Below are 57,671 nucleotides of genomic sequence, written 5' to 3' on the forward strand. Positions count from 1 at the left end.
CTTCGAATGCCTTGCGCAGACCCTCGGTCAAGGTCCGCTTGCCGGCGCCCCCGCCACCGCCGTTGCCGACGATCCATCCGCCGTCGCCACCCCTACCGCCGGCCACGCCGGGCGCAGTTCCCGCGGCGCCGTCGGCGCCGTTGCCAAATAATGGGCGCCCCGTCAAGGCCTTCACCGGGGAAAAGGCCGAAAGCGACTGGCCCGCGTCCACTAAGGCGGCCAACGGTGAGGCACTGGCCGCCTCGGCGGATGCGTACGCGCTACCGCCGGCGGACAACAGCCGTGTGAATTGGGAATGGAACAGCGCCGCCTGGGCGCATAGCGCCTGAAAGTCCTGCCCGTAGCTGCCTACCACCCGGGTGATCGCCACCGAGACCTCGTCCTGGGCAGCAGGCAAGATCCCGGTCGTAGCGGCCGCCGCCGCCGCGGTGGCCTCCTTGACGGCCTGCCCAATCCCGCCCAGGTCTGCCGATGCGCCGACCAGTAACTCTGGTGCTGCTATCACGTAGGACATCTCGTTTCCCATCCGAGGCGGAGAATTTACAAATGTGTTAATTGCCGACAACGCGGATCGTATGCTCCACGGGTCCGTTTCGTTGGCGCTTGGGAAATATTGCGCTCGCCGGCCGAGGGTGACGCCACAGTCACATTCGGCCCCGGGTGCGACTGCAGCGTCACGCTCGAGGCAGCGACTAGGCTCACGCCGTGCTCATCGCGATCGAAGGCGTCGACGGCGCCGGCAAGCGGACCTTGACCGAGGGTCTGCGCAAGGCATTCGAAGCCGCCGGTCAGTCGGTAGCCTCGCTGGCATTCCCTCGCTATGGGCGCTCGGTCACCGCCGATATCGCGGCCGAGGCGCTGCACGGCCAGCACGGTGACCTCGCGTCGTCGGCGTATGCGATGGCGACGCTGTTCGCGCTCGACCGCGCCGGCGCCGTCGCGGAGATCAGCGAGTTGCGCCGCAACTATGACGTGGTGATCCTGGATCGTTATGTCGCCTCCAACGCCGCCTACAGCGCGGCGCGGCAGCGCGAGGATGCCCGCGGGCCGGCGGTGGCCTGGGTCCAGCAGATCGAATACCAGCGGATGGGGCTGCCCGCACCCGACTGGCAGGTGCTACTCGCCGTCCCGGCCGACCTCGCCGCCCAGCGCGCCCGTAGCCGGGCGGAAACCGACCCGGGGCGCGCGCGGGACAGCTACGAACGCGACGACGCACTGCAGCAGCGCACCGGCGTGGTGTACGCGCAACTGGCCGCCGCAGACTGGAATGGCCGATGGTTGGTGGTCGACTCCGAGGTCAATCCGGACCGGTTGGCGGCGACTCTGACGGCCTCAAATGAGTGATTTTGAGGCTATTTGCCCATATCAAAGACGAAACGCCCGGGTGGAATCGCAGTTTTGTCCAGTTCTAGTGCCACCATGGACACCATGAGGCAAAGGATTCTCGTCGTCGATGATGACGCTTCGCTGGCAGAGATGCTGACCATCGTGCTGCGTGGGGAGGGCTTCGACACCGCGGTCATCGGTGACGGTACTCAGGCCCTGACCGCGGTGCGCGAGCTGCGCCCCGATCTGGTGCTGTTGGATTTGATGTTGCCCGGTATGAACGGCATCGACGTGTGCCGGGTCTTGCGCGCCGATTCCGGCGTTCCGATCGTGATGCTGACCGCCAAGACCGACACGGTCGACGTTGTACTCGGTCTCGAGTCGGGTGCCGACGACTACATCATGAAACCCTTCAAGCCCAAGGAGCTGGTCGCGCGGGTGCGGGCGCGGCTGCGCCGCAATGACGACGAGCCCGCCGAGATGCTGTCGATCGCCGATGTCGACATCGACGTGCCGGCGCACAAGGTGACCCGCAACGGTGAGCAGATCTCGCTGACACCGCTGGAATTCGATTTGCTGGTCGCGCTGGCACGCAAACCGCGCCAGGTGTTTACTCGTGATGTGCTGCTCGAACAGGTGTGGGGCTATCGCCACCCGGCCGACACCCGGCTGGTGAACGTGCACGTCCAGCGTCTGCGGGCCAAGGTCGAGAAAGACCCGGAGAACCCGACAGTGGTGTTGACCGTTCGAGGAGTGGGATACAAGGCCGGACCTCCGTGATCCTCGGCGGCCACGGCGCCCGGTCTGACGATGCCGTGGAGGTACCGCCCGCTTGCGGGGGAGCGCGGTGCCGGTGATCTGTGTCGGCGACGATGCAGAGCGCAGCGATGCTGAGGAGTGGCGCCAGTGATTTGGGGCTCTCGGCGACGTACTCGTAGTCGTTGGGGGCGCTCTGGCCCGATGACACGCGGCCTGAGTGCGTTGAGTCGGGCCGTCGCCGTCGCGTGGCGCCGGTCGCTGCAATTGCGGGTCGTGGCGCTGACACTGGGGCTTTCACTAGCCGTGATCCTGGCCCTCGGCTTCGTATTGACCAGCCAGGTCACTAACCGGGTGCTCGACGTCAAACTCAAGGCCGCCATCGACCAGACCGAGCGGGCCCGAAACACTGTCAGCGGCATCGTCAACGGGGAAGAGACCCGCTCGCTGGACAGCAGTCTGCAGCTCGCGCGCAACACGCTGACCTCGAAAACCGACCCGGCCTCTGGCACCGGCCAGGCCGGCGCATTCGACGCGGTGCTGATGGTGCCGGGGGATGGGCCGCGCGCCGCGTCCACCGCCGGACCTGTCGACCAGGTCCCGGCTGCGTTGCGGGGCTTCGTTAAGGCAGGCCAGGCCGCATATCAGTACGCCACCGTGCACACCGACGGCTTCTCCGGACCGGCGCTCATTGTCGGTACGCCGACGTCGTCGCGGGTGGCCAATCTGGAGCTGTACCTGATCTTTCCGTTGGCCAACGAGCAGGCCACCATCGCGCTGGTACGCGGCACCATGGCAACGGGCAGCCTGGTGCTGCTGGTCCTGCTGTCCGGCATTGCGCTACTGGTATCGCGCCAAGTCGTGGTGCCGGTCCGGTCGGCCTCGCGGATCGCCGAACGGTTCGCCGAGGGGCATCTGTCCGAGCGGATGCCGGTGCGCGGTGAAGACGACATGGCCCGATTGGCCGTGTCGTTCAACGACATGGCCGAGAGCCTGTCCCGCCAGATCACCCAACTCGAGGAGTTCGGCAACCTGCAGCGCCGCTTCACCTCCGATGTCAGCCACGAACTGCGCACGCCGTTGACGACGGTGCGCATGGCCGCCGACTTGATCTACGACCACAGCGCCGATCTGGATCCGACGCTGCGCCGCTCTACCGAGCTGATGGTCAGCGAACTGGACCGGTTCGAGTCGCTGCTCAACGACCTGCTGGAGATCTCCCGGCACGACGCCGGCGTGGCAGAGCTGTCTGTTGAGGCTGTCGACTTGCGGATGACCGTCAACAACGCTCTGGGCAATGTCGGGCACCTCGCCGAGGAGGCCGGTATCGAGTTGCTTGTGGACCTGCCGGCCCACGAAGTGATCGCCGAGGTCGACGCGCGCCGGGTAGAACGGATACTGCGCAACCTGATTGCCAACGCCATCGACCACGCCGAGCACAAACCGGTGCGGATCAGGATGGCCGCCGACGAGGACACGGTCGCGGTCACGGTGCGCGACTACGGGGTGGGGCTGCGGCCCGGTGAGGAGAAGCTGGTGTTCAGCCGGTTCTGGCGCGCCGATCCCTCGCGGGTGCGGCGGTCCGGAGGGACCGGGCTGGGTCTAGCGATCAGCATCGAGGACGCGCGGCTGCACCAGGGCCGGCTGGAAGCTTGGGGAGAACCCGGCCAGGGCTCCTGCTTCCGGCTCACGCTTCCGCTGGTGCGCGGCCACAAGGTGACCACCAGCCCGCTGCCCATGAAGCCGGTTCCGCACCCGGTTCCGCAACCCGCCCAACCGGGTGCGCCGGAACCGAAGGACCGTCAGCACCAGCGTGAACCCGCGGAGTGGAGCGGCTGATGCGATGGATCCGGGCGATTAGGGCGAGTACCGCCCTGTTGTTGGTGGCGGTGCTGCTGGGCGGCTGCGCGAGTGTGCCCAGCTCGTCGGCGCCGCAAGCCATCGGCACCGTCGAGCGTCCGGCGCCGTCGAACCTGCCCAAGCCGACCCCGGGCATGGATCCCGACGTGCTGCTGAGGGAATTCCTCAAGGCCACCGCCGACCCGGCCAACCGGCATCTGGCAGCGCGCCAATTCCTCACCCAGTCGGCGTCCAACGCATGGGACGACGCCGGCAGCGCCCTGCTGATCGACCATGTGGTCTTCGTCGAAACCCGTGGCGCAGAAAGGGTTTCGGCGACCATGCGGGCAGATATCCTGGGCTCGCTGTCCGATATCGGGGTCTTCGAGACTGCCGAGGGCCAGCTGCCGGATCCGGGCCCGATCGAATTGGTCAAGACCCCCGGGGGCTGGCGCATCGACCGGCTGCCCAACGGGGTTTTCCTGGACTGGCAGCAGTTCCAGGCGACCTACAAGCGCAACACCTTGTACTTCGCCGACCCGACCGGCAAAACCGTGGTTCCAGACCCGCGCTACGTCGCGGTGTCCGACCACGACCAGCTGGCTACCGAGCTGGTTTCCAAGCTGCTGTCGGGTCCACGCCCGGAGATGACGCACACGGTGCGCAACCTGCTGGCTCCGCCGCTGCGGCTACGCGGCCCGGTGACCCGTGCCGACGGCGGCAAGAGCGGCATCGGTAAAGGGTACGGCGGGGCTCGCATCGACCTGGAGAAGCTGTCGACCACTGATCCGCACAGCAGGCAATTGCTTGCCGCTCAGATCATTTGGACGCTGGCCCGAGCCGACATCAGGGGGCCGTATGTGATCAACGCCGACGGCGCCCCGCTGGACGACAGGTTTGCCGAGGGATGGAATACCTCCGACGTCGCCGCCACCGACCCGGGCGTGGCTGACGGTGCCGGTGCCGGCCTGCATGCCCTGGTGGGCGGTTCGCTGGTGGCGCTGGACGGGCAGCGGATCACCACCATGCCCGGCGCCTTCGGTCGGATGGGCGATCAGACCGGGGCTGCCCTGTCCCGCAGTGGCCGGCAGGTGGCCGCGGTGGTGACCCTACGGCGTGGCGCCCCCGATGTGGCGGCCTCCCTGTGGATCGGCGATCTCGGCGGCGAGGCCGTCCAGTCCGCCGACGGCCATAACCTTTCGCGGCCCAGTTGGTCGCTGGACGATGCGGTGTGGGTGGTCGTCGACACCAACATCGTGTTACGCGCCATCCAGGAAACCGCATCGGGACAACCGGCGCGGATCCCGGTGGATTCCACCGCGGTGTCCAGCCGCTTCCCGGGTGCGATCACCGATCTGCAGCTGTCTCGTGACGGGACGCGGGCCGCGATGGTGATCGACGGGCAGGTGATCCTCGCCGGCGTCGAACAGACCCAGGCCGGCCAGTTCGCCCTGACCTATCCGCGGCGGCTGGGCTTCGGGCTGGGCACCTCGGTGGTGTCGTTGTCCTGGCGAACCGGCGACGACATCGTGGTGACGCGTAACGATGCGGCCCATCCGGTGTCGTATGTGAACCTCGACGGGGTCAACTCCGACGCTCCGGCCCGGGGTTTGCAAATACCGCTGTTCGCCATCGCGGCCAATCCCTCGACGGTGTACGTCGCCGCCCCGCAAGGGGTGCTGATGTATTCGGCGTCGGCGGCCGAGGGTCAACAGGGCTGGACGGAGGTTCCCGGCTTGATGGTGGCGGGGGCGGCGCCGGTGTTGCCGGGATGAGTGCTGGGCCGGCCTGATTTCACCCGCTACCCTCGCAGTGAGGAGGCGCTTGTCGATGTCGCCCAGAGTTCCGTTCCTGCGTTGGGATGATCCCTTCCGGGCCCTCGACATGCTGGCGTCGTTGTGGTCGTCGACGGGTTTGCCCTCGGTGAGCGCGGGAGCCGCCCACGCGGTTGCGATGCCGTACCGCACCTTGTTCATGACGCTGCAGCAGCTGCTCGTCGACAAGGAAGTCACGGTGCGCATCGGCGGCGACGATGTGGTGCTGACCGTGACCGAGCTGGATGCCGAACTCGACCCGCAGGGACTGCCCGTTGGCCAGCTCGGCGAAATCCGGGTAGCCGCGCGGGACATCAGGTGGGATCAACACCACCTCCAGACCGCGGTGGCTGTCCTGCGTAACGTGCACATCCGTCCGGGTGTACCGCCGTTGGTGGTGGCGGCTCCGGCCCGGTTGTCGTCGGTGCTGTCTGCGGACATTTTCGATGACGTGCTGCAGCAGGCGGCGCCGCAGGTGCGCAGTGAGCTGCGCGGCGACGGGACCGCACGGCTGCGCTGGGCACGACGGCCCGGTTGGGGCGGGGTCGAGGTGGACGCCGATGTAGTTGGCACGACGCTGTGGCTGCGCCCACGCGCCGTGATCACCGGGCACCGGCGGTGGCCATTGCCGATCCGGGTTCCCGCGTATCAGGTGCCATTGCCCAAGCTGCCGCATGGGCTGCTGCTCACCGACGTCGACCTTGGTCCGGACTCGCTGCACCTGTCGGCTCTGCTGCCGGAGTGGCGCATGGAGTTGCCGCTGCGGCATCTGGAGGACTTGATCACCCGATTGAGCCAGGGCGCGCTCAGCTTCACCTGGCCGTCATTGCTGCGGGGCTCGGACTGATCGCTGCCGAGGTGGCGCCGCCCGTCCGGCATTTGCCCACACGGCATCCGTGAAACGTCGCGCGCGGGCGAGTCGCGGGCAGATCCGGATTCGTGATCAGCCTGGTGCCGTGCCGCGGCGAACGTGAAAATCATTGCCCGAATCACCATGTGGGAAAAGCCGGATCACGACGCGGCTGGTGCAGCGTATCGGTTCGACAACCAATACGGCGTGATCTAGGCAAGGAAACGGCCGCGCCGATACGGTTCCCATTGTCACGCTCATCGAGGGCAGCTTGGGCAAGGACGAACGGAGTTGGCGTTGCGGCGGGTTGATCGATGCTGGGCTGCTTTTGCTGCCGGAGCGGGGTTATGCGGCGCCGCAGTGGCGTTCAGTGCGGGCGCGCCCGCGGCTCCGTTGCCTGCCGGCGGCCCGACGTGCTTGGAGCAGCTTGCCGTGCTAGGTTCCGCACCTCCGCTGGCCGCGGCGCCGGTGGCCCTGCCTGGTCCGCCGGTAGCAGCAGCGGTACCTTTGGCACCGATCGTGCCGGCGGCCCCGGTGGTGCCCGTGGTTCCTGCTGCGCCGGTCGCGCCCGCGGTGCCGGTGGTTCCGGCCGCGCCGGTCGCGCCCGCGGTGCCGGTGGTTCCGGCCGCCCCGATGGTGCCGATCCTGCCGGCAGCTGGTGGCGCCGCACCAGCTGACGCTGCGCCGGCAGCCGCTCCGGTGGTGATGGCGGCCGGCTCAGGCAAGGGCGCGCCGGCCAGTCCGGCTACGCCGGCACCCGAACACGTGGTGCTGCCCGGCCCGCCGGCGCCCGCGGCGGCGGCCCTGCCGTCGGCGCCCATCCAGGCTGTTCTGGCAGGTTCCTCGACGCCGCTTGCGGCGTGCGCGTCGGGCCCTGCGCCGGCTGGTCCGCCCGCGCAGTAACCCCCGTCAGGGACTCACCGGGTCTGCTTGCTTTTCGTCTGACGGCACCCCTTCCTGGACGATGACGGGGTCACCGACGTTGACCGTGTTGAAGTACCACTCGGCGTCAGTCGGGCTCAGGCTGATGCAGCCGTGGCTGACGTTCTCGACACCCATTGACGGCAGCGCCCATGGGGCCGAATGCACATACAGGCCGCGGCTGGTGATCCGGACGGCGTAGTCCACCGGCAGCCGGTAACCGTCGGGGTCGTCGACTGGGATGCCGACCGAACTCGAATCCATGATGACCGTGCGATCTTTGGAGATCACGCTGTAGGTGCCGACCGGCGTCTCGAACTCGGGCCTGCCCATCGAAGCCGGCAGTACTCCCTCTTCTCCCCAGTGCGGGCGGTGGTGTGGTGCCGGTAGCGGCGCCGGTGTCCCTGCCGGAACTCCGTCGATGCTCACCGTGAAGGTGTGCTTGGCAATGTCGGCCACGCCCAGGACCGCCGGACCCGTTTCGAAGTCAGTGCGCACGCTGCCCACCGACAGTGCCACGGTGCTGTGCGCCGGCCAGAATCTGTCGGGAACCCACTGCACGACGTTGTTGTCGAGCCACTCGAACTTGCCGGTACGAGGGGGCGCCGATCTCACCGTGATCGTGCGCTCCACTGCCCGCCGATCGACGACGGGGTTGCCGAACGTGATCACCACCGGATGCGCGACGCCTACGACCGCGCCTCGCACGGGTAGGACCGCGACGATGCCCAGGTTGCCGCTTGGCTTGTCCACCGCCATCAGCGTTACCCCGGTCCGCCCGGCGTACACCGTCGCGGTGATGGTGATTACCACCAGAAGAGACCGCATTGCCGCCCGCATCGCTCTGTTTGGACACCTCTCGGATCGGTACTCAGTCACTGTCGATGGTCGATGGTAGGGCCCCTATGACGGGCGAATGTGACAGCGCGCCTTGGCATGTCGGTCAGGGTTTGGTTACAGGTAGGTCTCCACTCGGCACGGTTGTCGGTCCCCGCCGCCACACTGACACCGTGCTGGGTGCGGTCCTCGATCTAGTTCTGCCGCTGCAGTGCGGCGGCTGCGGTGCGCCGGCGACCCGCTGGTGCGGCGCCTGCTGCACAGAGCTTTCCGTGGCGGCCGATCAACCACATGTCGTGAGCCCGCGGGTGGACGCCGGGGTGCCGGTATTTGCGCTCGGGCGCTATGCCGGCGCCCGCCGTCAGGCGATCCTGGCCATGAAGGAACACGGTCGCCGCGACCTTGTCGTACCGCTGGCGCGGGTCCTGGGCGTCGGCATTCACCGGCTGTTGTCCTGGGGGGTCGTCGACAGCCCGCTGACCCTGGTGCCCGCGCCCACTCGGCGTTCGGCGGCGCGTCGGCGCGGGGGAGACCCGGTGCACCGCATCGCCGGGGCGGCGGTGGCCGCGCATCCCGGCGTCACCGTCGTTTCGGCGTTGGCAATGACAGGGCTCGTCCGCGACTCGGTCGGTCTGGGCACCTCCGCGCGGGAGCGCAACATCGCCGGCCGAGTGCGCCTGCGGGGTGGGCGTCTATGCGGCGAAGTCGTGGTCGTCGACGACGTCGTCACCACCGGGGCCACAGCGTGCGAGTCGGTCCGGGTCCTGCGGGGTGCCGGTGTCCGGGTGTCCGCCGTGTTGGCCATCGCGGCGGCATGACAGCGCGCCGCGCGCTGCCGGTCTGTTGCGGAGCAGGGACAAGTCCCCGCATAAGAACTCGGCAAAAGGCTGACCAATTCGCTGGCACCGTGGGGTGAACACAGGCTAACGTCGAGATCAGATTCGGACTTACCGGCAAGGCTCACGGTCGCGATATTTTCCAGATGTTTCAATGCTGAAGCACTACCCGCGGTAGGAGGTGAGTAATCGGCACCTTGCTCCGGCGGGCAGCCTGCGGCGGTGGCGTCACTGAGACCGCTCCAACCCCCGTCGGCGCGTAATCGAAGGCCCGGCACGCACGGCGCGTGCGACGTGAAAAGAGAAACGAGTTGTCACGAATGTCAAGGCTTACCGTGGATTCCGACAAAGATATGGAACAGGCGCCGGCCGAAACCGATGGGCAGGCGGAACCGCAAGCGACCGCCGAGATCGTCTTCAAAGGCCGCAATGTCGAGATTCCCGACCACTTCCGCATCTACGTTTCGCAGAAGCTCGCTCGCGTGGAACGTTTCGACCGGACGATCTACCTGTTCGACGTCGAACTCGACCATGAACGCAACCGTCGCCAGCGCAAATCCTGCCAACGAGTCGAGATCACCGCTCGCGGTCGGGGGCCGGTTGTCCGCGGCGAGGCCTGCGCCGACAGCTTCTACGCCGCGCTCGAGTCCGCCGTCGGCAAGTTGGAGAATCGGCTGCGCCGCAGCAAAGACCGCCGCAAAGTTCATTACGGCGACAAGACTCCCGTGTCCCTGGCCGAGGCCACCGCGGCGGCTCCGCCGCCGGAAACGGCCTTCGCCGCCGAGCCGGCCGAGCCACACGAGCATGACGGCGCCGAGCTGGACCACGAGCCGGGGCGCATCGTGCGCGTCAAGGAACATCCGGCCAAGCCGATGTCGGTCGACGACGCCCTCTACGAGATGGAGCTTGTCGGACACGACTTCTTCCTATTCTTCGACAAGGAGACCGAGCGGCCGACCGTCGTCTACCGCCGACACGCCTACGACTATGGCTTGATCCGACTGGCCTGACGATCAAGGGCCATTGGCCGGGCGTCACCTACGATGGGAGTCGCCTTAATTCAAAGAAGACTCCCCCCACAGGGGAACATCCCAAAAGGGGACATCACCGTGCTGTCGAAGTTGTTGCGCCTTGGTGAAGGTCGCATGGTCAAGCGCCTCAGGAAGGTGGCCGACTACGTCAACACGTTGTCGGACGACGTCGAGAAGCTCACCGATGCGGAGTTGAGAGCCAAGACCGACGAGTTCAAGCGGCGGCTTGCTGACGAGAAAAACCCAGAAGGCCTCGACGACCTGCTGCCCGAGGCGTTCGCCGTGGCCCGCGAGGCCGCCTGGCGGGTGCTCGACCAGCGGCCCTTCGACGTGCAGGTGATGGGCGCGGCCGCGCTGCATCTGGGCAACGTCGCCGAGATGAAGACCGGTGAAGGCAAGACCCTGACCTGTGTGCTGCCCGCCTACCTCAACGCGCTGGCCGGCAAGGGCGTGCACATCGTCACCGTCAACGACTACCTGGCCAAACGCGACAGCGAGTGGATGGGCCGCGTGCACCGCTTCCTGGGCCTGGAGGTCGGCGTCATCCTCGCCCAGATGACCCCCGATCAGCGCCGGGCAGCCTACAACGCCGACATCACCTACGGCACCAACAACGAGTTCGGCTTCGACTACCTGCGCGACAACATGGCCCACTCGCTCGACGACCTGGTGCAACGCGGGCACAATTTCGCCATCGTCGACGAGGTCGACTCCATTCTGATCGACGAGGCCCGCACCCCGCTGATCATCTCCGGCCCCGCCGACGGCGCCTCCAACTGGTACGTCGAGTTCGCCCGGCTGGCGCCGCTGATGGAAAAGGACACCCACTACGAGGTAGACCTGCGCAAACGCACCGTCGGCGTGCACGAGAAGGGCGTGGAGTTCGTCGAAGACCAGCTGGGCATCGACAACCTCTACGAGGCCGCCAACTCACCACTGGTCAGCTACCTCAACAACGCGCTGAAGGCCAAGGAGCTGTTCCACCGCGACAAGGACTACATCGTCCGCGACGGCGAGGTGCTCATCGTCGACGAGTTCACCGGTCGCGTGCTCTACGGGCGCCGCTACAACGAGGGCATGCACCAGGCCATCGAGGCCAAGGAACACGTCGAGATCAAAGCCGAGAACCAGACGCTGGCCACCATCACTCTGCAGAACTACTTCCGGCTCTACGACAAGCTCGCCGGCATGACCGGTACCGCCCAAACCGAGGCGGCAGAGCTGCACGAGATCTACAAGCTGGGCGTGGTGTCCATCCCGACCAACAAGCCGATGATCCGCACCGACTGCTCCGACCTGATCTACAAGACCGAAGAAGCCAAATACATCGCGGTGGTCGACGATGTCGCCGAGCGCTACGAGAAGGGCCAGCCGGTGCTGATCGGCACCACCAGCGTGGAGCGCTCGGAGTACCTGTCCCGGCAGTTCACCAAGCGGCGCATCCCGCACAACGTGCTCAACGCCAAATACCACGAACAGGAAGCGGGCATCGTCGCCGTCGCGGGCCGTCGCGGCGGCATCACTGTCGCCACCAACATGGCCGGCCGCGGCACCGACATCGTCCTGGGCGGCAACGTCGACTTTCTCACCGACCAGCGGCTGCGGGAACGCGGCCTGGACCCGCTGGAAACCCCCGACGAGTACGAGCAGGCCTGGCACGAGGAGCTGTCCAAGGTCAAACGAGAGGCCGCCAAGGAGGCCGAGGACGTCATCGAGGCCGGCGGGCTCTACGTGCTCGGTACCGAGCGCCACGAGTCCCGGCGCATCGACAACCAGCTGCGTGGTCGTTCCGGCCGCCAGGGCGACCCGGGTGAGTCCCGCTTCTACCTGTCGCTGGGCGACGAGCTCATGCGCCGGTTTAACGGTGCGGCCCTGGAAGCCTTGCTGACGAGGCTGAACCTGCCCGAGGACGTGCCGATCGAGGCCAAGATGGTCACGCGGGCCATCAAGAGCGCGCAAACCCAGGTCGAGCAGCAGAACTTCGAGATCAGAAAGAACGTCCTCAAGTACGACGAGGTGATGAACCAGCAGCGCAAGGTGGTCTATGCCGAGCGCCGCCGCATCCTTGAGGGCGAGAACCTCAAAGAGCAGGCGACGGACATGGTCCGCGACGTGATCACCGCCTACGTCAACGGTGCCACCGCCGAAGGCTACGCCGAGGATTGGGACCTGGATGCGTTGTGGACGGCGCTCAAGACCCTCTACCCGGTGGGAATCGACCACGACTCGCTGACCCACCATGACGCCGACTCCGAGCGTGACGACCTCACTCGTGAAGAGTTGCTCGACGCCTTGCTCAAAGACGCCGAACGTGCTTACGCCGCAAGGGAAGCCGAGCTGGAGGAACTCGCCGGCGAGGGCGCGATGCGCCAGCTGGAGCGCAATGTGCTGCTCAATGTGATCGACCGCAAATGGCGCGAGCACCTCTACGAGATGGACTACCTCAAGGAGGGCATCGGGCTGCGCGCGATGGCCCAGCGCGACCCGCTGGTCGAGTACCAGCGCGAGGGCTACGACATGTTCATGGCCATGCTTGACGGCATGAAAGAGGAGTCGGTCGGGTTCCTGTTCAACGTCACGGTGGAGGCGGTTCCGGCGCCTCAGGTGGAAGTCGCGCCCGTCGAAGAACCGGAAGACCTGGCGGAGTTCGCCACCGCGGCGGCGGCCGCCGCCGAGCAGCGCGGCGGCGGCGCCCCGGTGCCCGAGGAGGCTCCAAACCGTTTGCGCGCCAAGGGTATTGAAGACGAGTCCCCCGCGTTGACATATTCCGGTCCGTCCGAGGATGGCTCGGCGCAGGTACAGCGAAACGGGGGAGCCGCGCAGAAGCCGCCGGCCGGGGTGCCGGCGGGCGCCAGCCGTCGGCAGCGGCGTGAAGCCGCGCGCCGGCAAGGTCGAGGTGCCAAGCCACCGAAATCGGTGAAGAAGCGCTAGCGAGTCAGCGCGCTTTCGCGTGAGCCGAGCCGGTCGGCTCCGCTATTGCCGGTCAGGCTCATCGACGTCCAACTGGTCGACCGGGTCGTTGCGCAGTGCGGGTGATCATCGCGCTGGCACCGCCGGTCAACCCGCGGTGCGTGACGTGACGACCCGGGTGCGGGCGCCCAAGCGCATCTGACGCAACGAAACCGCAAAACTGCCTTAGACCGTCCTTGCCGCCGATTAATATGCGTTGGTTCCCGGGACGAGCGGTTCCTTGGCGAGAGGTCACACGATGAGCGCCACATCGAGTTCAGGGGTCGACAGGTCCGGCGCCCGCCACCGCACGGTCGCCGGCGACAAGGGTGTCCGGCCGTACCTTCCGGTGAAACAGCGTCAGGGCTACGCGCCGCTGACCAGCCGTCGTCAGCCCTCGGCGCCCGCGGTACTGCTGGTGGCGTCGTTCGGCGCCTTCCTCGCTTTTCTTGACTCGACCATCGTCAACATCGCGTTCCCGGATATCCAGCGATCGTTCCCGACCTACGACCTCGGCAGCTTGTCCTGGATTCTCAACGGTTACAACATCGTCTTTGCGGCCTTCCTGGTGGCGGCGGGCAGACTGGCGGACTTGCTCGGTCGCAAACGGACGTTCGAGTTCGGCGTGGTGGTGTTCACCATCGCGTCCGTGCTGTGCGCCGTGGCCGGCAGCGTCGAGCAGCTGGTGGCGTTCAGGCTGCTGCAGGGCATCGGGGCTGCGGTACTGGTGCCGGCTTCACTGGCGCTGGTTGTCGAGGGCTTTCCACCGGAGCGCCGCGCGCATGGCGTGGGACTGTGGGGCGCCGCGGCGGCGATCGCCTCGGGCCTGGGCCCGCCGATTGGTGGGATGCTCGTCGAGGCGTCCAGCTGGCGGTTGGTTTTTCTGGTGAATCTTCCGCTGGGCATCGTCGCGGTGATCGTTGCCGGACGGGTGCTCACCGAAAGTCGCGCTTCGGGACGGCGCCGGGTACCCGATTTGCGGGGCGCGCTGCTGCTTGGGGTGGCCATCGGGGCGTTGACTCTCGGGCTGGTCAAGTGCCCGGATTGGGGCTGGGTCAGCGCGGGAACCCTCGGAACATTCGTGGCCAGCGCGATCGCCCTGGGCGGGTTCGCGCTGAGTTCGCGGTCCCATCCCGCACCGCTCGTCGAGCCGGCGTTCTTGCGCAGCCGACCGTTCGTGGCCGGCAACCTGCTGACGCTGGTCGCCGCGGCCGGTTTCTACTGCTACGTGTTGACCCATGTGCTCTACCTCAACTACGTCTGGCACTATTCGCTGCTGAAAGCGGGTTTCGCTATCGCACCCGCGGCGATCGTCGCCGCTGCGGTGGCGGCGGTGCTGGGCCGAATCGCCGACCGGCACGGACACCGGGTCATCGTTGCCGCCGGTGCGCTGATTTGGGCTGGGAGCCTGGTGTGGTACCTGCAGCGGGTGGGGGTCAAGCCGGACTTTCTTCGAGACTGGCTGCCCGGCCAACTGCTGCAAGGGGTCGGCGTGGGCGCGACCTTGCCGGTGCTGGGCAGTGCCGCGATCGCTCGGCTGCCCAAGCGCGGAAGCTATGCCACAGCGTCGGCGGTCGTGAGCACCACCCGCCAACTCGGCGCCGTGATCGGTGTCGCCGTGCTGGTGATCCTGATCGGGAAGCCGGAACACGGCGCCGCTGCGGAGGCAATCCGGCGCGGGTGGGCAATGCCCGTCTTCTGCTTCCTTGCGGTAGCCATCGCAGCCGTATCCCTGGGCAGCACCCGCAGTGATGTCGAGGAGCCGGAGGCCGAACCCGCGCGCGAGCCCGAACCGGCACCACCGCCCGAGCGTGCGTCCCAACCGCTAGCCATCCCGGTCGAGCAGCTGACCAGCGACGACGGCAACCTGCTCGGGCAACTGCCACTCTTTGCCGGATTGGACCCGGCCACCCTGGACGAACTGGGGCAACGCCTCGAAGAGGTTGAGCTTGAGGCCGGTTCCTACCTGTTTCGCAAGGGTGACGAATCCGATTCGCTGTATGTGCTGCGCCAGGGTCGCCTGCAGGTGCTCCAGGAGTCCGTCGTCATCAGAGAACTGGGCCGCGGCGAAGTTCTCGGTGAACTCGGACTGCTGATCGACGCGCCCCGTTCGGCCTCGGTCCGGGCTTTGCGTGACTCCAAGCTGGTGCGGCTCACCAGGGCTCAATTCGATCAGATCGCCGACCGTGAGGTGTTCGCGGCGCTGGTTTGCACGTTAGCCTCACGGCTGCGTGCCATGCCGCCACCGCTCGCTGCATCCCAGGCATGCCCGGAAGTGGTGATTGCCGTGGTCGGCGTTTGCGCCGCCGCGCCCGTGCAGGCGGTGGCTGCCGGATTGCTCACCGCCCTCTCGGCATGGGTCAAGGCGGTGAACCCCGGCCGGATCGACCGCGACGGTCTCGAACGCGCGGAGCAAGGCGCGAACAAAGTAGTGCTGCATGCCTCGTTGGCAGATCCCGATTGGCGAGATTTTTGCCTGCGCGTTGCCGACCGGATCGTGCTCGTCGCAGACGATCCGAACCCGCAGGTCGCGCCGCTGCCGGCCCGAGCGGCCGGCGCCGACCTCGTGCTGGCCGGTTCAACCGCCAGCCGGGAGCAGCGCCGCCAATGGGAGGAGCTGATCACGCCGCGATCAGTCCACGTGGTCCGCTACCGGACTTTGCAGGACGATGTGCGTCCGCTCGCGGCACGCATTGCCGGCCGCTCGATCGGGTTGGCCTTGGGCGGCGGTGGCGCGCGAGCGTTGGCCCACCTCGGAGTCCTCGAGGAATTGGAGCGAGCCGGGATCACGGTGGATAGGTTTGCCGGCACCAGCATGGGGGCGGCCATTGCCGCGCTCGCGGCCGGCGGCATGGACGCGGCCGGTGTAGACGCGCACGTCTACGAATACTTCATTCGGCGTAATCCGCTCCACGACTACGCGTTGCCCAGTAAGGGGCTGATTCGTGGCCGACGGCTGCTGAGCCTGCTGCGCGAAGCTACCGGAGGGCTGCTCGTGGAGGAGCTTCCGAAGGAATTGCGTTGCGTCAGTGTGGATTTACTGTCCCGGCAGGCATTCGTGCACCGGCGCGGGCCGGTCGCCGACGTCATGGCGTGTTCGATGCGGCTGCCTGGGATCTTCCCGCCGCTGGTCTACGACGGCCGACTGCATGTCGATGGCGGGGTGTTGAACAACGTGCCCGTCAGCTGTCTGTCGGCCACTGAGGGCCCGTTGATCGCGGTGAGTGTCAGGTTGGGCGGCGGCGCACCCGACTCCTCGGCTCGGGCGGGTGCCCCGCGGGTGCCGGGTATCGGCGACACCTTGTTGCGGACGATGACGATCGGCAGCCAGCAGGGCGCAAATGCTGCCCTCAAACTTGCACAGGTTGTTATCCGCCCCGACGCCTCTGCAGTCGGGTTCCTCGAGTCGCATCAGATAGACGTCGCCCGCGAGGCCGGCCGAGATGCCGCTCGTCAGGCACTGCCGCAGATCATGGCGCTGTTGAATCGCTAATCGGTTGCAGTGAACCGCTTCATGCGGCACGGACCTGCGCGCGGAGACTGAGGCACTCGCCTCATGCGCTGAGGCGCTGCTTGCGTGAACCATTTCGGTATGACTACTTCACGAACGCCCTACGACGCCGCCTCGGCGGTACTGCACAACCCCACGCTGCCGCCCGGAGAGGACGAACGATTCGTCGGCTACGGTGTCATGGGCCTTCCGTTTGCCAGCGGTCATTACCTTGCGCTGCGCAACTTTCCGGCGGCGACCTTCGCACCGGCCTACAAATCGGTATGGCATTGCGGACCCGATGGCGTCTGGACGTTCTATGCGACCACATCTGGACAGCAAAGCTGCGCTCGCTACTTCAGCTCGGCAACACCGCGCAACGACGCGGTCCAATGCGACATCACGATCGAATGGGTCAGCCCGTGGTCGCTGTTTGTCGCGATCACCGGACTGCTGGAGTGGCAGATCGATCTCCGGTCCACGTTGTCGACGCGGCTGATGAGCGCCGTCGGCGACCTGTTGCCCGCCGGGGCGTGGACTAACCGGCTGGTGCTCGCCGCGCTGGGTCGCGCTGCCGGTGCGACGCTCGGCGCAGGACAGCTCCGGCTGGCCGGAACCGCCCCTAACGGCCAGCGATTCATGATCGGGCCTCGGCAGGTGTGGGCGGTGGCGCAGTCCCGAGCGGTGTTCGACGGCGTCGACCTCGGACCCATAGGAGCGCTGGCCGGCCAAGCACGGCTCGCCGGTTTCCGGCCGCCGCAACGGGGTCTTTTCGTAGTCGGTTCGGGGCATTTCGAGAATTTTGATGCGGGTCGCCACCATGCCGTCCAGCGCACCATATCGATTAGCTGACCGGCGGCCGATGCCTGGGCACAATAGGTTGATGCGCGACGATCCCCCCGACCTGCCAACCCGTGCGGAGCTGCTGGCGGCACTGTCGGTCGCGATCGATCTCGGCTTGGGCCAGCCTGCCGAACACATGCTGCGGTCCGCGCTCATTGCGACCAGACTTGCCGCTCGGCTCGGGCTCAGCGGGCAACAGCGGGATTCCACTTACTACACGACCTTGATCATGTGGATCGGCTGTCACGCCGACTCGCACGAATATGCGCGGTGGTTCGGCGACGACATAGCCGTACGCCACGATTCCTATCTGGTCGATTGGTCGGGGTTGCCGTACCTGCGTTTCCTGGCGGGCAACGTGGGTCGAGGTCAGCCGCTGGTGCACCGACTCAGCGCGATGGCTACCCTCTTCGTCAACGCCCGCGGCCGCATATCCCAATTGATTCACTCGCACTGCACATCTGCGGCGCTGCTGGCGGATCGAATCGGCCTGGACCCCACCGTACAAGCGGCACTCGCGTTCACCTTCGAACGCTACGACGGTGGGGGGCTACCCACGGGCGCCCACGGTGACGCCATCCCGATCCAGATGCGTGTCGCCCAGCTCGCCGACATGGTCGAGGTGCACCATCGCGCCTACGGCGTCGAGGGCGCCGTCGCCATGGCTCGCAGCAGGCGCGGCGGGCAGTTCGATCCGGCGGTGGTCGACACATTCCTCGCACATGCAGACACGATTCTGGCCGGACCGCCCACCGGCGATGCCTGGGCGGCGGCACTGCGAGCCGCACCCGATCACCAGCAACCGCTGGACGACCCGTCGCTGGACGCACTGCTCGTCGCACTGGGCGACTTCGTCGACCTGAAATGCCCATTCACTCTGGGACATTCGCGAGGGGTGGCGCGGCTGGCCGGTGATGCCGCGCTCGCCGCCGGGCTCGATGCCGACGCGGCTGTGTTGACCCGGCGTGCCGGCCATGTCCACGATCTGGGCCGCATCGGAGTTTCCAATCAGATCTGGTCCAGGCAGGGCCCGTTGAGCGCGGCGGAGTTCGAACGAGTGCGGTTGCATCCGTACTTCACGGTGCGAATCCTCAACCAGGTTCCCGGGCTCCGGAAATTGGCCGAGGTCGCCGGCAATCACCACGAACGCCTCAACGGCTCGGGCTATCCACGTGGGCTCGCCGACGCCGCGCTGAGCCTGCCGGACCGTGTTCTGGCGGCCGCGGTCAGCTACCAATGTGCTTGCGAGCCAAGGCCGTATCGGGAACAGCTGACAGCGGAGTCGGCAACGCGGCGGCTGCGCAGACAGGTGCAAGTCGGCGAGCTCGACTCCGTCGCCGTCGAGGCGGTGCTGCACGCCGCGGGACACCGTGCCGAGCGGTCGAGTCTGCGCCCGCACGGACTCACGCCCAGGGAGGTCGAAGTGCTCTGCCTGGTCGCCCGTGGTGCTTCCAACAAGCAGATCGCCGCGGCGTTGGTGATCAGCGAAAAAACCGCCCGCAACCACGTGGAGCGAACCTACGCCAAGATCGGCGTGTCCAACCGCATCGGCGCCAGCATGTATGCGCTCCGGAATGGACTAGTCAATAATAACTAGGGTCCGCATGCCGAAGTTGAGGCAAATGACCTATGTCCCAACGGAGCTGGTCGGCGGACACTGAGTTCATGAAGCGATACCTGATCATTGGCTACGGCGCCGGCAGCTACCTGCTATTCGTGGTGGCTTTCCTGTATGCAATCGGTTTCGTCGGTAACTTTGTGGTGCCTCGGACCGTCGACCGCGGGATCACCGCATCGATCGGCGAGGCGGTGGCGGTCAACGTGGTGTTGCTGGTTGCCTTCGCTGTCCAGCACAGTGTGATGGCACGGCCGGCGTTCAAAAGGTGGTGGACACGGTTTGTGCCGCAGCCGATTGAGCGCAGCACCTATGTGTTGCTGTCGAGTGCGGTGCTGCTGCTGCTCTACTGGCAGTGGCGAACGATGCCCGCGGTCATCTGGGACGTGGGGCAGCCGGCCGCCCGCCTGGTGGTGTGGGCGGTGTTCTGGCTCGGGTGGGCGATCGTCTTCGCGTCGACGTTCATGATCAACCACTTCGACCTCGTCGGCCTTCGGCAGGTGTATTTGGCATGGCGCGCAAAGGCGTACACGGAGGTCGGTTTCCACACTCATCTGCTGTACCGGTTGGTGCGTCACCCGATCATGCTCGGTTTCATCATCGCTTTCTGGGCGACGCCCACAATGACGGCAGGGCACCTGCTCTTCTCGATCGCGACCACGGGCTACATCCTGATCGCCCTGCGTTTGGAAGAGAGCGACCTGACGGCGACGCTGGGTGACCGCTACCGAAATTACCGTCGCGCGGTGCCGATGTTGGTACCCAGGCCTCGCCGGTTGCCGAATAAAACGCTGGCCCAGCAGTAGCTTTCGCCCTCGATGACAACCATCCGGTCGGGCGTGGTTCTCGAGGCGCTGATGACGTGTTCCCGCGGGTCGCGGACAAAATCGCGGATAGACGTGCCGGGTCCGGCCCCACAAGCCGCCCGGCGGCGGCTACGGTCCCGTGCAAAGATCTACGCATTTTCGCTCATGCTTTTCACGTCGAGATTTGGTCAGCTGGGACAGGTTCTTGAACGTTGCGGTGGCCGGGTGTGGCGCATCGCTGCGCGGCCCGGTCAACGTAAGGAGTGCACAGGCGAGATGGCGGCAGCAGAAGCCGAAGGTCGCGAGGACTCGAGTTGTGGGCTGGCCGATTCGCAGCGGTTTGTCGATCCGAGTCCCGGGGGAGTCTTCGCAGGAACTCGCCGCCACGTTGCGAAGCAGCTACGTGCGGAACGGATGAACCTTGGCCGGTGAAGGTCAGGCGTCGCTGGCCTCCGCACGCCGACAACCGATGCCGCAAATGTGCGATTCAATACGGCAGGGCCCGTCTCGGCGTTGCCGAAGGGCTTTGGCGGCGATTCCATGCAACTGAAATCGATCTCTTCAAATAGCAATATGTGCATTGACATTCAACCTGCTCTGGGCGGCCCGGTTGAAACCGCTCCAAACAACTCTTCGCGATCTACTAATTCGAGGCAGCCCGAAGAAGCCGAGGTGAGCGCAAGCGATTTCGCAGCGGCTTCATGTGTCGCTGTGTCAGCGCGCGATGGCGATCGATCGACGCTCGGCGCGCAGAAGTCGTATGCGGAGTACTTGCAGCTCGAGAAGCTATTGTCCGCTCAGCGACTAATCTCCGATGATCCGACTGAGATGCTCTTTATTGTCCAGCATCAAACGGCGGAGTTATGGATGAAACTACTTCTCCATCAACTCAAGCTAGCCATCACGGCAATCCGTGCCGACATGTTGCAAGAGGCCTCTCGAAAGCTGACTCGAGTAAAGCTGATCATCCAACAGTTAGTATCTTCCTGGAACCTGACCTCAACGATAAGACCCATCGAATTCTCGTCGATACGAAAGTCGCTCGGTACGGCCTCGGGCATGCAATCCTACCTATTTTTGGCCATCCAGTATCGCCTGGGAAACAAGGATCCGAAAATTTTGGAACAATATCAAGACGGCAGAGCGGTGCATCCCGAAGTCGCAGACGCCTACGCTGCGCCGTCGTTGTATGCTGAGGTTATCGATCTGCTGGCGCGAAGAGATTTTGCCATTTCCCCATCCGTTTTGTCGCGCGATCAGACATTACGAACCCGCTACGACACATCGGTTGAGACGGCGTGGCTAACCATCTATCAGAACCCAAACCAATACGGAGATCTATTCGATCTCGGGGAAGACCTGGTGGATATCGAAGACGCGATGCGGCAATGGTGCTTTCGTCATCTGACCACAGCTGAGCGCATTATTGGCAGCAAGAAGGGAACGGGCGGCACTTCAGGCGTCGCATACCTTCGCAAGAAACTCGATGTCGTTCTATTTCCGGAGTTGTGGCATCTTCGAACTGCAATGTAAATTCCGATATTACGGGGTTGATCCATGACGTCGCGACCAATCTCAAAATATTGGGAGCAGCAATATAATCCGACAATTCAGATTCCTGACACAACCGAGCGTTATGCCCGTTGGACCCGGTGGGCGGAGCTGACTCGCGCCGCTCTGCCTCATGCGCGAGAGTTGAATTACGGGCGACACCCGCGTGAGTCGATCGACCTGTTTAGAGCACCGTCCCCTCGTGGAGTCTTTATGTTCGTGCACGGCGGATATTGGCGGGCGTTCTCCAAAAACGAATTCTCTTGGGTTGCTGATCCGTTTGTCGCGAGTGGGTTTTCTGTTGCTGTGCTCAATTATCCATTATGCCCTCAAGTAAGCATCGAAGAGATTTCGCGCAGTTGCCGACGAGCGGTCGTTTTTCTTTGGCAAATTCTAGGCGAGGCTGAACGCGTTAACTTTGTTATCTGCGGACATTCTGCGGGTGCCCATCTCGTTGCTACAGCATTTACCACGGACTGGGCATACCACGGCCTGCCGTCGGATCCCTTTCGGGGTGCGCTCGCAATATCAGGAATTTATGATCTCACGCCCATCGTCCACACCAGCATGAATGCCGATATCAAATTGACGGAGAAAAGGGCACGGTTGTGGAGCATGGCTGTGCAACGACCGACGGTGACTGCGCCGTTCTTACTCGCAGTTGGCGGCGACGAAACCGGCGAGTTCCATCGTCAGAGCATCAACCAGGCGGCCGCGTGGCAGCCGTTGACCCGTCCGCCATACGTCATCCCAGGCCGGAATCACTTTTCGGTGGTGGAGGATCTGCGATGCCGCGAAACACCGTCATTCGAGCTTGCACTTTCAATGCTGGACTAACGGCTTGGATCGTGTCGGATGGCAGCATTCGGACGCTCCTTGCGCTCCGCTGGGCGTATCGAGAACGCACTTCGCGGACACGCGTAATCGAACAGTTGCCGACTGTCGCCGTTGAGCGCATGGCCCGTCTCCCAGAACACCGCAGAAGTCTAAGTCGAGCGCCGGGCGGTGGGTATTGGCAGCCCGGCGCTGCATGGAGGCTCAAGGACGCGATCGTCTATGAGATTGCGGTTCGGGCTTCTCTCGGGATGTCATTTCGTCGAGTATGGGCGGCATGGATGTCAAGGAGGTGCTGCTGCCCGGGGTCGGTCTGCGGTACGAGTTCACCAGCCACAAGGGTGAGCGGATCGGCATCATCGCCCGGCGCACCGGCGATTTCGACATCGTCGTGTACACCGCCGAGGACCCTGACGAGTGCCGGCTGGTCTTCCGCCTGACCGACGAAGAGGCCGACACCGTGGCTCAGATTCTCGGCGCACCCAGAATTGCCGAGCGGTTCACCGAGCTGACCCGCGAGGTGCCGGGGCTCGAGGCGGGCCAGATCTCGATCGATCCCCAGAGCCCGTTCGTCGACCGGCCGCTCGGCGACACGCGTGCCCGCACCCGAACCGGCGCGTCGATCGTCGCGATCGTCCGCGGCGACGACGTGGTCGCTTCGCCCGGCCCCGCCGAAACGTTGCGGGCACGCGACGTCCTGATCGTGATCGGCACCGAAGAGGGCATCATCGGAGTCCGGCAGATCGTCGACAAGGGCTGAGCCGGTGGATGTTTCGGAGGCGCTGCTATTCGAACTCGGCGCCCTCTTGGTCCTGCTCGCCCTGCTCGGCGCTTTGGCGCGCCGGTTGGCGCTGTCGCCGATTCCGGTCTATCTCCTGGTCGGTCTCGCGCTGGGTAAGGGCGGCATCCTTCCGGTGAATGCCGCCGCTGACTTCGTCAGCACCGGCGCACCCATCGGCATCGTGTTGCTGCTGCTGACCTTGGGGCTGGAGTTCTCCGTAACCGAATTCGCCAGCAGCTTGCGTCATCACTTGCCGTCGGCCGGCGTCGACATCGTCCTCAACGCCGCGCCCGGTGCGGTGACCGGCTGGCTGCTCGGGCTGGACTCCGTCGCCATCCTGGCGCTGGCCGGCGTCACGTACATCTCGTCGTCGGGTGTCGTCGCGCGGCTGCTCGAGGACTTGCGCCGCCTGGGTAACCGCGAAACCCCGGCAGTGTTGTCGGTGCTGGTACTCGAAGACTTCGCGATGGCCGGCTATCTGCCGATGTTCACGGTGCTGGCATTGCACGGCAGTTGGCTGGACGCGCTCGGCGGGACCCTGGCCGCAATCGGCGCCCTCGTTGCGGCGTTTGCCGCGTCCTACTACTGGGGTCATCACGTCGGCAGACTGGTGGCGCACCCCGACTCTGAGCAACTGCTGTTGCGAGTCCTGGGCATCACCTTGCTGGTCGCGGCGCTGGCCGAGTCGTTGCACGCCTCGGCCGCAGTCGGCGCGTTCCTGGTGGGCCTGACCCTGACCGGGGAAACGGCCGACCGGGCGCGCAAGGTGCTGGGTCCGCTGCGCGATCTGTTCGCCGCGATCTTCTTCCTGGCGATCGGGCTGTCGGTGGGCCCCAAGGAGCTGCTTCCGATGCTCCCGGTGGCCGTCGTTTTGGCTGCGGTGACCGCCGCGACCAAGGTGCTGACCGGGATGTTCGCCGCCCGCCGTGACGGGGTAGCCCGGCGCGGCCAGCTGCGCGCGGGCACCGCGCTGATCGCTCGCGGCGAGTTCTCGCTGATCATCATCGGGTTGGTCGGCGCGTCAATCCCCACCGTGGCGGCGCTGGCGACGTCGTATGTCTTCATCATGGCGATCACGGGCCCGGTGGTGGCGCGCTACACCGGTGGGCCACTGCCGGGCACCGTCTGACCGCACGGGCCCGTCAGCCAATGTGCAAGGCGACAACCAGCCAGCGCGGTCCGGTGCCGGCGGTCACCCGTTCCACGCGACAGGCGATCGCGTGGATCCGGTCCCCGCGGCTGTAGCTGCCGAACGCCTCGGCCGCGGTCTCCGCGGACCCGACCGGCTGCAGTCGAACCCGGCGCAACACCGCGGTCCCGTACCGCGCGGCAACCACGTCGCTGACCGACAGCACCGCGTCGACCAGGTTGGGTGCCAGCAACGAACGCAGCTGCGCGGCGGGGCGACGGCGGTCGATGACCTCGAGCACTCGGCGCAGTGCCGCGTCGGCGAACACGCCTGCCTGACGCATGGGCACCGACATGCTTTCGGTCGTCGGCTGCTCGCTGCGGTGCCGGCGAGGCGCCCGTAGACTGCGCTGGCGTACAGGTGCGAGCGTTGCTTGTCGGCACCGGGGGACTGTTCGGGTGGGCGGTTCGTACTCGACCACCGGAACAACGGCGAAGGTCGGACGATGAGGTGGGTGGGAGCCAGGACTGACGCTCAACGGGGCACTCTCCAGATCAAAACACGCCAACGCAGACTGAGGACCGCGCGCCTGCTGGAGAGTGGCAGACAAACTGCCCGGTCATCATTGCACACACCGCGCCGGCGTGTACCCGCCCCGGAATGGGGCCGGGCCGGTGGTTACGGTGAGCAACATCGGCCCGACCGATGGATTGGGGACGAATTGACAAGGAGGACAGGGTCGTAAATGGTGACCCGCTTGTCCACGACGGACGCGGCTTTTTATCGGCTGGAGAACTCCGCCACCCCCATGTACGTCGGGTCGCTGATGATCCTGCGCCGCCCGCGGGCCGGACTGAGCTATGAGACGCTGTTGGCCACCGTCGAGCAGCGGCTGCCCCAGATACCGCGGTACCGGCAGAAGGTACGCGAGGTCAAGATCGGCATGGCCCGCCCAGTGTGGATGGACGATCCCGAATTCGACATCACCTATCACGTCAGGCGCTCGGCGTTGCCGTCGCCGGGCAGCGACGAGCAACTGCACGAGCTGATCGCGCGGCTGGCCGCCCGGCCGCTGGACAAGTCGCGGCCGCTATGGGAGATGTATCTCGTCGAGGGCCTGGAGAAGAATCGCGTTGCCCTCTACACCAAGTCGCACCAGGCCCTGATCAACGGGGTGACGTCGCTGGCCATCGGTCATGTCATCGCCGATCGGACGCGGCGTCCACCACCGTTCCCCGAAGACATCTGGGTACCGGAACGCGACCCCGGCCACACCCGGTTGGTGCTGGGCGCGATCGGCGACTGGCTTATCGGGCCGGGTGCACAATTGCAGGCCGTCGGATCCGCGGTCGCCGGTGCGGTCACCAACTACGGTCAGCTCGTCGACGCGGGCCGTCGGGTTCTGGATGTCGCGCGCACCGTGGCGCGCGGCACCGCACCCAGTAGCCCGCTCAACGCCCCCGTGTCACGCAATAGGCGCTTCACGGTGGCGCGCGGACGGCTTGAGGACTACCGGGCGGTACGGGCACGTTATGACTGCGACATCCACGACGTGGTGCTGGCCGTGATCGCCGGCGCGCTGGGCAACTGGCTGATGTCGCGCGGTGAGACGGTGGCGCCGACGGCGACGGTGCGGGCGATGGCTCCGCTGGCGGCCTACGTTGACGACCAATTCGATTCGACGGGACCCGGCCAGGCCATGAGCCAGGTGACCCCTTTCCTGATAGACCTGCCGGTGGGTGAGGGCAACGCTGTGGTGCGGCTGTCTCAGGTCGCACACGCCACCGAATCGAATCCGACGGCGGCGAGCCTGGTTGACGCCCGCACCATCGTCACGCTTTCCGGCTTCGCGCCACCCACCCTGCACGCCATGGGCGTGCGAGTGGCGACCAGTTATTCGGCAAGGTTGTTCAACCTGCTGATCACCAATGCCCCTGGGGCGCAATCCCAGATGTACGTCGCGGGCACCAAGCTGCTGCAGGCATACGCGGTGCCCCCGCTGCTGCACAACCAGGCGCTGGCCATCAGCGTGACTTCCTACAACGGCATGCTGTATTTCGGGATCAACGCCGACCGCGACGCGATGAGCGATGTCGACCTGTTGCCGGGCTTGCTGAGCCAAGCCCTCGAGGAGCTGCTGGAAGCGTCCCGGTGATTGTCTCAGTGTTTGTCCCGTTAGTTGTCCCGCTAGTTGTCCCGCTAGTTGTCCCGCTAGTTGTCCCGTTATTTGTCTCAGTGGGAATGGCTCGTGGAGATACCATCCGTTGTTGTGAGCACTGTGACAACCAACGGCGCGCCGGCCAGGACGGCGAAGCCCAAGAAGAAGTCAAGTCCGCCGGCCCGGCGCAAGATCCCTGCCAGTGTCTACCATGCCGAATTATTCCGGCTGCAAACAGAATTCGTGAAGCTGCAGGAGTGGGTGCGCCATTCCGGGGCGCGCCTGGTGGTCGTTTTCGAGGGCCGTGACGGAGCCGGCAAGGGCGGCACCATCAAGAGGATCACCGAATACCTCAACCCGCGCGTGGCCCGCATCGCGGCGTTGCCCGCGCCGACGGACAGGGAACGCGGGCAGTGGTACTACCAGCGCTATATCGCGCATTTGCCCGCCGAGGGCGAGATCGTGCTCTTCGACCGGTCGTGGTACAACCGCGCCGGCGTCGAAAAGGTCATGGGATTCTGTACGCCGCAAGAGCATGCGCTGTTCCTGCGGCAGACGCCGATCTTCGAGCACATGTTGATCGACGACGGGATCTTGCTGCGCAAGTATTGGTTTTCGGTGTCCGACGAGGAGCAGTTGCGGCGCTTCAAGGCTCGGCGCAGCGATCCGGTGCGGCAATGGAAGCTCAGCCCGATGGACCTGGAATCGCTGTACAGGTGGGAGGATTACTCGCGCGCCAAGGACCAGATGATGGTGCACACCGACATCCCGACCAGCCCGTGGTATGTGGTGGAATCCGACATCAAAAAGCATGCGCGGCTCAACATGATGGCGCACCTGCTGTCCACGATCGACTACCAGGACGTGGAGAAGCCCAAGGTGAAGTTGCCCAAACATCCGTTGGTGAGCGGCAACTACCAGCGTCCGCCGCGGGAACTGTCCAACTACGTCGACGACTACGCGGCGACATTGATCGATGGCTAGCCCGGCGATCAATAGGCCCAGACCACTCGGCCCGTGATGCAGGTCTATGTCCCGGCCACGCTGGCCATGTTGCAGCGCCTCGTTGCTGACGGTTCGCTGTGGCCGGTCAACGGAACGGCGTTCGCGGTGACGCCCAAATTGCGGGAGTCCTATGCCGAGGGCGACGACGACGAACTCGCCGAGGTGGCGCTGCAGGAGGCCGCGCTGGCGTCCCTGCGTCTGCTGGCAGACGACGCAGGCCAGGGTCTGCCGCCGCGACGCGCGGTGATCGCCGCCGAAGTAGACGCCGCCACGTACCGTCCGGATCTCGACGACGCCGTCGTCCGGCTGAGCGCGCCGGTGGCGATGGATCGGGTGGTCGCCGCGTATGTCGACAACGCCGCGGCCGAACCGGCCGTCACCGCGGCGATAGCGGTGATCGACGCCGCCGATCTCGGCGACGAGGATGCCGAGCTCGTCGTCGGTGACGCCCAGGACCACGATCTGGCGTGGTATGCCAACCAGGAGTTGCCCTTCCTGCTCGAGTTGCTCTAAGTGCCGGCTGCGTCGCCGTGGTAGTAGCATCACTGCACCGTCTGCACGCTCCCGATGCCACAGGAGTGGTCATGAGTACAGCCGCTGATCGTGCCCGTCAGCTCGACCTGGTCGCCCGGCTCAAGTCGGCGTATCCCGAGCTTCCGGACGCCCCGACTCCCGACCTGCTCGACCATGATCGCTTCTGGGCATACATGAAGACCAATCATGACGTTGGCGGTGAGCCGGACGCGCCCATGAAGTACGAGAACAAGCAATACGAGTACTGGGAGCACATGACGTACGTGCTCTGCGAAGTGCTTGCGTGGCGCGGGATTTGGCTGTCGGAGGAGCGTCGGCGAATCGGGAACGTGGACGTGGGGCGAGCGGTCTATCTCGGGTTCCCCTACTACGGTCGCTGGCTCTGGGCGGTAGCGCGGGTGCTGGTGGAAAAACATCACGTCAGCCTGGGCGAGCTCAGTGACCGGATGGCGGCGGTCAAGGCCCGCTACGCCGGTGGCCTCAACGGGAGAAAGCTTGAGGCGCAACCGAAGTCAGAAGGCGACGGCGCCGGCGTCGTTCGCAATGTCCACCACGCCCATGCGGTCGGCAAAGGCGACCCACAGGTGTATGCGGGTCTGGCCGGGAAGCCCAAGTTTCGGGTGGGGGAGCCGGTTGTGGTGCGCGAACTGCCCGCGTTGTTGTATACCCGCACCCCGGAATACGTACGGGGCGCCCGGGGTGAGATCGCCGCAGTCGCCTACGAAAGCCCGGCCCCGGAGGACGAAACATGGGACCGGCCCGATGCGCAGCCGGAGTGGTTCTACATCGTTCGGTTCAACCTGTGCGAGCTATGGGACGGATACACCGGGACCGCTACCGACACCCTGCAGACGGAGCTACCCCAGCGGTGGCTGACGGCAGTGGTGGATTAAGCGTTGGATTAGGAGTTCCGACATGACCGAGCACGACCACGAGCGGACGCTTGCCCCCACGGTGGATGAGATCACCGACTTCGAGGTACTCGAGATCGCGCTGCGTGAATTGTGCATCGAGAAAGGGATTTTCACTGCCGAAGAGCACCGGCACTTCACCGAGTTCGCCGAGCAGATCAACCCGACGCCGGCCTCGCACCTGGTGGCGCGCGCGTGGCTGGATCCCGAGTTCAAGCAATTGGCGCTCACCGATGCGCTGGCGGCCAGCAAAGAGGTCGGTGTCGACTGGCTGGAGCCGACCGGCTTCGGCACGCCCAGTGACTTCACCGCCTTCCAGATCCTCGAGGACACACCGACGTTGCACCACGTGATCGTCTGCGCGTTGTGTTCTTGTTATCCGCGACCGATTCTCGGCAACTCTCCGGAGTGGTACCGCACGCCCAACTATCGCCGGCGGATGGTCCGCTGGCCGCGACAGGTGCTCGCGGAATTCGGGCTTTATCTGCCCGACGACGTCGCGATCCGGGTGGAGGACTCCAACCAGAAGCACCGGTTCATGGTGCTACCCATGCTCCCGGAGGGTACCGACGGCTGGGACGAAGACCGGCTGGCCGAGATCGTCACGCGGGACTGCTTGATCGGCGTGGCCCTGCCCAAACCGGGTGTCACGACCAACGTCATCTCCGTTACCCGGGCGGCCATCCATCCTGCTGGTGATTGACAGGCAGCTCATGAGGGATCCGGAGCCGATCGAGCTGACGACCGTAGCGCCACTGCAGAAGATCGTGGAACGCAATCAGGTCTGGTCGCGTATGGCCGCAAAGTATGGCGTGACCAACCCGGTGCCCCCGTGGAAGACCAGTTTGGACGGCCTGTGCGACGCGCTCGACCGCGCCACCTGCCGCGCGGACATTCCTGATTTCAAGCAGCGACGAGATGAGGAAGACGCCCTCTCGGCCAGCCGCTATGCCAGCTTGCCCTACCCCGAGAACCAGTTGGTGGCCCTGGCCCACTCGCTGGTCGTTCGCGGCGTCATCGGTGAAGCGGAGCTGGCACAACGACTCGCCAGCATCCGCAGACGCCTTGAGGCTTGACCGGAACCCGGCTGCCGGGAAACACCGGCCACAGCCGGTTATCGGGTCTGCAATCCCGCTCGAGTGTCCTGTGATGCAGCTTGCACATTCCGATCTGGCTACGGAACCGTAAGTTACGGTACCGTAGCTTTATGACGTGGGCGTGAGCTTGCCCCGCCGCCCAGGCGGAAGCCGATGGCCGCGCCGCAATCAGGAGCTTCGGATGAGTAAGAAAAATGCGTAAGAAAAATGCGGTGGTCAAAGCCAAAGTCGCCGACACCAGGCGACCGGCCGTCGCCGGCGCTGACCGGCATCCCGGCTGGCATGCGCTGCGCAAGATCGCGGAGCGAATCACGACGCCACTGTTACCCGATGACTATTTGCAACTGGCCAATCCGCTGTGGTCGGCGCGGGAACTGCGGGGCCGTATCCTCGAGGTCCACCGCGAGACCGAAGACTCGGCCACCTTGGTTATCAAGCCGGGGTGGGGTTTTAGCTTCGACTATCAACCGGGCCAGTACATCGGAATCGGGTTGTTGGTCGACGGACGCTGGCGCTGGCGCTCGTATTCGCTGACGTCGAGCCCCGTCGGGACCACCGGCTCCGTGCGCACCGTCACCATCACCGTGAAGGCGATGCCCGAAGGTTTCCTGTCCACCCACCTGGTGGCCGGCGTGGAGCCGGGGACCGTGGTGCGTCTGGCCGCCCCTCAGGGCAACTTCGTGCTGCCCGATCCCGCGCCGCGCTCGATGCTGTTTGTGACCGCTGGATCCGGGATCACGCCGGTGATGTCGATGCTGCGAACATTGGTGCGCCGCAACCAGATTACCGATATCGCGCATCTGCATTCGGCGCCCACCGAAGCCGACGTGATGTTCGGCGCCGAGCTGGCCGCCCTGACCGACGACCATGCCGGGTATCGGCTGAAGGTGCGCACGACCCGTGTCGAGGGCCGTCTGGACCTCGCCCGGCTCGGCGAGGAAGTGCCCGATTGGCGCGACCGGCAAACCTGGGCGTGCGGGCCCGCCGCCATGCTCAACCAGGCCGAAAAGGTCTGGGCCGCTGCCGGCGTCAGCGACCGGCTGCACCTCGAGCGCTTCGCGGTGTCCAAGGCGGAACCCGCCGGCGCCGGCGGCACGGTCACGTTCGCCCGCAGCGGCCGGTCGGTGGCTGCCGATGCGGCGACATCGGTGATGGACGCGGGTGAGGGTGCCGGCGTGCAGATGCCTTTCGGCTGCCGGATGGGGATCTGTCAATCGTGTGTGGTCGACCTGGTAGCGGGCCACGTCCGTGACCTGCGGACCGGTCGGGAGCATGATCCCGGCACCCGGATCCAGACCTGCGTGTCGGCCGCCTCGGGCGATTGTGTGGTGGATATCTAAAGCTACCCATTAGTAACTTACGGAAACGTAGCCTACGATGGCGTAGGTACGGAATCGTACGACGTAGGGAGAACACAATGGCGATAACCGACGTCGACGTATTCGCGCATCTGACGGACGCCGACATCGAAAACCTGGCAGTTGAGCTCGATGCCATCCGCCAGGACATCGAAGATTCACGTGGCGAGCGCGATGCCCGCTACATCCGCCGCATCATTGCCGCCCAGCGTGCGCTGGAGGTGAGTGGCCGCCTGATGCTGGCTGCCGGCTCGCGGCGCAGCGCATGGTGGGCGGGCGCGGTGACCCTGGGCGTGGCCAAGATCATCGAGAACATGGAGATCGGCCACAACGTCATGCACGGCCAGTGGGACTGGATGAACGATCCCGAAATCCACTCATCGACCTGGGAGTGGGACATGAGCGGCGCATCCAAGCACTGGCGCTACACCCACAATTTCGTGCACCACAAATACACCAACATCCTGGGCATGGATGACGACGTGGGCTACGGCATGCTGCGCGTCACCCGGGACCAGCGGTGGAAGAAGTACAACATCTTCAACCTGGTCTGGAACACGCTGCTCGCTCTGCTTTTCGAGTGGGGAGTTGCGTTGCAACACTTGGAGATTGGCAAGATCTTCAAGGGCCGGGCGGATCGCGACGAGGCGCGGACCCGGCTGCGGGAGTTCTCCAGCAAGGCCGGTCGCCAGGTGGTCAAGGACTACGTCGCCTACCCCGCACTGACCTCGTTGTCCCCTGGTGCCACCTACGGGTCGACCGTGACCGCCAATGCGGTGGCCAACGTGATCCGCAACGTGTGGTCCAACGCGGTCATCTTCTGCGGGCATTTTCCCGACGGCGCTGAGAAGTTCACCAAGACGGACATGATCGGCGAGACGAAGGGTCAGTGGTACCTGCGACAGATGCTGGGCAGCGCCAACTTCGACGCCGGTCCCGCGCTGCGGTTCATGAGCGGCAACCTGTGCCACCAGATCGAGCACCACCTGTACCCCGACCTGCCAAGCAACCGCCTCGCCGAGATCTCGGTGCGGGTGCGCGAGGTGTGCGACAAGTACGACTTGCCCTACACCACCGGCCCATTCCTGGTGCAATACGCCAAGACGTGGCGCACCCTGGCCAAGCTGTCGCTGCCGAACAAGTACCTGCGCTACGACACCGACAACGCGCCCGAGACCCGCAGCGAGCGGATGTTCGCCGACCTGGAGCCGGGTTTTGCCGGCACCGACCCGCAGACCGGGCGCCGGCGCGGGTTGAAGACCGCGATCGCGACCGTGCGCGGTTGGCGGCGCGGCCGGACGGCAAGCCGTCCAGCGGACCTGGCGGCCTGACCCGGCCGCCATTTCATAAACGCCCAACAATAATTCATGGCATCGTCGTTACCGTTCGTTGCGGTCAATGGCTGTAGTGCAGAAGGGTAAGACGATGGCGATCACCGATGTGGACGTGTTCGCACACTTGACGACCGCCGACATCGATGCACTGGCCGGCGAGCTAAATGCCATCCGCCGCGACGTCGAAGAGTCCCGCGGCGAACGGGACGCCCGCTACATCCGCCGTACCATCGCCGCGCAGCGGGGGCTGGAGGTGGCGGCCCGGGTGCTGCTGGGTGCCAGCTCACGGCGGTGGGCGTGGTGGACCGGCTCGATGGCCCTCGCGGCGGCCAAGATCATCGAGAACATGGAAATCGGCCACAACGTCATGCACGGCCAGTGGGACTGGATGAACGATCCCGAGATCCACTCCTCCACCTGGGAGTGGGACATGCTGTCCACATCGAGGCACTGGCGCTACACGCACAACTTCGTGCACCACAAGTACACCAACATCCTCGACATGGACCACGACGTCGGCTACGACATGGTCCGCGTGACCCGGGACCAGCCCTGGAAGCGGCGCAATGGCTTCAACCTGGTGATCAACACCGTGCTCGCGCTCGGCTTCGAATTGGGAATCGCCTTGCGGCACTTGGAGATTCACGAGGTATTCCGAAAGGACCGCGCCGAGCGCGATGCGGCTCGGGCGCGACTTCGGGAGTTCTCCGGCAAGGCCGGCCGCCAGCTGGCCAAGGACTACGTGGCATTCCCCGCCCTGACCTCGTTGTCGCCCGGCGCGACCTACCGCTCGACGCTCAAAGCCAACGCGATGGCCAACGTGATTCGCAATGTCTGGTCCAACGCGGTCATCTTCTGCGGGCATTTTCCCGACGGCGCTGAGAAGTTCACCAAGACGGACATGATCGGGGAGACGAAGGGGCAGTGGTATCTGCGGCAGATGTTGGGCAGCGCCAACTTCGACGCCGGTCCCGCGTTGCGGTTCATGAGCGGCAATCTGTCTCACCAGATCGAGCATCACTTGTATCCGGACCTGCCCAGTAACCGGCTTGCCGAGATCTCGGTGCGGGTGCGCGAGGTGTGCGACAAGTACGACTTGCCGTACACCACCGGCCCATTCCTGGTGCAATACGCCAAGACGTGGCGCACCCTGGCCAAGCTGTCGCTGCCCGACAAGTATCTGCGCGACAATGCCGACGACGCGCCGGAGACGCGCAGCGAGCAGATGTTCGCTGAGCTGGAACCGGGTTTCGCCGGCATTGATCCGGTGACCGGTCGCCGCCGTGGCCTCAAGTCCGCGATTGCCGCGGTGCGCAGCTGGCGGCGCGCTCGGCATCTGCCGGCGGCATCGTCAAGTGCCACAGATGATCTGGCGGCCTAGGGGCCGTCGCCTTCGCGTGCGGTGCCGGTAACTTTAGCTGGCGCAGTACGGCGTGGGTTCCCGGTCGGCTACGCTGCGGCGACGGCCATCCCGGGAGTAGTGCATCACCTGCCCGGAGGCCGTAGCGCCGTAGTGCCACGGAAACTCTCCTTGCAACGGAAGCGATCATTCGGCGGTGCTGCGCGGACGCGGGTGTGAGAATGCACCGATGTCCTACGTGATTACGCAGCCGGAGACGTTGGTAGTCGCAGCTTCGGAGCTGGCGGGGGTGGGCTCGGCAATCAACACGGCCACAGCTGCGGCGGCAGGTCCGACAACCAGTTTGCTGGCAGCGGCCGCCGACGAGATTTCGGCGGCCGTCGTGAAATTGTTTGGCGGATACTCCCAGGAGTTCCAGGGCTTGGTGGCGCAAGCAGCGGCTTTTCACGACGAGCTCACGCGGGCATTGTCTGCTGCGGCAAGCGCCTATGTGGATGCTGAGGTGGCCAACATGGCGGCCGCGTTCGCCGGCTTCAATGTGTTCAACGCTGCGGCCCAGGTGCCGGCTTCGATGGCGCCGCCAAATCCGGCAAATCCGGCATTGGTCATGGGGGCACCGGAGACCCCTTGCCGCCGCAGACATATATCGATGCCGTCAACACGCTATTCATCCAGCCCAATCATCCTGGCGCCATGCCGCAGCTCCTTCCCACGCCCGAAGAAGGCTACCCATTGACGGGTGTCAAGAGCATGGTCCTCACCAGGTCGGTGAACGAGGGGACGGCCATACTTAACAACGCGATCATGCAGCAGTTGGCTACCCCCGGGGTCAGCACGGTCACCGTGTTCGGAACGTCTCAGAGCGCGGTCATGTCCTCTTTGCTGATGCAGCAATACGCGGCGATGAGTTCCGGCGACCCGCTGCCAAGCCAGCTCAACTTTGTGCTGATCGGCGATGAAATGAATCCGAATGGCGGCATCTTCGCGCGCTTCCCGGTCTGAATCTCGCGAGTCTGGGGTTTTACCTTTTATGGAGCGACGCCGGATAATCTCTATCCGACAACCATATACACGCGCGAATACGATGGCTTTGCGGACTTTCCGCAATACCCACTCAATTTCGTAGCCGACCTCAACGCCCTCGCTGGCATCGTTTATCTCCACACCACGTATGCAGACCTTACGCCCGCACAGGTCGCCGCGGCTATTCAATTGCCAACCGAGGGACCGACGATGACCACTTACTACATGATTCCCACCGAGAACCTGCCGCTGCTTGAGCCGCTGCGATCGATACCCGTACTAGGGAACCCGCTAGCCGCCCTCATCCAACCGGATCTAAAAGTGATCGTTAACTTGGGCTTCGGCGATCCAGCGCATGGTTATTCGACGGGTCCGGCGAATATTCCTACCCCGTTCGGACTTTTCCCGCCGGTCAGCCCGGGCACTGTGCTTAGTGCGCTGGCCGCCGGAACCCAACAAGGAATTGACGATTTCGCGGCTGAGCTACCGGTCGCCGTCTCGACGCCAAGCACATGGCCGTCAGTGTCGTTGCCATATGTGCAGGCGCTCATGTCGCCGCCGAGCCCGGTGCCTGCGACGCATGAGAATATTGTGAACACCGTCGCATCCATCATCCCGACCGACTATGCGATCCTGCTTCCTACCGCGGATACTGCGCTAAGTTTCATGACGAGTGTCCCGGTATACGACGCCGGCCTTTTCGTGAGCGGCGTCGAGCAGGGCAGCATCGTCAGCGCGGTCGGGGATCCCATTGCGGCTACCGTCGGCCTTCTATCGTTCGCGGGTTTCGTCGAATTCATCGTCATTTTGGAATCGCTTATTTCCAACATTCAAGCCTTGCAAAGCCTGACTTTCTGATTTTCTACGTTCTGGGACCGGATATCGGCGGCTCCTTTAATCACATTGCCTCATTGCTCCAACGCCGTGTGCGTCGCTACCGTGGCGACTACAGCCGCTCGATGATGGTGGCGTTGGCCATGCCGCCGCCTTCGCGCATCGTCTGCAGCCCGTAGCACCCGCCATGCTGGTGCGGCGCTTTGACCAGCGTGGTCATGATCCGGGCGCCGCTGGCCCCAGTGGGTGGCCGATCGCGATGGCCCCGCCGTTGACGTTCGTTTTGGCCAAGTCTGCGCCGGTGTCCTGCGCCCAGGCCAGCACGACCGGCGCGAACGCCTCGTTCACCTCGAACAGGTCGACGTCGGCCAGTGTCAAACCGGCTCGGCGCACCACCTTTTCGGTGGCCGAAATGACCCGGTCAGCATGTGGAGCGGGTCCGGGCCCACCACCGTCGCGGTGTGGATGCGCGCCAGCGGGCGCAGACCGAGCTTGGCGGCGGCGTCGCTGGTGGTGACCAATACGGCGGCACTGCCGTCGGACAGCGGCGACGAGTTGCCCGGCGTGATTGACTAATTGGTTTGCGGGAAGAAGGTTTTCATCGCCTCGCCGTAGAATGTCGGCTGCAGCCCAGCCAGGGTCTCGACGGTCGTGCCGGTCGGATGCTTTTGTCGGCGTAAGCCCGGCGACCTGAATCAGCTCGGCGCTGATGCCTTGTGGCACCAGGCCTTCCGGGTAATGCAGGGTCATGTCGTCGCCCATCGGGTTGCTCCCCGGCAGCACCGAGCTGCCCACCCGAACCCGGCTCATCGACTCCACACCGCCGGCGATGACGAGGTCGTAAGCGCCGGACTAGACCCCCTGAGCGGCGAAGCGCTCCTCCTCGCGGTTAGCTGAGTATCAACGACTATACCCAGCTGTAGCAGGCTGAGCATACTCAGCGCAACCTGGACCGGAGGGTGATCTTCGTGACAATGCTGGAAGGCCCGCCGGCCAACCGCGATGGTTGGTCTGCAGTGGGGGAATGCCCGATAGAGAAGACGATGGCCGTCGTGGGGACCAAGTCCGCGATGCTGATCATGCGCGAGGCCTACTACGGCACCACACGCTTTGACGACTTCGTCCGTCGCGTCGGCATCACCAAGGCCGCGACGTCGGCGCGGCTGGCCGAACTGGTGGCCCTCGGACTCCTAGCCCGGCGACCTTATCGCGAGCCCGGACAGCGCAGCCGCGACGAGTATGTGCTCACCGACGCCGGGATTGATTTCATGCCGGTGGTTTTTGCGATGTTCCAGTGGGGGAAACGGCATCTCCCGGGCGGCGATCGGCTGGAACTGACGCATCTGGGCTGCGCCGCCGATGTTCAGATCGAGATGCGTTGCACCAAAGGGCATTCGGTATCGCCCGACGAGCTTGGCATGCGGCTGGTCAAGTCTCCCTGAGTACGCCGAGCAGTCGGCGGGCGGCGGCGGTCCGTCGCGCGGCGGCGCCGGATAAGCCGTCCAACGCGCATTCGGGATCGGCCGGCGGCCCCAGGTGTCCGCAGCCGCGGGGGCAATCGTGGATCGCCGCGGCCAGATCGGCAAACGCCAACAGCACGTCGCCGGGCTGGATGTGGGCCAACCCGAACGAGCGGATCCCCGGGGTGTCGATCACCCAGCCGGAACCCTCGCTGCCGGTTTGCAACGGCAAAGCCACCGACTGGGTCGAGGTATGTCGCCCCCTGCCGATATCGGTGACCTCTCCGACCGCTCGATCCGCTTCGGGCACAAGACGATTCACCAGCGTCGACTTGCCCACTCCGGAATGCCCGAGCAGCACGGTGATCTTGCCGTCGAGCAAGTCGGCCACGGCGAGCAGCGGATCGTCACGGCCGGCGGCGACCACCTGCAGATCCAGGTCGACGAACTGTTCGGCGAACGGTTCGGGTGGGGCCAGGTCGGTCTTGGTCAGGGTCAGTATGGGTGTCAGCCCGCCCGCGTATGCGGCGATCAGCGCCCGGTCGACCAGTCCGGTGCGCGGCGGGGGATCGGCCAGCGCGACCACGATCAGCAGTTGGTCGGCGTTGGCGACCACCACGCGCTCGGTCGGGTCGGTGTCATCGGCGGTGCGGCGCAACACCGTTCGTCGCGGGCCTCGCCGGACGATGCGGGCCAGCGTGTCCGGCCGCCCGGACAGGTCGCCTACCACGTCGACGTCGTCTCCGACAACAATGGGCGTGCGGCCCAGCTCGCGGGCTCGCATGGCGGTGATACGACGATCCGGGTCGCCGCCCACCACGCAACCCCACCGGCCCCGGTCGACGCCGACCACCATGGCGGCCTCGGCGTCGGCGTGTTCGGGACGGGTTTTCGTCCGGGGCCGCGAGCCGCGGCCGGAGCGAACCTTGACGTGGGATTCGTCGTAGTCGCCGGGCCTCAAGCGCCGGACTCCGCGACCATCTCGGCCCACAGCCGCGGGAATTCCGGCAGCGTCTTGCTGGTGGCACCGATGTCGTCCACCTCGACTCCGGCGACCCGCAATCCGACGATAGCGCCGGCCATCGCCATCCGATGATCGGCATAGGCACGCCAGAGGCCGGGCCGCAACGGTGTCGCGGTGATCACCAGGCCGTCCGAGGTTTCCCGGCAATCACCGCCCAGGCGGTTGATCTCGGCGCTCAACGCGGCCAGCCGGTCGGTCTCGTGGCCGCGCAGGTGGGCGATGCCGGTCAGCCGCGACACCGATCCCGGCGTGGCAAGCGCCGCGAGTGCGGCCACCGAGGGCGTGAGCTCGCCGACATCACGCAGGTCGACGTCGAACCCCCGATACGCCTCGGGGCCCCGCACCTCAAGCATTGAATCAATATGTGAGACAACGGCATTGAGCTGACACAGGATGCGCAGGATGTCGGCGGCGGGCTGGACGCTGCTGGCCGGCCAACCGGTGATACGCACCGTGCCCCCGCTGACCACCGCCGCTGCCAGGAACGCCACCGCATTGGTGAGATCCGGTTCGACGTCCCAATGGCGTGCCTTGACCGCGCCCGGTGCCACCCGCCAGCGATACGGAACCGAATCATCGACGTCGACGCCGGCCTGGCGCAGCATTGCCACCGTCATCGCGATGTGCGGTGCCGACGGCAGCGCCGCACCGCTGTGTTGCACGGTCAGGCCCTCGGCAAACGATGCCGCAGACAGCAGCAGGCCCGACACGAACTGCGACGATGCCGATGCATCGATGGCCACCGTGCCACCGGCGACCGATCCGGTGCCATGAACGCGGAAGGGCAAACCCGCACCGTCGATCTGGACGCCCAGACCGCGCAGGGCATCCAGCAGCGGCGCGATGGGCCGGGCGCGGGCCTGCTCGTCGCCGTCGAAGGTGACCACGGCGGCGCTCAGGGCCGCCAGCGGCGGGACGAAACGCAAGACCGTGCCGGCCAGGCCGCAATCCACTCGGGCGCCGGGACCGGGGTCCAGCCGGCCGCTGACCGTCAGTTCGGCGCCCGTCCCGTCGACGCGCAGGCCCAGAGTTTGCAGCGCTGCGAGCATCAGATCGGTGTCGCGGCTGCGCAACGCGCCGCTGATAGTCGAGGAGCCTTGCTGTTGCGCGGCCGCCAGCGCGGCCAGCACCAATGTGCGGTTGGTCTGCGATTTCGAGCCCGGAACGGTCACCGTTGCGCGCACCGGCGCCGGCGTGGATGGGGCCGGCCAGGCCTGCTGGTGGTCGGTGCTGCTCACGGCTACATCCTGCCGTGTCGGCGGGTGTCGTGGGTACCAGGCACTATGGGAATCATGTGCGGACGATTTGCGGTCACCACCGACCCGGCCCGGCTGGCCGAGAAAATCAAGGCGATCGACGAAGCCACCGGGGCCGGGTCCACAGCGGAGGGGCCCAACTACAACGTGGCGCCGACCGACACGATCATGACGGTCGTGGCGCGCCACAGCGAGCCGGACGACCAGCCTTCGCGCCGGGTGCGGCTGATGCGCTGGGGTCTTGTTCCGCCGTGGGCCAAGGCCGGGCCGGACGGCGGCCTGCCCGACACCAAGGGCCCGTTGCTGATCAACGCCCGGGCAGACAAGGTCGCCACGTCGCCCGCGTTCCGTGATTCGGCGCAGCGCAAGCGCTGCCTGGTGCCGATGGACGGCTGGTACGAATGGCAGACCAATCCCGATGCCGTGCCTGGGCAGAAGGCCGCCAAGACACCGTTCTTTCTGCGCCGCCGCGACGGCGAACCGGTGTTCATGGCCGGATTGTGGTCGGTGTGGAAGCCGGACAAGAGTGCCGCGCCGCTACTGAGCTGCACGATCATCACCACGGACGCCGTGGGGCCAATGGCCGAGATTCACGACCGGATGCCGCTGATGCTGGCCGAATCCGACTGGGACGCCTGGCTGAATCCGGATGCGCCGCTGGATCCCGAGTTAGTGGCCGGTCCGCCGGACGTGCACGACATCGAGCAGCGTCGGGTGTCGACATTGGTCAACAGCGTGCGCAACAACGGGCCGGAGCTTATCGAGGCTGCTGAGCGGCAATCGGAGCAGATGAAGCTGCTGTAAACGCACCGTGCGCGTGGCCGGGAGGACGGCCTCTTCGGCTGTAGTGCAGAGGTGAAAGCGGTTGTGCAGCTGCGTGATTCGTGATTGAGTGGCCGACTTCGAGATGGGCGTTCGGTCAAGCGGCCGCTGGCAAACGCACTGACCGCGCCGCAGCACGGGAATGTTGTCAGCCAACGATGTCGCGCACGGCCTTGTCTCCCGGCGACAAAGCGGTCGCGGTCGGTGTGGCGTTCAAGGCAGTCGCCGCTGAACCTCGAGGGCCAAGCACAACTCGGCGAGTTCCGTGGGGCGCGAGAGCAACCGGCCGGTCAGTTCCTCGATGCGGCGCAGCCGGTGCCGCACGGTGTTGGGATGGCAAAATATCGTCGCGGCGGCCTGGTTGGCAGAGCCGCCGGCGCGCAGCCAAGCCTGAAAAGTGTCGAGCAGGGTGGCGCGCTCGTCGTCCGGCAGCCCATCGAGCCGACCCAGCACCGACGACCTGATCTTCGCCATGACATCCGGGGCGCTGACCGCCGCGACCGCCAGCGGCGCGTCGTCAAAGACGGCGACGAGCGAATCGTCGGCCGCTTTTCCGGTGACCGCCAGCCGGGCACAGCGCAACGCGTCGCTGGTTTCGGCCAGTTCGTGATACGGCTGGCTGATTCCCACGCGCGCGGTGGCGGATTGCCGCAGCACCTCGACAAGTACGCCGAGTGTCTCGGCTGAATCCCGGCCTCGCAGGTGGACAATGCCGACCTGCAACTCCGGCAGCAGCCGCCACGCCGAGCGGATGTCGCGCGCCGAGAGCTTGCTTTCGATGGTGGGCAAACCTAACTTTCCGATCGCCGGTAGCTCTGCCGCCACGACAACATACGGCCCCGAAGTGGGTAACCGCAGCAGGTCGGCCGCCTCCCAGAGGCTGTGCTTGTCAGTGATCCGCCGCGACAACAGCGCTTCGACCAGCGCCGAGCGCTCTTCCTCCAACTCCACAATCTGGGTGGTCAGCTGGTGGCGGTAAGCGCTGGCCATCGCCTGGGTAAAGATGTCCTGCGCAAGGAATACCCGGGCGGTGGCATCCAGGATCGATTCCGTAGGCATACCTGAGGCGCGTGCCGCGGCGAGGGTCTGTTCCCAGATGAATCGGAAACCGATTCGGTATGCGGTCATCACCGCCGGCAGCGGCACACCGGCCAGCGCGCGGATCGTGCCGGTGCGCTCCGCGGGCGAGACGTCCACATCGGCATCACCGGCGAGTGAGTCGAAGACGAACGTGAGGTTTGCCACGCAGCTTTGACGTACCTCATCTTTGGTGACCACGCTGCCGTCGCGGTAGGCGTCGATCTCCCGGCACAACAGATCAGCCATCGCGTTACCTAATTCGGTGGCGCGAGAAAGCATGAGCTTGCCAAGTTGGACGACGTTCGATTCGGGAGTGGTGTCATCCCGGGCTCGAACCGGATGTCTTGACGCGCTCATATGTCGAAACCCTATGTCGTGGACCCGCGAATGGGGATGTGCGCGGCCACACCGAACTGACCGTCAGATTGTTTTGCTCAACATTGTGACCCACGGCCCGCCGAATGACCATAAGTACACCACCCACGAGCACTCCGGAGGCACCTGATGGGCACTCTCAGCGACAATCTCGTCGCATCGAAAAACCTTCACCCGCAACGCGTTGCGTTGCGTTTCGATGATTTGCAGTTCACCTTCGGTGAGTTCGACGCCGCCGCGGCACGGGTGGCGACACTGCTGGAGCGGGCCGGGATCGAGCCGGGCGATCGCGTGGGCGTGATGTTGCCCAATACCCCGGCATTCGCTATCGCATTCTACGGGATCATGTATCGCGGCGCGGTGGCCGTTCCGATGAACCCGCTGCTGAAGTCCCGTGAGGTGTCCTACTACCTGTCCAACAGCGGCGCCAAAGCACTCTTCGCGGCACCCGCCTTCGCCGACGAGGCCATCGCCGGCGCCGCCGAGCTGGACGCGCAGTGCTGGCTCGTCGACGACGCAAGGCTGGCCATGCTGATCGACGACCTGCCCGCCCAGGAGCACCCGATAGGTCGCGACGGCGACGACATTGCAATCATCCTGCATACGTCCGGCACAACGGGAAAGCCCAAGGGCGCCATGCTCACTCACGCAAGCCTGGGCCGCAACGCCGAGGTCAGCGTTCGCACCCTGATCCAGACGGGGCCAGACGATGTGGTGATGGGATGCCTGCCGCTGTTCCACGTCTTCGGTCTGACCTGCGGGCTCAACGCGTCTGTCATCGCCGGTGCGACGTTGACCCTGATTCCGCGGTTCGACCCACGCAAGGCGCTCGAGGTGATCGAGCGCGACGCCGTCACCGTCTTCCAGGGCGTGCCGACGATGTACTCCGCGCTACTGCGCCTGGCCGCCACCGCCAAACCCGAAGCGACGCGCAGCCTGCGGGTCTGCGTCTCCGGTGGCGCGGCCCTGCCCGTCCAGGTTCTCACCGAGTTCGAAACAGCCTTCGGCTGCCCCGTTCTCGAGGGTTACGGACTGTCCGAAAGCTCCCCGGTGGCGGCCTTCAATCATCCGCAGCGACCGCGCAAGGTGGGTTCGATAGGCACACCGATCGAAGGTGTACAGCTGCGGGTCGTTGACCCGAGCGGGGCCGAGGTTGCGCCGGGGGAGGCCGGCGAGATCCAGATCAAGGGCCACAACGTGATGAAGGGCTACTGGAACTTCCCGGAGGCGACCGGGGCCACCATCACGCCCGATGGTTGGCTGGCCACCGGGGATGTCGGACGCGTCGACGAGGACGGCTATTTCTACATCGTCGACCGGACCAAAGACCTGATCATCCGCGGCGGATACAACGTGTATCCCCGCGAGATCGAAGAAGTGCTCTACGAGCATCCGGCGGTGGCCGAGGCTGCCGTCATCGGCTTCCCGCACGACTCCCTCGGTGAGGAGATCGGCGCCGCGGTCGCGCTCAAACAAGGCGCCGCGGCGGATCCCGACGAATTGCGCGAGTACGTCAAGAGCCGAGTCGCCGCTTACAAATATCCGCGCCTGGTCTGGCTCGTCGACGCGCTGCCCAAGGGCCCCACCGGCAAGGTCCTCAAACGCGAAATCTCCGTTCCCGCAACCGAAAGCACACGATAACCATGGCCGAATTTTCGAAACCAGCTGCCGCGCCCGACGAATTGGCGGCACCGCTGGACCTGTTGCTCACGAGCGCCACCCGGCCGTTTGCCAGCCGGATGATGCCCGACGCCACCTGGGCCCGCCTCGGCGCCAACCTTGCCCAACGTCCCGGCGCCGTCGCCGGTCGCACTGCCACGCTTGCCCGCGAGCTTGGCAGCATTGCGGCCGGAAAGTCCCACCGTGCCCCGGGGCGAGCCGACAAGCGCTTCAGTGACGTTGCCTGGCAACAGAATCCGCTGCTGCACCGGGTGATGCAGGCCTATCTTGCCGGTGCCGAGACGGCCGAAGGGTTGCTTGCCGACGCTGAGTTGGATTGGCGCGACCAAGAGAAGATGCAGTTCGTCGTCGACAACCTGGTAGAGGGACTGGCGCCCAGCAACAACCCGCTGATCAGTCCGCTGGGCTGGAAGGCTCTGATCGACACGGGGGGCCTGAGCGCGGTGCGGGGCGTGCGGGCTTTTGTGCGAGACATGCTGTCCAAGCCGCGCGTGCCGTCGATGGTCGAGCCCGATGCCTTCGTGGTGGGCGAGACCGTCGCCATCACCAAGGGAGCGGTGGTCCTGCAAACCTCGATGTTCGAATTGATCCAGTACACCCCGCAGACAGCCAAGGTGCGGAGCATTCCGTTGCTCATGGTGCCGCCGGTGATCAACAAGTTCTACATCATGGACATCGCACCGGGGCGCAGCATGATCGAGTACTTCCTGCAGCAGGGCCAACAGGTGTTTGCCATTTCATGGCGTAATCCTCAGGCGCGCCACCGGGATTGGGGTTTCGACGCCTATGGCGGGGCGATCGTGGCGGCAATGGACGCGGTCCAGAACATCGCCGGCACAGACAGCGTGCACCTGATGGCCAGTTGCTCGGGCGGCATCATCGCGGCGATGACGGCGGCCCACCTCGCCCATATCGGCGAGGCCGATCGGGTGGCCGGTCTTACTCTGGCCGTCACCGTGCTGGACGAGACTCGCGCCGGCTTCGCCGCCGCGGCCATGAGCGATCGCGCAGCGCAGACGGCTATTCGAGTTTCGGCCAGGAAGGGCTACCTGGACGGGCGGGACATGGCCGAGATGTTTGCCTGGCTGCGACCGACCGACCTGGTGTGGCGGTACTGGGTGAACAACTATGTGCAGGGCCGCAAGCCGGCAGCCTTCGACGTGTTGTTCTGGAACGCCGACACCACCCGGATGGCTGCGGCACTGCATCGCGACATGGTGCTCATGGGGCTGCGCAATGCGCTGGTGACGCCCGGCGCGGTCACCATGCTGGGCAGCCCCGTAGATCTGGCCGACATCACCTCCGACGCGTATGTGATCGGCGGCGTTGCAGACCACATCTCGCCGTGGCAGGCCACCTATCGCAGCGCGCGGCTGCTGGGCAGCAAGGACAATCGTTACGTCCTGTCCACCAGCGGCCACATCGCCGCTCTGGTCAACCCGCCGGGAAATCCTAAGGCGTCGTTCCGGACGGATCTGGTCGATGCGGAGAAGCCCGAAGAGTGGCTCGAGGCTGCGCAGCAGTCCGCGGGGTCCTGGTGGCCCGACTACGTGAGCTGGCTCGCCGAGCGCAGCGGCCCGGAGGTCGACGCCCCCAAAGCGCTTGGCGGGCATGGTCTGCCACCGCTCGGGCCGGCGCCGGGCACCTATGTGAAGGAGAAGTGAGCCATGCCCGGTAGCCACGTCGCGAGCGCGCATGGCGAAGAGCTCTATCTGTGCGTGGGGGGCCAGCGGATCCGAGTCAACGTACGCCGGGGAACCGGTGTGCCGCTGGTGTTGTGCAACGGAATCGGGGCGAGCCTGGAAGTGCTCGATCCGCTGGTGGAGGAGCTCGACTCCACGGTCGTCAGATTTGACGTTCCCGGGACCGGCGGATCACCCACATCCGTTCTGCCCTATGGGTTTCCCTACCTCGCCTGGGTGGTGGGGCGGCTGCTGCGCAAGCTCGACCTGGGGGTGGTGGATGTACTCGGACTGTCCTGGGGAGGCGCCTTGGCGCAGCAATTCGCCTTTCAGAATCCTCGTCGATGCCGCCGGCTGGTGCTGGTCGCGACGGGCACGGGGGTGGTCATGGTTCCCGGCCACCCCCGGGTTCTGGCGAAAATGCTTACTCCGCGCCGGTTTTCGGACCCCAACTACGCGGCGTCCATTGCCGCCGAACTCTACGGCGGAACCGTCCGCGCCCACGGTGACGACGTGGCGGCACTGTTCGTGCGGCAGTTGCGGGCAGGATCGAGGGTCGGCTACCTGCACCAGCTGCTGGCCGGGTCCGTCTGGACCAGTCTGTTCGCGCTACCGGCGGTACGTCAGGAGACGCTGATCGTGGCGGGCACCGACGATCCGATCATTCCGGTTGCCAACGCCCACATCATGAACACCTTGCTGCCGCATTCGCGGCTGCACCTGCATTCCGGCGGTCATATCGACATCGTGCACAACGCGACCGAGCTGGCGCCGGTAATCGAGCAGTTCCTGCGCTGAGCCGGGCGCGCGGTCAAATCCGGCGCACACGCGGCGATGCCCGGCGCGGCCGCTCTGGCTCACGGCTGGACATACCCCGGCGGGTTGACTTCTTCCACCCACAGGTCGACGCCCAGATTGGCTCCCGGCACGCAGTTGTATACCGACAAGTCGGTGACGCCCGATTCCACGAGCACGTCCTCGCACAGCACCGAGTTGCCGGTGTATTCCCGGGACGGCTTGTTGAGAATGACGTAGGCCGCGTCGGCATACACGTCGGGCTTGCGGGCCCGCGCCATTGCCTCGTCGCCGCCGAGCAGATTCTGCACCGCGGCCGTGGCCACCAGGGTGCGCGGCCACAACGTGTTCGAGGCGATACCCTCGTCACGCATCTCCTCGGCGATTCCCAGCGCACACAAGGTCATGCCGAACTTGGCCATCATGTAGGCCGTCGGCTTCAGCCACTTCTTGTCCAGCAACACCGGTGGCGACAGCGTCAGAATGTGCGGGTTCTCCCGGCCCTTCATGTGCGGGATGCACGCTTGCGACACGGCATACGTGCCGCGCACCTGGATGCCGTTCATCAGGTCGAAGCGCTTCATGGGGACCTCGGTGATGGACCCGAGATTGATGGCCGAAGCGTTGTTGACGCAGATGTCGATGCCGCCGAATTGCTCGACCGCCTTGGCGACCGCGGACTCGACCGAGTCCGGGTCGCGGACGTCGCCGACGATCGGCAGAGCCTGTCCGCCAGCTTCCTCGAGTTCCTTGGCGGCGGTATACACCGTGCCCTTCAGCTTCGGGTGGGGCTCGGCGGTCTTGGCGATAAGGGCGATGTTGGCGCCGTCTTGAGCGGCGCGTTTGGCGATCGCCAGGCCGATGCCACGACTGGCGCCAGAGATGAACATGGTCTTGCCGTTAAGGGACATGGCGTCACACTAACGTGGCCGACCAATGCGAATCGCGAGACATCCCCGGTGCGGCCAGCTCGGTCGATGAGCGGCCGCAGGTCCCGCCGGAGGGTGTGCACGGGCGCGGCGGGGAAATAGTGCGGCTGCTCAAGCCGTTGATTGATGCGGTCCCTGCGGCCGGGCCGGCGATAAAAACAAATCAGTAGACCGAAGCCCATGCTGTCGATCGCGACCTCTAGATTGGGGGAGGGGAGCCGGGTGTCAACTGCGACGAGCCTGCTTTGTGAGGAGCGGTTGGATCGCTTCCTCGCGAGTCCGGCATCGACCTTGACGCTGTCCGGTGACACCGCAACCGAAGGGACCGTACTAATCGAGATGGCCGACATCGATGGTGAGACCTGGTCGGAGGTTCCCGGTCCCCAGCCGCATGCCGAGACGGACGAGCAACTGACCGCGCGCTTCGAGCGCGACGCGATTCCACTGCTCGACCAGTTATATGGTGGCGCGCTGCGCATGACGCGTAATCCGGCCGATGCCGAAGACTTGCTGCAAGAGACCATGGTGAAGGCCTACGCCGGGTTCCGCTCGTTCCGGGAGGGCACCAACCTCAAGGCGTGGCTGTACCGGATCCTGACCAACACCTACATCAACAGCTACCGCAAGAAACAGCGTCAACCGGCGGAGTATCCGACCGAGGCGATCACCGACTGGCAACTGGCCGCCAACGCCGAACATTCCTCGAGCGGGCTGCGTTCGGCCGAGGTCGAGGCACTCGAGGCGTTACCGGACTCCGAAATCAAAGAGGCGCTGCAGGCGTTGCCGGAGGAATTCCGGATGGCGGTCTACTACGCCGACGTCGAGGGTTTTCCCTACAAGGAGATCGCCGAGATCATGGATACCCCGATCGGGACGGTGATGTCGCGACTGCACCGTGGTCGACGTCAGCTGCGTGCTCTGTTGGCGGACGTCGCCAAAGAGCGGGGCTTTATCCGCGGTGACCAACCGCACGAGGAGGTGTCGTCATGAGCGATGTGCTCAGCTCAAGCGACTCGTGCCCGGACCGCGAGGACTCCCATGGTTACGTCGGTTGTGCCGAGGTGATCGCTGAGGTATGGACCCTGCTTGATGGAGAGTGCACCGCAGAGACTCGCCAAAAGCTACGCGAGCACCTCGAGGCCTGCCCCGGTTGCTTCAAGCACTACGGGCTGGAGGAGCGGATCAAGCTCCTGATAGCAACCAAGTGCAAAGGTGAGAAGGCGCCAGAGAGCCTGCATGAGCGGGTGCGGCTGGAGATACGCCGGACCACCATCATTCGTAGCAGCAGTAAGGGATTGCCCGGCTAGGCGTTCGGGCGCTTGCCGTGGTTTGCTTTGCTGTACTTGCGATCGCGCTTCTTTCGGCCACGCTTGGCCATCGCCGGACCTCCATATCGAGTCAGAAGCGGGCGACACGGGCCCGCGGGGTGGGGGTCCAGTCTCTCACGCGGGCATCGATGCGGACGCAGTAGCCCGCGCGCCGCAACCCGGGTAGGCCTTATGGTTCGATATACATGAGCTGATCGAAGCCCGATTGACCAGCAGTCAGCGTGGGAAATGGCCGGAACGAGTGGGGTGAAGATGTCCGAGGATGTTCGCGCCGAGATCGTGGCCAGCGTGCTCGAAGTCGTAGTCAGCGAAGGTGACCAAGTCGGCAAGGGTGACGTCGTGGTGCTGCTGGAGTCGATGAAGATGGAGATTCCCGTTCTGGCCGAAGTCGGCGGCACCGTCAGCAAGGTGAGTGTGGCCGTGGGCGACGTCATCCAGGCCGGCGATCTCATCGCGGTGATCAGTTAGCCGTTGGACCCATGTCCGCGAACCGGGAGCGACTCGGGGGTTCTTGATGTCCACTCTCGGTGATCTACTGGCCGAACACACGGTCCTGCCGGGCAACGCCGTCGACCACCTGCATGCGGTGGTGGGGGAGTGGCAGCTGCTGGCCGACTTGTCGTTTGCCGACTACCTGATGTGGGTGCGCCGCGACGACGGCGTGTTGGTCTGCGTGGCCCAATGCCGGCCGAACACCGCGCCGACGGTGTTGCAGACCGACGCGGTGGGCACCGTCGTCGCCGCCGAGCGGCTGCCGCTGGTTGCGGACACCTTCTCGTCGGGTTTCGCGATCTGGCAAAGCGATCCCGATCAACAGCACTGGGAAGAGCTTCCCGGCCCCAATATCGCTGCCTCCCCGGTACGTTATGGCGGCCAGGTCGTCGCGGTGCTGACGCAGCATCAGACGGCCGTGGCCGCGCAACGTGCGTCCGGCCACCTGGAAACGGCCTATCGGGAGTGCGCTACCGATCTACTGCACATGCTGTCCGAGGGCACCTTTCCCGATGTCGGTGACGTGGCCATGTCGCGCTCGACGCCGCGGGCGGGCGACGGCTTCATTCGCTTGGACGTCGACGGCGTCGTCGCCTACGCCAGCCCCAACGCGCTATCGGCCTACCATCGCATGGGCCTGACCACGGAGCTGGAGGGGCACCACCTGGTCGAGGTCACCAGGCCGCTGATCTCGGATCCGTTCGAGGCCGAAGAGGTGGCCGAGCACGTGCGCGACCTGCTGACCGGCGGGCCCAGCATGCGGATGGAGGTCGACGCCGGCGGGGCCACCGTGCTGCTGCGCACGTTGCCGCTGGTGGTCCACCGCGCCAGTGCCGGTGCCGCCATCCTGATCCGCGACGTCACCGAGGTGAAACGGCGTGACCGAGCCCTGATATCCAAGGACGCGACAATCCGGGAGATCCATCACCGGGTGAAGAACAACCTGCAGACGGTCGCCGCGCTGCTGCGGCTGCAGGCCAGGCGAACCGCCAATGCCGAAGGTAGGGAAGCGCTGATCGAGTCGGTACGCCGGGTCTCGTCGATCGCGTTGGTCCACGACGCGCTGTCTATGTCGGTGGACGAGCAGGTGAACCTCGACGAGGTCATCGACCGGATTCTGCCGATCATGAACGACGTGGCATCGGTGGACCGGCCGATCCGGATCAACCGGGTGGGTGACCTGGGCGTACTGGATTCCGACCGCGCCACCGCCCTGATCATGGTGATCACCGAATTGGTGCAGAACGCGATCGAGCACGCGTTCGACCCTGCTGCTCAAGAAGGGTCGGTGACGATTCGCGCCGAGCGCTCGGCGCGGTGGCTCGATGTTGTGGTCCACGATGACGGACGTGGATTGCCGGAAGGGTTCAGTCTGGAAAAATCGGACAGCCTCGGCCTACAGATCGTGCGGACGCTGGTCTCAGCAGAGTTGGACGGTTCCTTAGGCATGCGTGAGGCCCCGGAGCGCGGCACCGACGTGGTGCTGCGGGTACCGATCGGGCGCCGGGGCCGGTTGATGGTGCAATGAGGACGCAACAGTACGGCCCCGACGTTTGTCGGGGCCGTAGTGCTGCCTACCGAGCCGTCAGACTCCGCTACGGGCCTTGGTCCGGGCGTTGCGGCGCTTCAGCGCGCGCCGCTCGTCTTCACTCATGCCGCCCCAGACGCCCGAGTCCTGGCCAGTGTTGAGGGCCCAGCTGAGGCATTCCGTGGTCACCGGGCACCGATTACAGACCAGTTTCGCGTCAGCGATCTGTGCGAGCGCCGGGCCGCTGTTCCCCACGGGGAAGAACAGCTCCGGATCTTCGTCACGGCAGACCGCCTTGTGGCGCCAATCCATTAGTCACTACTCCTCACTAAATGCGCAGCAAGGCGTACGGGCGTATTTCCTGGCTTAACGCGTGCACAAGAAAGGTATCCGTACCCCTACATGTCTCTGCATGCAACCTTTTGATCGTTTCACAGGCTCAACAGATGTCAATAGTGTTACGTAAGCGCGTGGGCTATCTCACTTTGACGTTCTCTTACCAAAGCCCTTAGTCATTTGTACTACACTGCCTCAGAAATTGCTCCCTACATTTACGTCGCAAGCTTGTCACGGCCTGGATCGCCGCAGTTCAGAGCCATTTCTTGGGAGGCGGAGCAACAACCGCCAACGCGTCGGGCACAGCCCGGAACGTCATGGTCTGACGCTCGCCCAGGTAGTCCCCGTCGAACTGACAGGCCACCGGATCCGCGGTGCTGGTGACGCGCAGGCAAGCCACGTCGTCGTCGGTGATCAGGTGCTTGAACTCGAACTTCGGCCTTTTGGCGAACATCTGCCGGACGATGCGCAGGGTAGGGATGGTCTTCACAGTCGTGAGTGCGAACACCCCCAGGCCCGACTCGAAGGTGCAGCCGGGGTTGGTCCACACGGGCCGTTCATTCGCGAAGGTCCACGGGCTCGAGTTGGAGACGAACACGAAGCTCACCCCGCTGATCGGTTCTCTGCCCGGAAGTTGCAGCGTGAGGACGGGTTCGCGGTTCCGGTAGCGCAGCACTGCGGGCACCGCGGCCCGGATGTACCGCCAAGCTGTGACCTTGCCCCCCTTGCTGCGTTCGGCCTCGACGGCGGCGACAACCTCGGCGTCAACGCCCATCCCGGTGTTGAACACGGCCCATCGGTCACCGCAATCGATCAGTCCGACGCGGCGCCATTCTGGACGCCGGCTGTAGTCGTCGAGCAGCTGGATCAGCTGGTTGGTGGCCGCAATAGGGTCTCGCGACATTCCCAGTGCTCGGGCCAGGACGTTGGCCGAGCCGCCAGGTACCACCGCGACCGCGGGTATGGGGCCCGACGGGGCAGATCCCGGGCGGCCCAGCATGCCGTTGACCACTGCGCTCACCGTGCCGTCGCCGCCATGCACGACGACCACATCCACGCCCGCGGCAACGGCCGCTTGCCCGAGTTCGGCACCATGACCGCGGTGGTTGGTGTGCTCGACGGTGAGTTGGAGGCGGCTTTTGAGCGCGTGGGCGACGAGGTCGCGGGCGGCCGGGGTGATGGAAGTGGCGGTGGGGTTGACGATCATTACGGCGCGCATGAGGCATGAGCCTAGGCCGTGCGACGATGCGGGCCGGTACTGCCGGCCGAGGAGCGCGACGCCGGGGGCGTCGACTGTGCGCTGGGGACGTCGACTGTGCCGTCGGGGCGGGGCTGATCGCGGAATTACGCCCTACATCCACACTCGAAACCGTCAGCACACACTCGATACGGCGACATGGTCCTTGAGCGGGCGTCCAGGGCTGTACTCGAGAACATCATGAACCGGCCAGCATTTGCGCGGGTTGTCGCTGAAAGGTGGGCAAATTGTGCGCGTGCCGGCGGAGATACTCGCGTGGCAACTGCGACCAGTGTGACGTGATTGGCAGGTCGCGGTCTTGCTCCTTAGGGCGGCACACCGCCCGCCAACATTGTTGTGACTACGCTGGTGCGGTGACTTTCCGTGCCCCAACTACCGTGCGCGGCGCGGGGCTGATCGTCGTGGTGCAGGGCGCAGCCGCCTTGGCGACGGCGGCGGCGTTGATAGTGCGCGGCCTGGCTGGGGCCGATCAACACGTGGTCAACGGCCTCGGAACCGCGGTTTGGTTCGTGCTCGTCGGTGGCGCAGTGCTGGCCGGCGGATGGGCACTGGTGGTCGGCAAACGTTGGGGACGCGGCCTGGCCATCTTCACCCAGCTGTTATTGCTGCCGGTGGCGTGGTATCTGACCGTTGGTTCGGGGCAGCCGGTGTTCGGAATTCCGGTGGCGATTGTCGCGCTGACGGTGCTAATACTGCTCTTCAGCTCGCCGACGCTGCGTTGGGTGGCCGGCAGCCATCACCGCGGTCCGGCCAGCGCAACCAAGCCCGGCCCGGACAGCCGATAGGTAGTCCACTCGCGCTGCGGCTGTCCACCGATCCCGTCGTAGAGGGCGACGGCGTCCGAATTCCAGTTCAGCACGGCCCAGGACAGCCGGGTGTAGCCGTTGTCGAGGCATTCACCCGCCAGAGTGACCAGCAGCCTGCGGGCCAGGCCGCGGCGGCGAAAGCTCGGCCGGACGTAGAGATCTTCCAGAAAGATGCCGGCCACACCGTCCCATGTGGAGAAGCTCAGAAACCACAACGCCATCGCGGCGAGCTGACCGTCGATGTCAACGACGTGTCCTCGAACCGCCGGTGAAGGGCCGAAAAGTGCTGTAAGCATTTGCTTTTCGGTCACAGTGCATTGATCGGCAGCGCGCTCGAAATCCGCGAGATCGTGAACCATGGCCACGATATCGGAAATGTCCTCCGGCGTGGCGCGGCGGATATTCTCCGTCACTGCTGCACCCCCAAGGCTGTCAGTATTGTGGTGAATTTTGTTGTGGTTTCCGCGACTTCGTCATCGGGATCGGATTCGGCGACGATTCCGCCGCCGGCGTGAGCGATCGCCGTACGACGGTCGGCTGACAGCTGAGCGCACCGGATGGACACCACCCAACTGCCGTCGCCGCGCGCATCGCACCAGCCCACCGTGCCCGCGTAGAAGCCGCGGTCGCCTTCCAGCGCGGCGATGAGTTCTTTGGCGGCCTCAGTCGGCACGCCACCGACCGCCGGCGTGGGATGCAGCGCCAGCGCCAAATCGATTGCGGTAGTAGAGGTATCGCGTAGTCGCCCGGCGATTGGGGTGCAGAGGTGCCAGACTGCGGCGGTACGGTTCAGGTAGGGCTCGGATGCGATCTCCAGGTCGTCGCACAGGGGTTGCAGGGCTGCATACATTGTGTCGATAACCAACTGATGTTCGTGACGATTCTTGGCCGAGCCGGCCAGCGCAGCGCCGTTGGCGGCATCGACTTCGGGGTCGGCGGCGCGTGGCGCTGAGCCCGCGAACGGCTGGCAGATGACCCGGTCACCGGCTCGGGTGACCAGCAGTTCCGGGCTGGCACCCACCAGAGCTGCGCCCAGATAGGTGTCGCCGGCAGGGCTGAGGTCGACCAGATACCCGTACGATGCCGGATCGGCAGCGGCCAGCCTGCGCAGGAGGATACGAGCGTCCAGCGCGGCGTCGGCGCTAAACCGCAGCGCACGGGCCAGCACCACTTTGTGCAGCGGATTATCAAGTGCACCAAGCTGATCCCGTGCATTGCTGATTCGGGCGCGGTGGTCGACGAGCGATGGCACGGCGGCGCTGACGTGAACCTTCGGCAGCGGGCCGGTTGGCCACCCGGGCAGCGCCTCGAGGCGCCGAACCTGGTTCGGCACCATCAATGCGGCCGGTTTGTTGACGTCGAAAGGCAACGCCCCCACGATCATCGGCGCTGAACCGGAACGCAGCGCCGCCTGCGCCGCCCGCACGTCGCAGTAGTGTGCCCGCACCCCGTCGGCAACCAGAGTTCGTCCGGGCCCGCACAGCGCGAACGGCGGCTCAACGGGGCTCAATCGCCCGGATGCCATTTCACTCCCAGTGCGGTCAGCTGGCGTATCCCGTGCTCGAAACCGCAAATGCCGACCGAAGCGGTGGGCATATAGAAGCGGGTGCCTTCGGGCAGCGGTAATTCGAGCCAGCGAGTGATGACTGCGCGCGAAAAATGGCTGTGGCCGACGAACACGACGTCGCGTGACGCCATATGGTGCAGCGCGAGCGCCACGGCCCGGTCGGCGCGCTCGCTGACCTGCGCGACGCTTTCACCGTCGGGGCATCCGTGCGTCCATACCAGCCAGTCTGGTTCGATCTCACGGATCTGGGCCGTCGTCAGCCCTTCGTAGGCGCCGTAGTCCCATTCGGCGATCAGCGGAGATATCTCGTCGACCGTCAGCCCGGCTAACTCGGCTGTGGTCAGCGCCCGCTTTCGCGGGCTGCTGATCACCAGCGGGTTGTCGAGCGCGAGTTCGCCGAGGGTCTTTTCGGCCAGCCTGGCTTGTGTCCGGCCGGCAGGGGTCAGCTTGATATCGGTGCGACCGGTGTGCTGGCCCGATTTCGACCACTCGGTCTCACCGTGACGGAGCAGTAGCAGCCGGTGTTCGTCCACGCCCATGCTGACCGATTGTGCCGGACGACATGCCGGACCCGTCGCCCCTGCCAGACTGTCGGGCACGTGCCAGGATGGCACTGTGACAGAGACCCGGGTATTGGCGGTGGCCAACCAGAAGGGTGGGGTGGCCAAGACGACGACGGTCGCCTCCCTCGGCGCGGCGATGGTGGACAAGGGACGGCGGGTGCTGCTCGTCGACTTGGATCCGCAGGGTTGTTTGACGTTCTCGCTGGGTCACGACCCCGACAAGTTGCCGGTGTCTGTGCACGAGGTGCTGCTCGGAGAAGTGGAGCCGAGCACCGCACTGGTGACCACCATGGAAGGAATGGCGCTGCTGCCGGCCAACATCGACCTCGCCGGCGCCGAGGCGATGTTGTTGATGCGCGCTGGCCGGGAGTATGCGCTCAAACGGGCGCTGGCCAAACTCTCCGACCAATTCGACGTGGTCCTGGTGGACTGCCCGCCCTCGTTGGGGGTGCTCACGCTCAACGGACTCACGGCGGCCGACGAAGTCATTGTTCCTCTGCAGTGCGAGACGCTGGCCCACCGCGGCGTCGGGCAACTCCTGCGCACGGTCGCCGACGTCCAGCAGATCACCAACCCGAATCTGCGGTTACTGGGGGCATTGCCAACGCTCTATGACTCCCGCACCACCCATACCCGCGACGTACTGCTCGATGTTGCCGATCGCTACGGCCTGCCGGTGCTGGCCCCGCCGATTCCGCGCACGGTGCGTTTCGCCGAGGCAAGCGCATCGGGCTCGTCGGTCATGGCCGGGCGTAAGAACAAGGGCGCGGTGGCTTATCGCGACCTGGCTCAGGCGCTACTGAAGCACTGGAAGTCGGGTAAGCCACTGCCCACATTCGCGGTGGAGCTTTAGATGGAGCCGCGCGACCAGACACAGAATCGCATCAAATTAGTCGGCACTGCGCGATTCTGTGTCTGGTCGCGCAGCTAACCCAGCCAGGCCACCTAGCCCAGCTCGCCCCGGGCCGCCCGGCGGCGGGTTCAGCCCAAGGCCACCACGGCGTCACCACGCTGCTCGACGATCCTGGAACCAACAACGACCGGGATCACCGCTGAGCCGCTCGGCCGACGCTGCACCGGGATGTAGCGATTGTTGGCCCCGCTGATCGGATCGTAGACACCGATCCCGCCGGTGACCGGCACCAGCAGTTGACCGGCCATCATCACACCCGGCCCCAGCGGCGCCGCCGTCTCACCGGCGGCAATGGTGTAACGCTGGGTCAGCTTGCCGGCATCGAACACCATCAGCGCGTCGCCGGTCCACCAGGTCACCAGGTTGCCGGTCTGTGACACCGTGGCCTCAGGTGAGGGCGGCTTGGGCAGCAGCGTGCTTGCCACGGTGGTGCCGGTCTCGTCGATCACGTCGACTCGTGGCTGCGCGCCGGACTCCCCGGGCAAATACACCGCGGTGTTGTTCTGCGAGACGATTAGCACACGTGCGCCCGATCCGGGCCGAACCCCGGGCTCTGGCACGATCCGCTGTTCCGGTTCGTCTTCTTCCTTGCCCGGGCGCAGCAGAACCAGCCGCACATCGGCCTGGTTGGCGCACGCTTCGATGACGGCCACCGACGACGAACTGGCCGCGGCAGATTCCAGCGTGCAACCCGAGTGCAGACCCCGGTTTGCCGGCTTCACCCGGGCGTCGGTCTCGCCGTAGGACAGCATCCGGACCATGTCGGATCGCCACAGTTCCAGCCGGGTATTGCCGGCCGACAACACCGTCGTGCCATCCGCGGACAGGCGCACCTTCGGGTCGGCGTAGCTGCTGCGGGCGGGCCCGCGACGGCCGGTGGACCCGTCGATGGTGCTGACTTGGCCGCAGCCGCGGTCATCGCGGTAGACGGCGACGGCGTAACGGTAGACCCAGCTCACCCCACACAGGTCAGTGTCGCGGGTGTAGCTCCAGAGCGTCTCACCGGTGCCCGGATCTCGCCCGTCCACGTGGCGGCGGTTGCCGGTGACAACGGTTCCGCCTACGACGACGGGTACACGGGTGGCGGGGCTGGGCGCCGTCCAGAGTTGCTTCAGGGCGCCCGGGACTTCCCGGGCCGGAGTCGGGTTGGGCACCAAAGTCGCGGACGGCCGGCTGATGGTGGCGCGGGCATCGCTGGTCCACCAGATCAGCGCCGCGGCCACGGCTATGACCATGACGATGGCCGCGGCGGCCAGAATATCGCCCCTGGTGCGCCGCTCCGGTTTGACCATGCTCGAGCGTCGGCCTCAGGTGGCCGATGCCGTGGCGTTGTCTTGGACGCACGCGGGCTTGCCGCGTCGACGACGGCGTCGGGTGGTACCGGCGTTTGCCGCGGGGGAGCTTGATGCGGAACCGGTCCCGGTCTCTCCGGTTGCGTCGTTGGTGGCGGGATGTCCGGTAATCGGTTTGCCGCCTCGGGTGCGTCGCCGCCGCCGCGCACCGGCGCGAGCGCTCGCGGATTTTTCTGTCTGCTCGCCCTCCTGATCCGTGGCACGACGCTTGGGCTGCGACGCGCGGGGCGGACCGACGGTCGCGGCGGCCTCGGCCGGGATGGACAGCTCGGCGTACAGGTGTGGTGAGTTGGAGTAGGTTTCGGCGGGGTCGGGGGAGGCCAGGCCCAGCGCCGTGTCGATCATCGTCCAGCGCTCCAGCTCGTCCCAGTCCACCAGGGTGACCGCGACGCCGGTGCGTCCGGCCCGGCCGGTGCGCCCGATGCGGTGGACGTACATCTTCTCGTCCTCGGGGCACTGGTAGTTGATGACGTGGGTGACGTCGTCGATGTCGATGCCGCGCGCAGCCACGTCGGTGGCGACCAGCACGTTGATGTCGCCGCCGCGGAAGGCCTTGAGCGCCTTTTCGCGGGCTATCTGCCCGAGATCACCGTGCACGGCGCC

At 65.6% G+C, this 57,671-nt stretch carries 53 protein-coding genes and 2 pseudogenes (1 of these 55 running past the window's edge); 39 read left to right on the forward strand and 16 right to left on the reverse strand.

The window, feature by feature from the left end; all coding sequences use genetic code 11:
• Window positions 1-514: PE family protein (locus tag EET13_RS06670; protein WP_168991241.1), on the reverse strand; the 514-nt coding region annotated here is incomplete at its 3' end.
• Between the two features lie 191 nt (window positions 515-705).
• Between EET13_RS06670 and EET13_RS06675 the strand changes: the two genes are divergently transcribed.
• From EET13_RS06675 to EET13_RS06700, 6 genes are all read left to right on the forward strand, one after another.
• Window positions 706-1,344 (forward strand): dTMP kinase, encoded by a 639-nt coding sequence (locus EET13_RS06675; RefSeq protein WP_122441541.1) that lies wholly within the window; start codon window positions 706-708, stop codon window positions 1,342-1,344.
• A 75-nt stretch (window positions 1,345-1,419) separates the two neighbouring features.
• Window positions 1,420-2,106 (forward strand): two-component system response regulator MtrA, encoded by a 687-nt coding sequence (gene mtrA, locus EET13_RS06680; RefSeq protein ID WP_015354856.1) that lies wholly within the window; start codon window positions 1,420-1,422, stop codon window positions 2,104-2,106.
• A 126-nt stretch (window positions 2,107-2,232) separates the two neighbouring features.
• Complete coding sequence (gene mtrB, locus EET13_RS06685; RefSeq protein WP_122441604.1) at window positions 2,233-3,921, forward strand: MtrAB system histidine kinase MtrB; 1,689 nt, start codon at window positions 2,233-2,235, stop codon at window positions 3,919-3,921.
• Window positions 3,921-5,696 (forward strand): MtrAB system accessory lipoprotein LpqB, encoded by a 1,776-nt coding sequence (lpqB, locus tag EET13_RS06690; RefSeq protein WP_122441603.1) that lies wholly within the window; start codon window positions 3,921-3,923, stop codon window positions 5,694-5,696. Before mtrB ends, lpqB begins: the two co-directional genes overlap by 1 nt.
• Window positions 5,697-5,751: 55 nt before the next feature.
• The gene (locus tag EET13_RS06695; RefSeq protein ID WP_122441542.1) at window positions 5,752-6,582 is read left to right on the forward strand and encodes an LmeA family phospholipid-binding protein; all 831 of its coding nucleotides are present in this window, start codon (window positions 5,752-5,754) and stop codon (window positions 6,580-6,582) included.
• A gap of 363 nt (window positions 6,583-6,945) precedes the next feature.
• Window positions 6,946-7,488, forward strand: a complete 543-nt coding sequence (locus EET13_RS06700; RefSeq protein ID WP_244603798.1) for a hypothetical protein — start codon at window positions 6,946-6,948, stop codon at window positions 7,486-7,488.
• 6 nt (window positions 7,489-7,494) lie between these two features.
• Here the strand turns inward: EET13_RS06700 and EET13_RS06705 are convergent, their stop codons facing one another.
• On the reverse strand, window positions 7,495-8,346 hold the full coding sequence (locus EET13_RS06705) for a L,D-transpeptidase (RefSeq protein ID WP_122441544.1): 852 nt from the start codon (window positions 8,344-8,346) through the stop codon (window positions 7,495-7,497).
• 173 nt (window positions 8,347-8,519) lie between these two features.
• On the opposite strand from EET13_RS06705, the gene EET13_RS06710 reads away from it, so the two are divergent.
• The 11 genes from EET13_RS06710 (at window position 8,520) to EET13_RS06760 (ending at window position 24,208) form a co-directional block, all read left to right on the forward strand.
• Complete coding sequence (locus EET13_RS06710; protein WP_122441605.1) at window positions 8,520-9,161, forward strand: ComF family protein; 642 nt, start codon at window positions 8,520-8,522, stop codon at window positions 9,159-9,161.
• A gap of 371 nt (window positions 9,162-9,532) precedes the next feature.
• Window positions 9,533-10,189: a ribosome hibernation-promoting factor, HPF/YfiA family gene (hpf, locus tag EET13_RS06715; protein ID WP_244603802.1), complete on the forward strand. Its 657-nt coding sequence runs from the start codon at window positions 9,533-9,535 to the stop codon at window positions 10,187-10,189.
• A gap of 99 nt (window positions 10,190-10,288) precedes the next feature.
• Window positions 10,289-13,141: a preprotein translocase subunit SecA gene (gene secA, locus EET13_RS06720; protein WP_122441546.1), complete on the forward strand. Its 2,853-nt coding sequence runs from the start codon at window positions 10,289-10,291 to the stop codon at window positions 13,139-13,141.
• A gap of 277 nt (window positions 13,142-13,418) precedes the next feature.
• Window positions 13,419-16,652 carry an MFS transporter gene (locus tag EET13_RS06725; protein ID WP_122441547.1) on the forward strand — a complete coding sequence of 1,078 codons (3,234 nt, stop codon included), beginning with the start codon at window positions 13,419-13,421 and terminating at the stop codon, window positions 16,650-16,652.
• Window positions 16,653-16,751: 99 nt separating this feature from the next.
• Window positions 16,752-17,501 carry a hypothetical protein gene (locus tag EET13_RS06730; protein WP_122441548.1) on the forward strand — a complete coding sequence of 250 codons (750 nt, stop codon included), beginning with the start codon at window positions 16,752-16,754 and terminating at the stop codon, window positions 17,499-17,501.
• 31 nt (window positions 17,502-17,532) lie between these two features.
• Window positions 17,533-19,089: an HD domain-containing phosphohydrolase gene (locus EET13_RS06735; RefSeq protein ID WP_122441549.1), complete on the forward strand. Its 1,557-nt coding sequence runs from the start codon at window positions 17,533-17,535 to the stop codon at window positions 19,087-19,089.
• A gap of 68 nt (window positions 19,090-19,157) precedes the next feature.
• The gene (mddA, locus tag EET13_RS06740; RefSeq protein WP_122441550.1) at window positions 19,158-19,913 is read left to right on the forward strand and encodes a methanethiol S-methyltransferase; all 756 of its coding nucleotides are present in this window, start codon (window positions 19,158-19,160) and stop codon (window positions 19,911-19,913) included.
• A 513-nt stretch (window positions 19,914-20,426) separates the two neighbouring features.
• Entirely contained in the window at window positions 20,427-21,446 is a 1,020-nt protein-coding gene (locus EET13_RS06745; RefSeq protein ID WP_136623125.1) for a tryptophan 2,3-dioxygenase, read from the forward strand.
• 231 nt (window positions 21,447-21,677) lie between these two features.
• Window positions 21,678-22,301: an alpha/beta hydrolase gene (locus EET13_RS06750; protein WP_168991243.1), complete on the forward strand. Its 624-nt coding sequence runs from the start codon at window positions 21,678-21,680 to the stop codon at window positions 22,299-22,301.
• 274 nt (window positions 22,302-22,575) lie between these two features.
• The gene (locus EET13_RS06755) at window positions 22,576-23,058 is read left to right on the forward strand and encodes a cation:proton antiporter regulatory subunit (protein WP_122441606.1); all 483 of its coding nucleotides are present in this window, start codon (window positions 22,576-22,578) and stop codon (window positions 23,056-23,058) included.
• A gap of 4 nt (window positions 23,059-23,062) precedes the next feature.
• Entirely contained in the window at window positions 23,063-24,208 is a 1,146-nt protein-coding gene (locus EET13_RS06760; RefSeq protein WP_122441553.1) for a cation:proton antiporter, read from the forward strand.
• 13 nt (window positions 24,209-24,221) lie between these two features.
• Here EET13_RS06760 and EET13_RS06765 read toward each other — a convergent pair whose 3' ends face one another.
• Window positions 24,222-24,746 (reverse strand): Rv3235 family protein, encoded by a 525-nt coding sequence (locus EET13_RS06765; RefSeq protein WP_122441554.1) that lies wholly within the window; start codon window positions 24,744-24,746, stop codon window positions 24,222-24,224.
• Window positions 24,747-24,953: 207 nt separating this feature from the next.
• Here EET13_RS06765 and EET13_RS06770 point away from each other — a divergent pair, with 207 nt between their 5' ends.
• The 11 genes and pseudogenes from EET13_RS06770 to EET13_RS06820 all read left to right on the forward strand — a co-directional run bounded on the left by EET13_RS06770 (window position 24,954) and on the right by EET13_RS06820 (window position 35,846).
• Window positions 24,954-26,363, forward strand: coding sequence for a WS/DGAT/MGAT family O-acyltransferase (locus EET13_RS06770; RefSeq protein WP_122441555.1), 1,410 nt, complete (start codon window positions 24,954-24,956; stop codon window positions 26,361-26,363).
• Between the two features lie 114 nt (window positions 26,364-26,477).
• Entirely contained in the window at window positions 26,478-27,350 is an 873-nt protein-coding gene (gene ppk2, locus EET13_RS06780) for a polyphosphate kinase 2 (protein WP_211186371.1), read from the forward strand.
• 33 nt (window positions 27,351-27,383) lie between these two features.
• Window positions 27,384-27,884: a DUF6912 family protein gene (locus EET13_RS06785; protein ID WP_122441557.1), complete on the forward strand. Its 501-nt coding sequence runs from the start codon at window positions 27,384-27,386 to the stop codon at window positions 27,882-27,884.
• A gap of 71 nt (window positions 27,885-27,955) precedes the next feature.
• The gene (locus tag EET13_RS06790) at window positions 27,956-28,798 is read left to right on the forward strand and encodes an SH3-like domain-containing protein (RefSeq protein ID WP_122441558.1); all 843 of its coding nucleotides are present in this window, start codon (window positions 27,956-27,958) and stop codon (window positions 28,796-28,798) included.
• A 22-nt stretch (window positions 28,799-28,820) separates the two neighbouring features.
• Window positions 28,821-29,519 (forward strand): thiocyanate hydrolase subunit gamma, encoded by a 699-nt coding sequence (gene scnC, locus EET13_RS06795; RefSeq protein WP_122441559.1) that lies wholly within the window; start codon window positions 28,821-28,823, stop codon window positions 29,517-29,519.
• A gap of 10 nt (window positions 29,520-29,529) precedes the next feature.
• Window positions 29,530-29,892, forward strand: coding sequence for a thiocyanate hydrolase (locus EET13_RS06800; RefSeq protein ID WP_122441560.1), 363 nt, complete (start codon window positions 29,530-29,532; stop codon window positions 29,890-29,892).
• A 215-nt stretch (window positions 29,893-30,107) separates the two neighbouring features.
• Entirely contained in the window at window positions 30,108-31,253 is a 1,146-nt protein-coding gene (locus EET13_RS06805) for a ferredoxin reductase (protein WP_122441561.1), read from the forward strand.
• A 77-nt stretch (window positions 31,254-31,330) separates the two neighbouring features.
• Window positions 31,331-32,602: a fatty acid desaturase family protein gene (locus EET13_RS06810; RefSeq protein ID WP_122441562.1), complete on the forward strand. Its 1,272-nt coding sequence runs from the start codon at window positions 31,331-31,333 to the stop codon at window positions 32,600-32,602.
• A 94-nt stretch (window positions 32,603-32,696) separates the two neighbouring features.
• Complete coding sequence (locus EET13_RS06815; RefSeq protein WP_122441608.1) at window positions 32,697-33,986, forward strand: fatty acid desaturase family protein; 1,290 nt, start codon at window positions 32,697-32,699, stop codon at window positions 33,984-33,986.
• Window positions 33,987-34,194: 208 nt separating this feature from the next.
• Window positions 34,195-34,701: a PE family protein gene (locus EET13_RS32550; RefSeq protein WP_342212276.1), complete on the forward strand. Its 507-nt coding sequence runs from the start codon at window positions 34,195-34,197 to the stop codon at window positions 34,699-34,701.
• A pseudogene (locus EET13_RS06820) lies at window positions 34,698-35,846 on the forward strand (PE-PPE domain-containing protein). The gene EET13_RS32550 and the pseudogene EET13_RS06820 overlap by 4 nt, the downstream one beginning before the upstream one ends.
• Before the next feature lie 88 nt (window positions 35,847-35,934).
• Here EET13_RS06820 and EET13_RS06825 read toward each other — a convergent pair.
• Window positions 35,935-36,695, reverse strand: a pseudogene (locus tag EET13_RS06825) (thiolase family protein); the annotation flags it as partial.
• A 95-nt stretch (window positions 36,696-36,790) separates the two neighbouring features.
• Here EET13_RS06825 and EET13_RS06830 point away from each other — a divergent pair.
• On the forward strand, window positions 36,791-37,264 hold the full coding sequence (locus EET13_RS06830; protein WP_122441609.1) for a winged helix-turn-helix transcriptional regulator: 474 nt from the start codon (window positions 36,791-36,793) through the stop codon (window positions 37,262-37,264).
• On the opposite strand, the gene rsgA is transcribed toward EET13_RS06830, so the two are convergent.
• Window positions 37,251-38,243, reverse strand: coding sequence for a ribosome small subunit-dependent GTPase A (gene rsgA / locus EET13_RS06835; protein ID WP_122441563.1), 993 nt, complete (start codon window positions 38,241-38,243; stop codon window positions 37,251-37,253). The genes EET13_RS06830 and rsgA overlap by 14 nt on opposite strands.
• The gene (gene aroA, locus EET13_RS06840; RefSeq protein ID WP_122441564.1) at window positions 38,240-39,544 is read right to left on the reverse strand and encodes a 3-phosphoshikimate 1-carboxyvinyltransferase; all 1,305 of its coding nucleotides are present in this window, start codon (window positions 39,542-39,544) and stop codon (window positions 38,240-38,242) included. Before aroA ends, rsgA begins: the two co-directional genes overlap by 4 nt.
• Window positions 39,545-39,598: 54 nt before the next feature.
• On the opposite strand from aroA, the gene EET13_RS06845 reads away from it, so the two are divergent.
• Window positions 39,599-40,366 carry an SOS response-associated peptidase gene (locus tag EET13_RS06845; RefSeq protein WP_122441610.1) on the forward strand — a complete coding sequence of 256 codons (768 nt, stop codon included), beginning with the start codon at window positions 39,599-39,601 and terminating at the stop codon, window positions 40,364-40,366.
• Window positions 40,367-40,597: 231 nt separating this feature from the next.
• On the opposite strand, the gene EET13_RS06850 is transcribed toward EET13_RS06845, so the two are convergent.
• Window positions 40,598-41,821, reverse strand: coding sequence for a PucR family transcriptional regulator (locus tag EET13_RS06850; RefSeq protein WP_122441565.1), 1,224 nt, complete (start codon window positions 41,819-41,821; stop codon window positions 40,598-40,600).
• A 147-nt stretch (window positions 41,822-41,968) separates the two neighbouring features.
• Between EET13_RS06850 and EET13_RS06855 the strand changes: the two genes are divergently transcribed.
• The 3 genes from EET13_RS06855 to EET13_RS06865 are packed head-to-tail and all read left to right on the forward strand — an operon-like array spanning window position 41,969 to window position 45,999.
• On the forward strand, window positions 41,969-43,480 hold the full coding sequence (locus EET13_RS06855) for a long-chain-fatty-acid--CoA ligase (RefSeq protein ID WP_122441566.1): 1,512 nt from the start codon (window positions 41,969-41,971) through the stop codon (window positions 43,478-43,480).
• Between the two features lie 2 nt (window positions 43,481-43,482).
• Entirely contained in the window at window positions 43,483-45,183 is a 1,701-nt protein-coding gene (locus EET13_RS06860; protein ID WP_122441567.1) for a PHA/PHB synthase family protein, read from the forward strand.
• Window positions 45,184-45,186: 3 nt separating this feature from the next.
• Window positions 45,187-45,999: an alpha/beta fold hydrolase gene (locus tag EET13_RS06865; protein ID WP_122441568.1), complete on the forward strand. Its 813-nt coding sequence runs from the start codon at window positions 45,187-45,189 to the stop codon at window positions 45,997-45,999.
• A 59-nt stretch (window positions 46,000-46,058) separates the two neighbouring features.
• On the opposite strand, the gene EET13_RS06870 is transcribed toward EET13_RS06865, so the two are convergent.
• Window positions 46,059-46,907 carry an SDR family oxidoreductase gene (locus tag EET13_RS06870; RefSeq protein ID WP_122441569.1) on the reverse strand — a complete coding sequence of 283 codons (849 nt, stop codon included), beginning with the start codon at window positions 46,905-46,907 and terminating at the stop codon, window positions 46,059-46,061.
• Window positions 46,908-47,264: 357 nt separating this feature from the next.
• On the opposite strand from EET13_RS06870, the gene EET13_RS06875 reads away from it, so the two are divergent.
• Entirely contained in the window at window positions 47,265-47,915 is a 651-nt protein-coding gene (locus EET13_RS06875; RefSeq protein WP_168990706.1) for a sigma-70 family RNA polymerase sigma factor, read from the forward strand.
• The gene (gene rsrA, locus EET13_RS06880; RefSeq protein ID WP_122441571.1) at window positions 47,912-48,232 is read left to right on the forward strand and encodes a mycothiol system anti-sigma-R factor; all 321 of its coding nucleotides are present in this window, start codon (window positions 47,912-47,914) and stop codon (window positions 48,230-48,232) included. Before EET13_RS06875 ends, rsrA begins: the two co-directional genes overlap by 4 nt.
• On the opposite strand, the gene EET13_RS32710 is transcribed toward rsrA, so the two are convergent.
• Window positions 48,229-48,303, reverse strand: coding sequence for a 50S ribosomal protein bL37 (locus EET13_RS32710; RefSeq protein WP_089025046.1), 75 nt, complete (start codon window positions 48,301-48,303; stop codon window positions 48,229-48,231). The two genes, rsrA and EET13_RS32710, sit on opposite strands and share 4 nt — an antisense overlap.
• 202 nt (window positions 48,304-48,505) lie before the next feature.
• Here EET13_RS32710 and EET13_RS06890 point away from each other — a divergent pair, with 202 nt between their 5' ends.
• Entirely contained in the window at window positions 48,506-48,721 is a 216-nt protein-coding gene (locus EET13_RS06890; protein ID WP_122441611.1) for a biotin/lipoyl-binding carrier protein, read from the forward strand.
• 46 nt (window positions 48,722-48,767) lie between these two features.
• Window positions 48,768-50,273 (forward strand): sensor histidine kinase, encoded by a 1,506-nt coding sequence (locus EET13_RS06895; protein ID WP_122441572.1) that lies wholly within the window; start codon window positions 48,768-48,770, stop codon window positions 50,271-50,273.
• Between the two features lie 57 nt (window positions 50,274-50,330).
• Here the strand turns inward: EET13_RS06895 and whiB1 are convergent, their stop codons facing one another.
• A complete protein-coding gene (whiB1, locus tag EET13_RS06900; RefSeq protein WP_023371700.1) occupies window positions 50,331-50,585 on the reverse strand; it encodes a transcriptional regulator WhiB1 in 255 nt (84 codons plus the stop codon).
• A 277-nt stretch (window positions 50,586-50,862) separates the two neighbouring features.
• On the reverse strand, window positions 50,863-51,828 hold the full coding sequence (locus tag EET13_RS06905; RefSeq protein ID WP_122441573.1) for a diacylglycerol/lipid kinase family protein: 966 nt from the start codon (window positions 51,826-51,828) through the stop codon (window positions 50,863-50,865).
• Window positions 51,829-52,220: 392 nt separating this feature from the next.
• On the opposite strand from EET13_RS06905, the gene EET13_RS06910 reads away from it, so the two are divergent.
• Entirely contained in the window at window positions 52,221-52,652 is a 432-nt protein-coding gene (locus tag EET13_RS06910; RefSeq protein ID WP_122441574.1) for a hypothetical protein, read from the forward strand.
• Here the strand turns inward: EET13_RS06910 and EET13_RS06915 are convergent.
• From EET13_RS06915 to EET13_RS06925, 3 genes are read right to left on the reverse strand one after another with little or no spacing between them, the layout of a single operon-like run.
• Window positions 52,604-53,086 carry a GNAT family N-acetyltransferase gene (locus tag EET13_RS06915; RefSeq protein ID WP_122441575.1) on the reverse strand — a complete coding sequence of 161 codons (483 nt, stop codon included), beginning with the start codon at window positions 53,084-53,086 and terminating at the stop codon, window positions 52,604-52,606. The genes EET13_RS06910 and EET13_RS06915 overlap by 49 nt on opposite strands.
• A complete protein-coding gene (locus EET13_RS06920) occupies window positions 53,083-54,198 on the reverse strand; it encodes an isochorismate synthase (protein ID WP_122441576.1) in 1,116 nt (371 codons plus the stop codon). Before EET13_RS06920 ends, EET13_RS06915 begins: the two co-directional genes overlap by 4 nt.
• On the reverse strand, window positions 54,180-54,779 hold the full coding sequence (locus tag EET13_RS06925) for an acid phosphatase (protein ID WP_122441577.1): 600 nt from the start codon (window positions 54,777-54,779) through the stop codon (window positions 54,180-54,182). The genes EET13_RS06920 and EET13_RS06925 overlap by 19 nt, the downstream gene beginning before the upstream one ends.
• Window positions 54,780-54,855: 76 nt before the next feature.
• Here EET13_RS06925 and EET13_RS06930 point away from each other — a divergent pair, with 76 nt between their 5' ends.
• Window positions 54,856-55,656, forward strand: a complete 801-nt coding sequence (locus tag EET13_RS06930; protein ID WP_122441612.1) for a ParA family protein — start codon at window positions 54,856-54,858, stop codon at window positions 55,654-55,656.
• Window positions 55,657-55,784: 128 nt separating this feature from the next.
• Here EET13_RS06930 and EET13_RS06935 read toward each other — a convergent pair whose 3' ends face one another.
• A complete protein-coding gene (locus tag EET13_RS06935; RefSeq protein WP_122441578.1) occupies window positions 55,785-57,008 on the reverse strand; it encodes an Rv3212 family protein in 1,224 nt (407 codons plus the stop codon).
• Window positions 57,009-57,023: 15 nt separating this feature from the next.
• A protein-coding gene (locus EET13_RS06940) for a DEAD/DEAH box helicase (protein ID WP_122441579.1) crosses the window boundary here: on the reverse strand, window positions 57,024-57,671 show its final stretch. 867 nt of this gene lie beyond the right edge of the window; 648 of the gene's 1,515 nt are visible here — the last part of the coding sequence; the start codon falls outside the window, past its right edge — the gene reads right to left on this strand; its stop codon occupies window positions 57,024-57,026.

Source organism: Mycobacterium attenuatum, assembly GCF_900566085.1.
GTDB lineage: Bacteria > Actinomycetota > Actinomycetes > Mycobacteriales > Mycobacteriaceae > Mycobacterium > Mycobacterium attenuatum.

Excerpts from the sequence above, each read along its gene's own strand:
- mtrA (WP_015354856.1), top strand. The coding sequence starts at position 1,420 with ATGGACACCATGAGGCAAAGGATTCTCGTCGTCGATGATGACGCTTCG.
- lpqB (WP_122441603.1), top strand. The coding sequence starts at position 3,921 with ATGCGATGGATCCGGGCGATTAGGGCGAGTACCGCCCTGTTGTTGGTG.
- EET13_RS06695 (WP_122441542.1), top strand. The coding sequence starts at position 5,752 with ATGTCGCCCAGAGTTCCGTTCCTGCGTTGGGATGATCCCTTCCGGGCC.
- EET13_RS06705 (WP_122441544.1), bottom strand. The coding sequence starts at position 8,346 with ATGCGGGCGGCAATGCGGTCTCTTCTGGTGGTAATCACCATCACCGCG.
- hpf (WP_244603802.1), top strand. The coding sequence starts at position 9,533 with ATGGAACAGGCGCCGGCCGAAACCGATGGGCAGGCGGAACCGCAAGCG.
- EET13_RS06725 (WP_122441547.1), top strand. The coding sequence starts at position 13,419 with ATGAGCGCCACATCGAGTTCAGGGGTCGACAGGTCCGGCGCCCGCCAC.
- EET13_RS06730 (WP_122441548.1), top strand. The coding sequence starts at position 16,752 with ATGACTACTTCACGAACGCCCTACGACGCCGCCTCGGCGGTACTGCAC.
- EET13_RS06735 (WP_122441549.1), top strand. The coding sequence starts at position 17,533 with ATGCGCGACGATCCCCCCGACCTGCCAACCCGTGCGGAGCTGCTGGCG.
- mddA (WP_122441550.1), top strand. The coding sequence starts at position 19,158 with ATGAAGCGATACCTGATCATTGGCTACGGCGCCGGCAGCTACCTGCTA.
- EET13_RS06750 (WP_168991243.1), top strand. The coding sequence starts at position 21,678 with ATGTTCGTGCACGGCGGATATTGGCGGGCGTTCTCCAAAAACGAATTC.
- EET13_RS06755 (WP_122441606.1), top strand. The coding sequence starts at position 22,576 with ATGGATGTCAAGGAGGTGCTGCTGCCCGGGGTCGGTCTGCGGTACGAG.
- EET13_RS06770 (WP_122441555.1), top strand. The coding sequence starts at position 24,954 with ATGGTGACCCGCTTGTCCACGACGGACGCGGCTTTTTATCGGCTGGAG.
- EET13_RS06790 (WP_122441558.1), top strand. The coding sequence starts at position 27,956 with ATGAGTACAGCCGCTGATCGTGCCCGTCAGCTCGACCTGGTCGCCCGG.
- scnC (WP_122441559.1), top strand. The coding sequence starts at position 28,821 with ATGACCGAGCACGACCACGAGCGGACGCTTGCCCCCACGGTGGATGAG.
- EET13_RS06800 (WP_122441560.1), top strand. The coding sequence starts at position 29,530 with ATGAGGGATCCGGAGCCGATCGAGCTGACGACCGTAGCGCCACTGCAG.
- EET13_RS06805 (WP_122441561.1), top strand. The coding sequence starts at position 30,108 with ATGCGTAAGAAAAATGCGGTGGTCAAAGCCAAAGTCGCCGACACCAGG.
- EET13_RS06810 (WP_122441562.1), top strand. The coding sequence starts at position 31,331 with ATGGCGATAACCGACGTCGACGTATTCGCGCATCTGACGGACGCCGAC.
- EET13_RS06815 (WP_122441608.1), top strand. The coding sequence starts at position 32,697 with ATGGCGATCACCGATGTGGACGTGTTCGCACACTTGACGACCGCCGAC.
- EET13_RS32550 (WP_342212276.1), top strand. The coding sequence starts at position 34,195 with ATGTCCTACGTGATTACGCAGCCGGAGACGTTGGTAGTCGCAGCTTCG.
- EET13_RS06845 (WP_122441610.1), top strand. The coding sequence starts at position 39,599 with ATGTGCGGACGATTTGCGGTCACCACCGACCCGGCCCGGCTGGCCGAG.
- EET13_RS06850 (WP_122441565.1), bottom strand. The coding sequence starts at position 41,821 with ATGAGCGCGTCAAGACATCCGGTTCGAGCCCGGGATGACACCACTCCC.
- EET13_RS06855 (WP_122441566.1), top strand. The coding sequence starts at position 41,969 with ATGGGCACTCTCAGCGACAATCTCGTCGCATCGAAAAACCTTCACCCG.
- EET13_RS06860 (WP_122441567.1), top strand. The coding sequence starts at position 43,483 with ATGGCCGAATTTTCGAAACCAGCTGCCGCGCCCGACGAATTGGCGGCA.
- EET13_RS06865 (WP_122441568.1), top strand. The coding sequence starts at position 45,187 with ATGCCCGGTAGCCACGTCGCGAGCGCGCATGGCGAAGAGCTCTATCTG.
- EET13_RS06870 (WP_122441569.1), bottom strand. The coding sequence starts at position 46,907 with ATGTCCCTTAACGGCAAGACCATGTTCATCTCTGGCGCCAGTCGTGGC.
- EET13_RS06875 (WP_168990706.1), top strand. The coding sequence starts at position 47,265 with ATGGCCGACATCGATGGTGAGACCTGGTCGGAGGTTCCCGGTCCCCAG.
- rsrA (WP_122441571.1), top strand. The coding sequence starts at position 47,912 with ATGAGCGATGTGCTCAGCTCAAGCGACTCGTGCCCGGACCGCGAGGAC.
- EET13_RS06890 (WP_122441611.1), top strand. The coding sequence starts at position 48,506 with ATGTCCGAGGATGTTCGCGCCGAGATCGTGGCCAGCGTGCTCGAAGTC.
- EET13_RS06895 (WP_122441572.1), top strand. The coding sequence starts at position 48,768 with ATGTCCACTCTCGGTGATCTACTGGCCGAACACACGGTCCTGCCGGGC.
- whiB1 (WP_023371700.1), bottom strand. The coding sequence starts at position 50,585 with ATGGATTGGCGCCACAAGGCGGTCTGCCGTGACGAAGATCCGGAGCTG.
- EET13_RS06905 (WP_122441573.1), bottom strand. The coding sequence starts at position 51,828 with ATGCGCGCCGTAATGATCGTCAACCCCACCGCCACTTCCATCACCCCG.
- EET13_RS06920 (WP_122441576.1), bottom strand. The coding sequence starts at position 54,198 with ATGGCATCCGGGCGATTGAGCCCCGTTGAGCCGCCGTTCGCGCTGTGC.
- EET13_RS06925 (WP_122441577.1), bottom strand. The coding sequence starts at position 54,779 with ATGGGCGTGGACGAACACCGGCTGCTACTGCTCCGTCACGGTGAGACC.
- EET13_RS06935 (WP_122441578.1), bottom strand. The coding sequence starts at position 57,008 with ATGGTCAAACCGGAGCGGCGCACCAGGGGCGATATTCTGGCCGCCGCG.